The sequence below is a fragment of the Dictyoglomus sp. SSW genome, from assembly GCF_055181335.1.
On the sequence record NZ_CM143705.1, the window covers coordinates 1,556,940 to 1,614,610 of the forward strand.

Consider the following 57,671-nt stretch of genomic DNA (forward strand, 5'->3'; position numbering starts at 1 on the left):
AAAGTTACCTTTTGGGGTTTGAGCATTTAATATAAAAGATGAATATCTATATATAAGATCCAAATATTTTTCCTCTCTAAAATTTCTATAGAACATAGTAGCAACAATTAATGCTCTTGAATTATCATCGGTAGTATACCCAAAACGGGGATCTGGAACTCCAAACTTTGAGTGTTGAATAATTCCAGTATCATCAGTTAATCTGAATAAATGTTCATCTCTGGGGCGAATAAGTTCCATTTTTTCCACCTCCTTCCACTAAATGTTTCTATCTTTTTATTTACAACTTCGTCAAACAACTTTATATATTTCTCTGCCACTACATTCCACCACATACTTTTGCCATATTCAAAAGCTTTTTTCTCAATACCTTCTCTAAGATCTTTATTGTAGTAAACTTCTTTAATAGCTTCAGCAATAGCATTAGAATCTCTAAAATCAACTAATATTCCTCTTCCATCTGAAAGAAGTTCCTCTGCATATCTATAAGCCGTTGATATGATAACTTTTCCAGAAGCAAGAGCATAACTCAATGTGCCACTTACTGCTTGTTCTTTACTTAAATATGGCGTCACATAGATATCTGATAATTGTAAATATTTCAAAATCTCATCTAATGTTAAATATCTATTTACGAACATTACATGATCCTCTAAATTATACTCCTTAACCATATTCATCAATTTATCTCTATAACTTTCTCCAGAATGCTTAATTACACCAGGATGAGTTCTGCCAAGAATTAAATATATGATACTGGGAATCTTATCTTTTACTTTAGCAATAGCTTCAATAGCATATTCAATTCCCTTTCCCGGTCCAATAAGTCCGAATGTGCTTACTACAAACCTTCCTTCTAAACCAAGCTCTCTCTTAAGTTTCTCTCTATCTACTTTAGTATTTATTGGAACACCATGAGGAATATGTAAAATCTTTTCCTCAGGTATATTGTAAATATTCACCAATAATTCAATTGTATTTCTAGCCATTGTTACCACTTTTACTGCTTTTGACCCGATATAACTTACAATGTACTTTTGTTTGTCGATTGGATTTAATAGGACTGTATGCAAAACAAATATAAATGGTTTCTTAGTATTATCAACTAAATGAAGAAGATATTCTCCATATTCCCCACCATATATACCATACTCATGTTGTATTACCAAAAGATCTATATCTGATTCATTGATAAATTGTGCAACTTCAAAATAACTTTCCTCTTCAAATTGTTTTAATTCTTTAATAACTTTCTCATCATAAAGATAAAAATCATCACTTATAGCAATAACATTTGTATTAACAAAAGGATTATATAAAGGAGCAATTTTATCTATTTCAGATACTAAATCTTCAGTAAAAGTTGCTATACCACATACTCTTGGAGGATAAGTACTCAAAAAAGCTACATTTATAACTACCCTATCTTTTACCATAAGTCCCCACCTCCTTTATAGAGTGAGAATATCAAAAGATTTGTTTTTAGATGAAACTTTAAATCAGATTGTAGTCTACCGATTTTTGTGGTACCAAAATAGTTATTTTTTTTATATATTTACATCATATATCTATCTATAAAAATTATATATAATAACAGAAAAATAGTCAAGTTGTATACTTGAGATGATAATAGTATGAATAAAAGATTTCTAATCAAGAGTTACAAATGTAAGAAATATAATCTAAGGCAAGAAAATAACTATAAATTCCAAATCCTGATATTTGACCTATACATACTGGAGCAATAACTGACTTATGTCTAAAATCTTCTCTTGAATAAATATTACTTAAATGAACTTCTATAGTGGGCTTTTTTACGGCAGTTATAGCATCTCTTATTGCATAACTATAATGGGTTAAAGCCCCTGCATTAATAATAATAAAGTCTACTTTACTACCTAAATCCTGAATCCAATCTATAATCTGACCTTCCCAATTAGATTGCAAAATAGTTATCTCAAACCCCTTCTCCTGTGCTTTTTTTATAATAATATTATTCAAAGTTTTAAAATCTAAATCCCCATAAATATGGGGTTCTCTAATACCCAAAAGATTAAGGTTTGGACCATGTATTAATAATATTTTACACTTTTCCATATGCTTGCAGACCTTTAACTATCTCTTTAACAATTAAATTAGGATTTTTCCCCTCTGTATCTAAAATCAAATGGGCAGTCTCTCTATAATACTTTTGTCGCATTTCATATATCTCTTTAACTTCTTTTATATCTCTTTTAAGAATTGGTCTTTTTTCAAACTCTTCTTCTTTTTGCAATCTATTTATTAAGGTATCAAAATTACTATATAAGTAAATAACAAAGGATTTTTCTTTTAATAATTTTCTATTCTCTTCCTTTAGTATAATTCCCCCTCCTGTTGAGATTATAACTTTTTCATAATCCTCTATCACTTTATTAAGATAAAATGACTCCCTTTCTCTAAAATAATCTTCACCCTTATCAGAGAAAATTTTAGTTATTTTTTCCCCCTCTTTTTCTTCTATATAACAATCCAAATCAATAAAAGGATAACTCAACTCTTTCGACAAAAATAAACCTACTGTGGTTTTCCCACTACCCATGAAACCTATAAGGGCTATCCTATTTATATTCATCTACCAATAAAATACATTCCCCAAAGTATGAATATGCTCGCTAAAAAAAATACCGACACAATCAGCGCAACTATCCTGATAATTTGCATTTTCTTTTCTTTTTTGGTTTTTGCTTTCTTTGCCATAAAATTATCCCTCCGAATTATATCCTTCTCTCACATCATAACAGTTATTATAGTGAGGACACTTCTGACAACATCCTATCTTGTGATTCAAACACTCATTATAATATGGGCATTCATCACAACAAAACATTAAAAACCTCCCTTTTAATCCTCTACCGCATATAGAGGAGCATTATCATATGCTACTCTGTTTTCCTTTTCAATTATATTTCTTAGATTTTTAGGTAATGAAAACATCATTTTATGGGTTTCCCCATCATAAAACTTCAGCCCCTCTAAGCCTTTATTTTTCAATATATCATCAATTTCTTTTTCCGAATATTCTTTTGGATCTATTTTATCACTTGCAAATATAAAACTCCATATGAAATCATAAGCAGGTACATAAGCTTGGTAAGATCTAACCTTTTTAAAAATAGCTCTTAATGTTGAGTTCATCACTGTATGGAAATATATCTTTAAATGATGTGTGGTACCCGCCTGCATTACAAAAATTCCATCTTCCTTTAAATGTTGTTTAACAATATTATAAAACTCATAAGTAAACAATTTAACGGCTGGACTTCCTTCCATAGGTTCAGATAAATCACTTATAATTACATCAAATTGATCCTCTGTTCTTTCTAAGTAAGCCCTTGCATCATCTATAATAAGTTTTGTTCTATGGTCTTCAAAAGAACCTTGATGCCACTCTGGCAAAAACTCTTTTGAAACCCTAACTACTTCTCCATCTATATCCACCATTACCGCTTCCTTTACATCTTTATGTCTTAAAACTTCACGCAGAGTGGCACCTTCAGCTCCTCCCATAATCAAAACTTTCTTTCCTTTGGATGGATTTAAAACAAGAGCAGGATGTACTATTGCCTCGTGATATATAAACTCATCCTTTTCACTGGATTGAAGTCTTCCATCCAAAACTAAACACTTCCCATAAAAACTACTTTCTATAATCTCAATCTTTTGAAAAGGTGATTGCCCTGTATAATAAAACCTACTTATACCATGCCAGTGAATCTCACTGGGATGATTTTTTTCAATTATCCAATAAGCATCCATAAATTGTCCACCTTTCCAATATTATTTTTTACCAGTCAACCTACAGTCTCTTTTTCCTTATCCTTCTCCTCCTTAGGTTTATAATTAAAATTACCTTCCTCTATTGGGAGAATACCACGCTTGGCCTCAAAAGTTATTACTTGTTCTGCCTGCAAATAATTATTTAAATATTCAAAAGCCTTCCATGGATTAACATGATCTCCACAAGTAAAAAGATCACAAGCAGCAAATCCATATTCTGGCCATGTATGTATAGCAAGATGAGATTCAGATATAACTACTACCCCGCTTACACCGTATGGACTAAATTTGTGAAATACAACCTCAACCACTTCTGCTCCAGCAACAACAGCTGCATTTACCATTATTTCCTTAATCTTTTCCACATCATTTAATATTTCACGGTTGCAATTGTACATCTCAGCTAAAATATGTCTTCCTAAGGATTTCCCAGTGATATTCACCTCGGTCCCGCCTCCTTTCTCAAAAATTTTACGAAAGCAATTTTATCACTAACACCATCATTTATCAAGAGATTTTCTAGGAAAAATAACTAAAAATAGGAGTTTTTTGAAAATTTATTCTTCTTTATCCTATTTTTTGCATTATTTTAAGATTTTTTTCTATTTATATATGTTTTTTAAGAGTTACTTTATAAATTGGTTGATATATAGGTCCTTGAGGAGTAAGAGTACTTTCAAAAAGTACAATTTCTTCAACTAAAATCTCTTCCTTTTTAAAATCAAAATCCTGTAAAATTCTAATATTCTCTTTAACCCTTCCAAGAGTTAGATGAGGAGAAAAAGGCTTTTTCTCTTTTGGTATTCCTTTTTTTACCAAACGTCGTTCAATAAGATCAAAGATCTTTTCCAAATTTCCTAATCCATCTTTAATTCCTATCCATAATACTCTTGGAGAACTAAGAGACGGAAATCCCCCAAAACCCTCTAAAGTTATAGAAAAAGACTCTACATAGTGACTTACCTCATCCAAAACCTCTTTAATTTCATCAACATACTTTTCAGAAACTTCTCCTATAAACCTTAAAGTAAGATGAAAATTCTCTTTTTCGACCCATTTTACATTACCAATTATGGAATTTCTTACACTTTTCTGAAAAACAAAAATCTTTTCCTTTAGATCTTCTGGAAAATCTATGGCTATAAATAATCTTTTATAACTTATGTCTTTAGAAGATTTCTTTGCCATATTTGTAAAAATAATAAGCTCCAGAATATAAAGTCAAAATTAAAGCAATTCCTATCAAATACTCTTTTAAAGGTAGGCTTAGAATAAAAAAAATTATAGCCATATCTTGAAAAACTGTTTTTATCTTGCCTGATCTTAATGCAGGGAGAATTATATTTTTTTGTAGTAATGCCATTCTCAATCCCGTAACCATAAATTCTCGGAAAAGAATAAATATTACAATCCAAGGCGAAATCAAATTCATACTAACAAAATATATTAAAACACTTATAACCAAGATCTTATCAGCTAACGGATCCAAAAATTTACCTAAATTAGAAATTTTGTTATACCTTCGAGCAATTTCTCCATCTAAATAATCAGTCAGAATAGCTAATAAGAATAAAGCAAAAGATAAAAAAGGACTCTTCGGAAAAAGTAAAAGGATAGGAAAAGTTAAGAAAATACGGAAAATAGTAAGGAAATTAGGAATATTCATACTATCTCTCCTAATAAATCATAAGATTTGTATTTTTTAATTCTAACCTTTACTTTTTCGCCCATTTTAATTTTCTTTTTTTCTGCCCCTACTATGTAGATAAGACCATCTACTTCTGGAGCTTCTCTCCAACTTCTTCCGTAAAAATATCGCCCATCAAAACCTTCTACTATAACTTCTAACTCTTTATTTACCATCTTTTTATTTAAATCCTTAGATATTTCCTTTTGTGTACTCATAATAATATCTACCCTTTTTTTCTTTTCTTCTTCATCTATTTGCTCTGGAAGATTTTGGGCTTTGGTACCATCCTCCGGATAATATGGAAAAACTCCAAGTCTATCAAAATAGTATTCTTGTATGAAATTATATAATTCCTCAAACTTTTTTTCTGATTCTCCTGGAAATCCAACAATAAATGTAGTTCTAATTATAGCATCAGGAAAATTTTCACGAATCTTATTCCAAATATTAATTATTTCATTTTTTCCATAACTTCTATTCATATTTTTAAGGATCTCATCATTAATATGTTGTAAGGGAATATCAAAATAAGGCACAATCTTCTCAGAATTCTTTATAAGTTGGATAATTTCATTACCTAATCTACTTGGATACAAATATAGCAATCTTATATAAAAATCTCCTTCAATTTTTTCAAGCTTACTAAGAAGTCTTGCTAAGGAAGGTTTTCCATACAAATCTTCACCATATCTTGTGGTATCTTGAGATATCATATTAATCTCTTTTACACCATTTCTTATTAATTTCTCTACCTCATTTACAATATCTTCTATCTCTCTACTTCGCATCCTACCCCTTATATACGGAATAGTACAATAACTACAAAAATTATTACATCCTTCTGATATTTTCACATATGCACTATAAGGAGTAAAAAGTAATCGGGTCATTGCAGAAGTATAAAGAAAGTTAGAAGCTGGAGAGGTAATAACTTTTTCCGTAAATCCGTTATCCTTATTCAATAAATTTTTGAAATTCATATATTCACCAGGACCTATAAACAAATCTACAAATGGGAATTTACTCTCCAAATCCTTTTTAAATCTTTCCACAAGGCAACCTGTAACTACTATCTTTTTACCTAATTTCTTATATTTTTCTAATGAACGTATATTACTTTCCGATTCCTCTAAAGCAGGTTTTATAAAAGCGCAAGTATTAACTAATAGAATATCTGCCTCTTCTTCTGAGGATGTAAGAGTATATCCTAATTCTTTCAAAAATCCTAAAATTATTTCTGTATCCACTTGATTTTTAGCGCAACCTAAATGTATTATACCTGCCTTTTTCATGGTACCTTTACTTTTATTACTTCTCCTCTTTTTCCTAAAACTCCCATGCTTTGTTCATTATAAAATATTTCTATACCCCCTGCATTTCCTATATGAAAATATAAAGATGTATAAGTCCAAGTTAATGTATCTCCCTTATTTAAAATTCCCTCATAAATAATTTTTTCATCATTGAAAACCCTAATCCAAGTTCTTTCATTGGCAACTACCTTTATAGTAGAACTTAATGTATTTTCACCCTGGGGAAAGATCGTCTCAGTAGAAGTATAAGTAAAGCTTCCAAGGGAATATGTATATGAACTTTCTTGCTGATTACTTATAGAATAAAGAGTATATGTAGGTTCTTTTTGAGTTATTGATCTTGATTGAAAATATGATGATATAAAAATAGTTGTTAAAAGTATAACAACAACCAAGATATATACTCCATATTTCCACTCACAACTACTTCTATCCTTATTTTGTAAAGGTATCTCTATTTTATCTTCCTTTCTCCCATACTGTGAGTAGTATAAATCTATGATATTACTTTCATTTAGGCCAATAATATTTGCATATTTCTTAATGATTGCCTTTTTATAAAAATCAGATAGATTAACCTTATCAAAAGTATCATTCTCTATAGCTTCTAAATATCTATAACTTATCTTTAAAAGAGAAGAAACCTCTTTTAAATCTAATCCTTTCTTCTCTCTCTCTTCTCTAAATATCTCTCCTAAGCTTTTAGTCTCTCCAACCATGTCAACTCTCTTTTACTCAAAAACCTAATATCTCCTGGTTTTAAATTTCCAAGCTTTATTTCTCCTATTTGTATCCTTTTCAATTTTAACACTTCATAATTAAACAAGGATAACATTCTCCTTATCTGTCTTTTCCACCCTTGATATAAAACCACTCTAAGCATGCTTACATTTCCTTTAGCCCAAAGTATTACAAATTCAGCTGGTAATGTTTTTCCTTCTTCTAAAATAACACCTTCTCTCAGTTTTTTCAACTCTTCTTCTTTCGGAATTCCTTTTACCATTACTTCATAAACCTTAGGTATTTTATATTTCGGATGAATAATATAATTAGCAATCTCCCCATCATTAGTACAAAGTAAAAGACCTTCGCTATCTTGATCTAATCTTCCTACAGGATATACCCTATAGGATATATTTTTGATTAATAAAAGATCTTTTACTGTTTTTCTTCCAAAGGGATCATATAAGCTTGATATATAGCCCACAGGCTTATATAAAGCCAAATAGATCTTTTTTTCTGGAATTAAAATTTTTCCTTCTACTTCTACTCTATCTTTCTCTGGATCTATTTTATAACCTAAGGTAGTTATTACATTTCCATTTACTTTTACCTTACCTTGAATAATAAGTTCCTCTGCTTTTCTACGAGAAGCAAAACCGCATTCTGCAATATATTTTTGAAGTCTTTCCATACCTATTTTTTAACTCTTTCCTCTAATTCTTTTTTATCTTCTATAATAAAATATCTAAAGAATTCTTCTCCAATTCCATATATAAATGGTCTTCCAATAGTCTCTTTTCTTCCTATAATCCTTATAAGCCTTCGCTCTAATAAATTAGAAAGAATCCCATCAACTTTTGTTCCCTTTATAGCTTCTATCTCAGTCTTTGTTATAGGTTGATGATAATAGATTATAGCAAGCACCTCTAAAGCTGATCTTGATAATCTCTCAGTACCCTTAGATGTATATCTCCATACAGCTTCTGCAGCATCTGGAGAGGTTGCAAATTCATATCCATCATTTATTTTATAAATATTAATACCTCTTTCTTCATACTCTTTTTTAAGTTCTTCCAATAATTCCTCCACCTCTTTATCATCTATATCCAAGATTTTAGCTATCTCCTTAGAAGAAATAGGTTTCTCAGAAACAAAAAGAATAGCTTCTATCTGTTTTTTATACTTTTGTCTCAACTCTCTCATCTTCCACCACTTTAAAAATTATCTCTCCTAAATATTCATTTTGGAAAACCACAACCTTTCCTTTATTTGCTAAATCACATAAAGCAAGAAAATAACAGATTTTATCTATTTTATTTTTCCCCTTCACTATCTCCGAAAATTTTCCTTCTTTTTTAGCCATAATATCCAAAGCTTTATTTTCAATATCTATTGTAAAATGATCCTCTAAATAATTTAAATTCTGTATTAAGCTTTTTTTTCTTTCCAGAAAGAGAAGATAAATTTCTGTCAAATTTATTTTTTCATTTTGATTCAAAATTAATACGTCTTCCTTTTTGCTAAAATCTCGTCTAAATATGAGAAGGCTCCTTTCCTCTTTTTCCTTTAGATAAGGAACCAATTCTCTCCAATCATCAGAAAAAAGCAAAAATTCATCTTCCTTTTTCTCTCCGTCAGATATATCCTTCTTTCTTAAACCGAATAATCTTTTAATTTTACTCTCTAATATTTCTACTGTTACATCTAAAAAAGATGTCGTAAGCTCAAGATCATTCCACTTATTTTCTCCCAATGAGTAATACTGATCAATCAAATCCTTAAGAGGAAAAATAGATATATCAATCTCCTTTTGCAAAAATTCTTTTATTGTGAGAAATGGATTAATTACCATTTTACCTTTAATCCCATAGCTTCTCTAACAATATCCATGGTTTTTTGGGCTTCTTCTCGAGCCTTTTTATTTCCTTCAAATAGAATATCCCAAGTAGTCTTTTCATCATTAAAATAAACCTTACGTTTTTCCCTAATAGGTGTCAAAAAACTATTTAATTTTTCTGAAAGTTTCATTTTACACTCCACACATCCAATCTCAGCCCTTCTACAGGCCTCTGCAATCTCTTCAGTTTCCTCTTTATTAAAGATTTTATGATAAGCAAAAACAGTACAAACTTCTGGATGTCCTGGATCATTTCTCCTTATACGTGCAGGATCAGTTACCATCCCTCTTATTATCTTTTTAAGTTCTTCCTCTTCTGTATCTAAAGGAATTGTATTGCCATAACTTTTTGACATTTTTCTCCCATCTGTCCCTACAAGTTCTGGGACATCAGAAAGTTTAGCTTGAGGTTCTGGAAATATGGGAGAATAAAAATAATTAAATCTTCTTGCTATCTCTCGAGTAAGTTCTAAATGAGGTAACTGATCCTCTCCAACAGGGACAGTATCAGCTCTATAAATTAAAATATCTGCAGCTTGGAGAACAGGATACCCTAAGAATCCATATGTAAAAAGATCTCTTCCTTCCATCTCTCTTAACTGCTCTTTATAGGTAGGATTTCTTTCTAACCATGGTAAGGGTACAAACATGGAAAATAACAGAAAAAGTTCAGCATGCTCAGTTATATCTGATTGCCTAAATATCACAGCTTTGTTAGGATCTATTCCCACTGCTAACCAATCACATATCATATTAAAAACATTATCTTTCACCTCTTCTGTCTCCCTATAATGTGTGGTCAAGGCATGCCAGTCAGCAATTTCAAAAAAACATTCATAGGAATCTTGAAGTTCTACCCAATTCTTTAAAACTCCCAAAAGATGCCCCAAATGCAATTTTCCCGTTGGTCTCATACCACTTAATATTCTCCCAGCCTTCATCCAAAACCCTCCTAGATAATTCAGTATTTTTTCAAGATAGGATTATATCAAAAATTTAGTCCTAAAAGATAAAAGAAGAAACTTAAAAAGGGACTCATAATTATATAAAGAACATTAGTCAAAATAAGAATCATTAGGATAAATATGCCATAAATTCCTAAAGATCGATAATACCTTCTATATTTATAAGGAAGAATCGCTTCTAATACATGAGAACCATCTAAAGGGGGAATAGGTATTAAATTAAAAACGCCTAAAAAAACATTAAGAATAGCAAGCTCTATACAGAATCTGATAAAACCAATCGGAATATATAATCCTTCTATTCTCCAAAACATACTTACTAAAAAAGCTAAGGTAAAATTAGCAAAAGGACCAGCCAAAGATACTAAAACTATACTTTTTTCTCCCCTTCTTAAATTATCAAAATTAACTGGAACAGGCTTTGCCCAACCAAACCTAAAAAGAAGTAGCATTAAAAAACCAATAGGATCTATATGAGCTAAAGGGTTCAAGCTTAACCTACCTGAAAGACGAGGAGTAGGATCTCCTTCTATTTCAGCCATCTTTCCATGAGCATATTCATGAACTGTTATTGCTATCAATATGGCTACTATTCTCCACAAATATAATACTAAGTTATTAAATACCATAAATACCTCCTACATAATTATATCCAATATTAATGGTAATGGCTCCCTTTTATGGGGACCTATTTTTATCGCTTCTTTAAATATCTCTTGAGCTTTTCTTAATTTTTCAGCATCATTAGCATAAAAAGTTACTATAGGTTCATTTTTAGTAACTTTATCTCCTATCTTCTTATGCAATTTTAAACCAACATAAAGATCAATTTTATCATCCTTTTTAGCCCTTCCTGCACCTAAGGTCATCACCGTTTGAGCTACCCTGTATGCATCTAACTCTTCAATATACCCTTCTTCTAAGGTATATATCTCCTTTTGTACTTTGGCATTTAAAAGAGGAGAGTAATCATCAATAATCTTAAAATCTCCACCCTGATAAATTATTAAATCTCTAAGTTTATTCAAAGCCTTTCCACTTAGCAAAGCACTCTTAACTTTTTCTCTCAAAATCTCGTCATCTTCTTCTCCAGCAACTTTAAGGGCAACAATTGATAAAACCGTTACTAACTCTATTAGATCTGAAGGGCCTCTACCCTTTAATACCTCTATTGCCTCTAATACTTCTAAAGAATTACCAACAGCGTTTCCTAAGGGCTGGTCCATTTGAGATATTACAGCAGCCATTTTTCTACCCATATTTTTTCCAATCTCAACCATGATTTTAGCCAACTCCTTAGCTGAATTTATATCTTTCATAAATGCACCTTTACCTACCTTAACATCCAATACAATTACATCCGAACCTCCTGCTATCTTTTTACTCATTACGCTACTTGCGATAAGAGGAATAGAATCAACAGTTCCTGTTACATCTCTTAAAGCATATATTTTTTTATCAGCTGGTACTAAATTCTCTGTTTGACCTACTATAGCTATTCCTATTTCTTTAACTTGCTTAATAAATTCTTCATCGGATAAATAAGTTCTAAAACCTGGGATTGACTCTAATTTATCAATAGTACCTCCTGTATGTCCCAGACTCCTTCCTGACATTTTTGGTACAGGATACCCTAAGGATGCAATAAGAGGAGCAAAAACTAATGTTGTTTTATCACCTACACCCCCTGTACTATGTTTATCTATTTTTGTTCCTGGAATATTTGATAAATCTAAAACCTTACCTGAAAAAGCCATTTCCTTTGTTAAAGAAACAATCTCTTGAATATTCATACCTCTAAAATAAATTGCCATAAGCAAAGCCGACATTTGATAATCTGGTATATCTCCCTTTACATAACCATTAACTATATATGATATTTCATCGTCAGTTAATGGATATCCATCTCTCTTTTTAATAATAAGATCTACCATATTCATAATATATTCCACCCTTTCTGAATAATACTTAAGAAACTCTCCCCATCAAGATTATTTTCAACCTTAAAGTAATCTGCTATCGTCTTTCCTAAATTAGCAAATGTCCTTTGTATCCCTAAAGAATAGTTGTTTTTAAAATCTGGAGAATAGATAAGCAGAGGAACATACTCTCTTGAATGATCCGTACTTGGAGTTGTAGGATCACATCCATGATCTGCGGTTATTATTAAAAGATCTTTATCAGATAATAATTTCATAATCATTGGTAAGGCTTTATCAAACTCTTCCAAAGCTTTAGCCATACCCAAAGGATCATTTCTATGACCGTAAAGAGTATCAAAATCTACTAAATTTACAAAAATGAGACCCTCTTTTAATTCGTTCCAAGCAAGAAAAATATTTTCTATACCCTCTGCATTATTTTTTTGATGAAGAGAATATGTTAATCCTCTTCCTGCAAAAATATCTTCTATCTTTCCTACCCCAATTACATCATAATCATTATTTTTTAAAAGATCTAAAAGAGTATTACGGGGCGGAGGTAATGAAAAATCTTTTCTCTTAGGAGTACGATAAAAATTTCCAGAGGTTCCTGCAAAAGGTCTCGCAATAACCCTTGCAACCGCATGTTCACCATGTAAAATACTACGAGCTATTTCACACATTCTATATAACTCTTCTACAGGGATAATATCCTCATGAGCTGCAATCTGAAACACACTATCTGCTGATGTGTAAACAATAGGATAACCAGTTTTAATATGTTCTTCTCCCAATTCCTTAATTATCTCTGTTCCTGAAGCAGGCTTATTCCCTAAAACTTTCCTCCCAATAGCTTTTTCAAATTTTTCTATTATTTCTTTTGGAAATCCATTTGGGTAAGTAGGAAAGGGTTTATCCAAAATTATACCTGATATTTCCCAATGACCAGTAGTAGTATCTTTTCCTGGAGAAGCTTCAGCCATCTTTCCATAAAATGCCAAAGGCTTTTCTTCGTAAGGAATTCCTTTTATAGGATATATATTAGATAAACCTAATTTACCCATATTAGGTAAATTTAATCCTCCCACTGCTTCTGCTGTATTTGCTAATGTGTTACTTCCTTCATCTCCATACTTAGAAGCATCAGGAAGCTCACCAATTCCCACTCCATCTAATACTATTAATATTACACGTTTCATTTTTCTTGCCTCCGCCCCAAAGGATGTGCTCTTCTATAAACTTCATGTAATTTACTAGAAACTACATGAGTATATATTTGCGTCGTAGATATATCAGAGTGACCAAGAAGCTCCTGAACAATACGGATATCAGCACCATTCATCAGTAAATGAGTAGCAAAGGTATGTCTAAAAGTATGTGGAGATACTTTTTTAGATAAACCTAAGACCTTAGAATATACTTTTATGATATACCAAACACCTTGTCTTGTAATCCTATATCCTTTTTTATTTAAAAATAAAGCATCGCTATCTACAGGCTTAAAATATTCCCTTACTTTAAGATATTTCTCAATACTCTCTGAAGCGTACTCTCCTATTGGAACAATTCTTTCCTTTTCTCCTTTTCCAAAACACCTTATATATTTTTCTTTCAAGTTAACATTGTATAAATTTAGATTAACTAACTCAGAAACCCTTATACCTGTACCGTATAGGGTTTCCAAAATAGCCTGATTCCTAATACCTAAAGGAGAGGAAGGATCAGGAAGATCTAAAATACTATCTATCTCTTTTTTATCTAAAACCTCAGGAAGATAAATAGGTATTTTAGGAGTCAGTATTATACTTCCATAATTTTTAGAAAGATAGCCTTCTCTTATGAGAAATCTCAAAAAAGTTCTTATAGCTGAAATCTTTCGGGCAATAGATTTTATCTTATACTCCTTATATAAGGTAGATAGATATTTCTGCCAATCTTCTCTATTAAAATCCTTTAAATTCTTCTTCTCTCCTTTTAAGAATGAAATAAAATGTTCTAAATCCCTTTTATATGCTTCTAAAGTATTAGAGGATAAATTTTTTTCGAATTTCAAATAAAAAAGAAAATCTTCTAATTTATCCCTCATAGACTTTCTCTTATCTTATACAAAATAATTCCAAGAGCAACTGATACATTCAATGAGTTCACTTTTCCATAGGGTGATATCTTCACTAAAAGATCACAAGATTCTTTAACAAGCCTGTGAAGACCCTCACCTTCGCTCCCTATTACTAAAGCCAAAGGAAATCTGTATTTTACTTTATCGAATTCAATATCAGTATCCAAATCCGCGCCTACTATAAAGAAATTCTCCTCTTTAAGATCCCTTAAAAAATTTGCCACATTAGATACTCTAACAACAGGTATAAAAGATAAAGCACCAGCTGAAGCCTTAAAAACAGTAGGAGTTAATCCAACACTTCTAAATTTAGGGATTACAATAGCAGATGCCCCTAAAAACTCACAGGTTCGAGCAATCGCACCTAAGTTTCTCGGATCTTGAATATGATCTAAAATTACGATTATGCTATTATTATCCAACTTTGTTTTTAAGTCTTCCCAAGAAACATATGGAACAGATGAGATAATAGCTAATATACCTTGAGAATTATCTTTTACTTCATTATCAATAAAATTTCTATCCACATATTGAATAGGTATATTTTTCTCTTTAGCAAGGTTTATTATCTCCTTGAATTTTTTATCAAAATGAATACCCTTTGCAATATAAATCTTGTTTATATTCAAATCTCCTTTTAAAGCCTCTAAAACAGGATTTTTTCCATATATTTTCTCTTCCATAAAAACTCTCCTTTTATTCAATATGCAATTAAAACTACTGCAAAGGCTGCAATTCCCTCTTTTCTCCCAATAAAACCCAATCCTTCGTTAGTAGTAGCCTTTATATTTACAGCTGATTTATCTATTCCTAAAGTAAAAGATATTTTCTCAATAATAGCTTCTCTATAAGGTAAAACCTTTGGCTCTTCTGCAATAATCATACCATCAATATTAATAATTTTTATCTTTCTTTCCTCTAAAAGACTTCTTACTTTTTCTAGTATGAGTATACTTGATATGCCTTTATAATTTATATCCGTATTTGGAAAATAATATCCAATATCATAAAGTCCAGAGGCACCAAGAAGAGCATCCGAGATAGCATGAATAAGTACATCTCCATCAGAATGTCCCTTTAATCCCTTTGGATAAGGAATCTTTACCCCACCTATATATAAATCTTTTCCTTCTTCAAAAGGATGTACGTCATAACCTAAACCAACTCTAATATTTTGGAAATGTAATCTATCCATATTAAATCTTCCTTTGTAGTAATTTTTATGTTAAAAGGATCTCCTTCCACTATGTATACTGGATAACCCAATCTTTCTAATAATACAGCATCATCGGTGCCTAAAAATCCATCTTGAAGAGCCTTATTATGAGCTTCTAATAATAAATTATATGGAAACATTTGGGGTGTTTGAATAAGCCATATCTTTTTTCTTTCTAAGGTAGCCTCTACCCTTCCTTTTTCATCTACTAACTTTACTGTATCTTTTGAAGGGATACCTAAAATACCAGAAGTTTTTCTTTCAATACAAAAATCTATTAATTTCTCTATATTCTCTATCTTTACAAAGGGTCTTGCTGCATCATGTATTATTACATATTCACATGGTTCCTCGATACTCCTAATCCCATTACAGACAGAATGTTGCCTTTCTTTGCCCCCTACTACTAATTTTATTTTTTTTGATAAATTCCATTCTTTAATCTTTTCTTGATAAAAATTTATCTTATCCTCTCTAACTACTAATATTAACTCTGATATTCTTTTGACCCTATCAAAAGTCCTCAAAGAATAGTAAATCAGAGGCTTATCTTTAATTTCCACAAGAAGTTTATCATCCCCAAATCTTACACTCTTTCCTCCAGCCACAATTATACCTACTATTTTTTCCAATGATCCTTATCCTCCCTTACCCTACCAAAGATAAGTCTTCCTGCAGCAGTTTGAAAGACACTTGTAACAACAACTTTTACAGTTTGTCCTATATATTTTCTTCCATTTTCCACTACCACCATAGTTCCATCCTCTAAATAGGCAACCCCTTGTCCAGCCTCTTTTCCTTCTTTAACAATATTTAGAGTAAGCTCTTCTCCTGGTAAATATATTGGTTTTACAGCATTCGATAACTCATTTATATTTAACACCGTTATACCTTCTATTTTAGCAAGTTTATTTAATCCATAATCATTAGTTACTATTTTACCCTTCAAAAGTTTCGCTAACTTTACCAATTTAGAATCCACACTTTGAATTTTAGGAAAGTCCATATCTACAATTACTACTTGATCTCCCAATTCTTTTCTTATTTGATTTAGATTATCAAGTCCAAATCTTCCCCTATTCTTTTTTAAAGATTCTGAAGAATCGGCGAGTTGTTGCAATTCCTTTAAAATAAAGCGGGGAATAATTATTTTCCCTTCTATAAAATTTGTCTTCAATATATCTACTATTCTTCCATCTATAATTACACTTGTATCAAGTATTTTTACATACGGGAAATTATTAAAATCAAAAAACCTCATTCTGAAAATAAAATAAATATATATAGCAAAGACTAAAAAGGCAAAAATAAAATTTAATATATAAAGAGTATTGCATTTGTTATAAAAAAAAGACATGAATGAAAAAACTAAGAGACCTACAAATAACAAAGAAACTATTATAAACCATAATTTCCAAAGTTTTTTCATAAAATCTCAGTCCCCCAAAAAAAATATTTAAATAAATCCCCTAAAAAAATAAATATTAAAAAACTGAAGAAATTCTTTGTAACCTGCTTAAAGCCTCTCTTATTTTTTTAGCTCTCACCTCCCCAACCCCTTCTATATTATCAAGATCCTCGAAACTACTTTCTATAATTTTAGGCAAACTACCAAAATATTCTACAATATTATCAATAATAGCAGACGGAATAGATGTTATTCGATTTAGAATTCTATAACCTCTTGGTGTTACTAATATACTTATTTCTATCTCTTCTTTCTTGTATCCCAATATCTCACCTGCAACTATAGCAAACTCTTGAAAATTTCCTTTGAAATTATCTAAAAGCTCCTTCAAAATTTCATCTGCTTCAGTAGGCTTCCTCTTGTAATCTTTTATAACCAAAATTGTCTCTTCCTTAACACCTGCAAGTAAAGCTTCTAACTGTATTTCAATTAACCTTCCTTCTATGCCAAGTTCTATAAGATAATTCTCTACTTCTTTATGAATTGTGAATAGCATACATGCCCTATGCAAAAATATAAGCACATCATAAAGGTTGACTTGATTTTCCAATTCTAAAGAATTTAACCTATTCAAAAGATCATCATATATATTCCTGTATCTTTCCATAGTTTGAAGCGCTTGAGAGGCTTTAGTTAATATTTCTCCTACATCTCTTAGAACATACTTCCAATCATTCTGAAAAAGGGTAATCGTATCCTTTCTTTGAGAAACACTAATAACTAAACATCCTATCTGCCTTGCCACTCTTTCTGCTGTAGCATGTCTTGCTCCTGTTTCAGAAGAAGGAATATTGGGATCAGGTAATAACATCACATTTGCATAAAGAATTTTCTTTGCTTCTTTACTCAGTATTATTGCTCCATCCATCTTTGAAAGCTCATAAAGCCTATTGGGGGTAAATTCTATATCTAGTGGAAATCCACCATTCATAATTGGTTTAAGTTTCTCTGACTCTCCTATTACTATTAATGCTCCAGTTTTTGCTTTTACAATCTGCTCTAAGCTTTCCCTTAAGGGTGTACCTGGAGCCACAAACTTCAATGCTTGTACAACAAATTTTTTTGGCTCTGCCATTTTAACCCCACACCTTCTCTATTTCTAAAATATTAGAAACAGGAATGAAATAAAAATCCTCTTGATCTATAATTTTACTTTTAGAAGGAATTATTGCTTTTATAAAACCAAATTTCTTTGCTTCCAAAATTCTCTTTTCTAAATGTGGTATACTTCTTACTTCTCCTCCTAATCCTATCTCACCTATTGCTATCAAATCATGGGGAAGAGGTTTATCCTTTAGAGCAGAGAGTATGGCCAACACTATCCCTAAATCAATTGCAGGCTCTTCAATTTTTAAGCCTCCTACTACATTGAGAAAAACATCTTTATCAGAAAAATTAATTCTAAGTTTTTTCTCTAAAACTGCTAAAAGAAGTATTACCTTATTCAAATCTATTCCTGATGTAATTCTTCTTGGATACGTTGTATTGGTTTTACTAACCAATGCTTGTACTTCAACTAATAAAGGCTTTGTACCTTCCATTATTGGTATAACTATTGATCCTGATATAGCTAAATTCCTATTCTCAAGTAATCTTTGAGAAATATCTTCAACTTCAATTAAACCCTCATCCTTCATCTCATAAAGCAGAAAGTCATTAGTTGGTCCAAACCTATTTTTTACAACCCTAAGTACTCTCAAATCACTATATCTTTCCCCTTCCAGATACAAGACCACATCCACTAAATGTTCTAATAATTTTGGACCTGCTATATCTCCTTCCTTTGTTACATGGCCTACTAAAATTACAGGGATCTTTGTTTTTTTTGCAAAATTTACCATCTTATTAGTACATTCCCTTACTTGAACTACATTACCAGGAGATGTAGGAAATTCAGAGGAATAAACAGTTTGAATAGAATCCACAATTACCAAAGAATAATCAGATTTTTCTATAAAGGGTAAAATCGCCTCAATATCCCTTTCACATACAAAATCTATTTGAAGATTTGAACTATTTTTTGAAACTCTCTTAAGCCTAATTCCTACTTGCGAAAGAGTCTCTTCTGCCGATAAATATAAAACCTTTGCATTTTTACTCTGAATAGCAACAGCAATTTGTAAAAGTAGAGTAGATTTTCCTATCCCTGGTTCTCCACTTAATAAAATTACAGCCCCCTCAACAATCCCCCCTCCCAATATAAAATCAAATCCTCTTAACCCACTTTGTAGTCTTTTCTCTTCTAGTTGTGATATAGAATCTAATCTTACAACTTTTAAATTTTCTTCACCTTTTAATGTTTTACTTTCCTTTTCAGAAATTTCTATAAAGGAATTCCAACTTTGACAGTTAGGACATCTGCCAAACCATCTTATACTTTCGTATCCACATACTTGACATACAAATTTAGTTTTGATTTTCGTCATTTACATTTTTATTTAGATGGCTCCTTTGCTAAAGTGACTTTTCTGAAAACAATATTACCATCTTTACTAAGTTCTGCCTTTATAATATCTCCTTCATTAAAATCACCCTGAAGGATAAACTCAGCAAGTGGATCTTCAATATAATATTGAATAGTTCTCTTTAATGGTCTTGCACCATATTGAGGATCATACCCTTTTTCTAATAAGAATTCTTTTACATCATCAGAAAGTTCTACATCTAATTTTTTTTCTCTCAATCTTTCTCTAACTGGTTTCAAAAGAAGATCTAATATTTTTCTAAGATCTTCCCTTGTTAATGGTCTAAAGAAGACAATCTCGTCCAATCTATTCAAGAATTCAGGTCTGAAATATTTCTTCATTTCCGAAAGGATAGTTTCCTTTATCTTATCAAAGGATTTTTCTCGATCCTCTTTTGAGGCAAACCCTATTGTAGCTTCTTGTTTGAAGTATTCAGCGCCAAAATTAGATGTCATTATTAATATGGTATTTCTAAAATTAACTCTTCTTCCATGTCCATCTGTAAGCTGTCCTTCATCCATTATTTGCAGCAATATATTAAAAACATCACTATGGGCTTTTTCTATTTCATCAAATAGGATAACAGAATAAGGTCTTCTATGAACCTTTTCCGTTAACTGACCACCCTCCTCATATCCTACATATCCAGGGGGAGCACCAATAAGTCTTGATACAGTATGTTTCTCCATATATTCAGACATATCTAATCTAATTAAAGCATTTTCATTTCCAAAAAGGTATTCAGCTAAAGCTCTTGCTAGCTCAGTCTTTCCAACACCTGTTGGACCTAAGAACATAAATGCACCTATAGGTCTTCTTGGATCTTTCAAACCAGATCTTGATCTTCTTATAGCCCTTGACACAACACTTACAGCCTCATCTTGAGAAATAATTCTCTTATGAAGTTCTTCTTCCATTCTGAGTAATCTTTCTCTTTCTTCCATAAGAAGTTGTGCTACAGGTATACTAGTCCAGCTTGCCACTACCTGAGCTACATCCTCTGGAGTTACCACTCCTTCATTCTCAATAGATGTGGTAGCTAAGAAATTCTTAAGATATTCTTCAATTCTTCTTTCCTCATCTCTAAGTTGAGCAGCCCTTTCAAAAGCTTGATTTCTGATAGCTATTTCTTTTTGTTCTCTTATTCTTGCAAGTTCCAATTCTAAATTACTATGAGCGGTAGATTTCTGTCTTTTCAGTCTGACCCTTGCAGCTGCCTCATCTATTACATCTATAGCTTTGTCAGGAAGAAATCTATCAGTGATATACCTTACAGAAAGTTTAACAGCCTCTTCTAATGTTTCATCAGAAATTTTAACCCTATGATGAATTTCATATTTTTCTCTCAATCCCTTAAGAATTTCCAATGTCTCTTCTGGAGTTGGCTCATTAACTATAACAGGTTGGAATCTCCTTTCTAAAGCTCCATCTTTTTCTATATATTTTCTATATTCTTGGGGAGTTGTTGCTCCAATAACTTGAATTTCTCCTTTTGCTAAAGAAGGTTTTAAAATATTAGCTGCATCTACAGCTCCTTCAGCAGCTCCAGCTCCAACTAAGGTATGAATCTCATCTATAAACAAAACTACATCCTTTGCCATCTTTACTTCTTCTATTATTCTCTGCATTCTTTCCTCAAACTCACCCCTATACTTTGTACCAGCTACTATGCTACCCATATCTATAGCTACAATTCTTTTATTTAACAATGTTTCTGGTACATCTCCTTCCACAATTTTTTGGGCTAATCCTTCCACAATAGCTGTCTTCCCTACTCCAGGTTCTCCAACAAGTACTGGGTTATTCTTAGTTCTTCTACTCAATATTTGAATTATTCTTTCTAATTCCTTTTCTCTCCCAATAACAGGATCAAGTTTGCCCTGTCTTGCAAGCTGAGTTAAATCTCTACCAAATTCATCCAAGGTGGCTGTTATAGCTCTCTTCTTCTTATTTGTATTCTGGGAAGCAATTTGTCTTCCCTTTACCTTTGCGGGATCAATTGGTTCTCCTAATAACTTAAGTATTTCTACTGTAACATCCTCTATCCTTACTCCCATTCCCTCTAACACGTGAGCTGCCACACCTTCTCCTTCCTTCAACAACCCAAGAAGTAAATGCTCTGTACCAATATAATTATGATTCAATTCTTGCGCAGATTCAGAAGCATACTCTAAGACCTTCTTGGCCCTTGAAGTAAAAGGAAGTGCTCCATAGGAGGTACCATCACCACGACCTATTAGTCTCTCTATCTCACTCCTGAGGTAATTAAGATCAAGACCCAAGTTTATTAAAACTTGAGCAGCTATGCCTCCATCCTCACGGAGTAACCCCAGGAGAATATGTTCTGTACCAACAGTAGAATAATTAAGCCTTCTTGCCTCCTCCTGTGCTAAGAGTAGTACTCTGTAAGCTCTTTGCGTCAACTTATCCATCATTTTCTATACACCTCCTTAACATGACACCTCCCTAATCTATTTTATAATTTTTGAAAACATCATGCAATAAATCTGCCCTCACCCTATCCCTTTCTTCAGAATCCATTTCTCTACCTAATTTAACTTGTAAATGAGCAGGCAACGTTAATATCAATAACAAATCTAATAATTTGATTGGTAAATTTATTATTTTATAAAAAATACCAAATCTAATATTAGAAAGTAAAGAGATAGCCTCCAAACTTTCTAAATATTTAGCATAATTTATAATACCCCATGCTCTTCCAAAAATATCTTCTACCCATCTTCTCCTTTCCTCAAAAAGTAATTCTCGAGCCTTTATTTCTTCATTGACGATTTTTAAAGCTATTTCTTCCATTTTTTTTATTAACTCTTCTTCGCTACAACCCAGAGAGGATTTACTTGCAATTTGATAAAAACCAGCTATAGCCTTAGTATTCTCACCATAAAAACCCCTAATCAAAACCTTAGAAGATCTCAACCTCCTAAAAAGAGTTTTAATTTTCCCAGTAAAAGTTAGACCCGGTAGATGTACCAATAAAGATATTCTTAGGCCACATCCTAAATTTGTTATACAAGAGGTAAGATAACCCATACTATTATCAAAGGCAAAATCAAAATATTCCGAAATGTGGTTTTCCAAAGATTGAAGCATTTTCCAACTCTCATTAATTTCTAATCCGCCACTTAAAACCTGAATTCTGAAATGATCTTCTTCATTTAACCTAATACTCAATTTACCATCTTTTCTTACAATAAGACCTGTACCAGATAGATTATTAAACTGATCTTCACTTATTAGGTGTTTTTCTATTAAAACTTCAGATACTAATTTAGGTAATTTCTCCAATCTTAAAAAATCGTAATCTTTATTAAATTTAGTGTCATTTTTAAATACCCATTCAACCTTATTTATAAACCTTTTTCTTTGCGATTCGGAAGCTTGATTTGGGAATGGAAATTCTCTAACATTCCTCGCTAATCTTATCCGAGTACTTAATATTATATCTTTATGTAAATTGCCTTCTCCAATCCACTTAAGATACTTATAATAGAATTCTCTCATCCACTCCTCTCATTCAATTTATTCAAGAAATCTCTTAACTTTGCTGCTTTTTCATAATCCTCTTCTTCTACTGCCTTCGACAATTCTATTTTATACCTAAGTATATCTTCTTTTTTAGAAGTATTCTTAGGAATTTTTCCCTTATGTTCTTTGTTTCCATGATAACTCTTTATTATTTCTCCTAATTCATCCTTAAAAATAGAATAACAATAATAGCAACCAACCATGCCTGTTTCTTCTATTTTCTTCCAGGTTCTTCCGCAATTAGGACATCTCTTTTCTTCCTTATCCTGAGAAAAGGCATTTTGAAAAAACTTCTTAATATATTCTTGCAAGCATTCTCCACAAAGGGAATATTTTCTTATTCCTTTCTCATCCTTTATCTCTAAAAGATATATAGCTAAATTTTTATGGCAGAAATCACATTTCATTCCTTCCAATACACCTCTGTAAAAAATATTCGTGTATTCTTGTGTCATCCGTTAGCTCTGGATGAAAGGTTAATCCTAAAATACTTTTTTCTTCTACAAAAACAGGCTTTTCCATAAATACTCCAAGTACTTTGACATCTTTTCCTACATCTAATATCTGAGGTGCCCTTATAAAAACGGCCTCAAAAGGTTTATCTCCTATAGCTGGAATATCTAAATAGGTGGAAAAGCTTTCCCTTTGCCTACCGTACGCATTTCTTGAAACTGTAATATCTAAAACTCCCAAAGTTTTCTGATGAGGATGATTATCTATTCTTTTTGCAAGAAGAATTAAACCTGCACAAGTTCCCATTGCAGGAAGGCCAGCCTTTAGTGCATCCTGAAGTTTTTTAAATAATCCTGTATTTTCAAGGACAGTTAAAAAGGTAGTACTTTCTCCACCAGGTATAATGATTCCATCAATCTTATCCAAATCCTCAGGCTTCTTTATAAGAATAGTATCTACATCCAATTTTTTAAGCATATTTTTATGTTCAATTATGGAACCTTGAATAGAAAGTATACCTATTCTCATTTTACCAACCTCTTGTCTGGAGTAATTCAGTTTCATTCAACTTCCTTATGTCAATACCAGGCATAGGTTCTCCTAAATCCTCAGAAATTTCAGCTAAAACATAAGGATCATCATAGTAGGTTACTGCAAGAACAATTGCCCTTGCTCTTTTTCTTGGATCCTTAGACTTAAAGATTCCAGATCCAACAAATACACCATCTGCACCGAGATGCATCATTAAGGCTGCATCAGCAGGCGTAGCTATTCCTCCAGCAGCAAAATTTACAACTGGGAACCTACCAAGCCTTTTTGTTTCCATTAACACCTCTAAAGGAGCACCTAACTCTTTAGCTTTTGTTACCAACTCATCATCAGGTATTAACACTAAAGATCTTATTTCATCCATAATTTGTCTCATATGTCTTACTGCTTCTACCACGTTTCCTGTTCCAGCCTCACCCTTAGTACGTATCATAGCTGCACCTTCCGCAATTCTTCTTAAAGCTTCTCCTAAATCTCTGGCACCACAAACAAAAGGAACTTTAAAAGCATGCTTATTTATATGATACTTTTCATCGGCAGGTGTCAATACTTCACTCTCATCAATAAAATCTACACCTAAGGCTTCAAGAATCTGAGCTTCTACAAAATGCCCAATCCTTACCTTAGCCATAACAGGTATACTAACAGCAGACATTATCTCTTTTATCTTCTTTGGATCAGCCATTCTCGCCACTCCACCCTGGGCTCTAATATCAGCAGGTACCCTCTCCAAAGCCATCACAGCAACAGCCCCAGCTTCCTCTGCTATTTCAGCTTGCTCAGCATTAGTAACATCCATGATAACTCCACCTTTTAACATCTGAGCAAGACCTCTTTTTACTTTATCTGTTCCTGTAAATATTTCCATATTTCACAACCTCCTTTAAGGAAAAGGAATATATTTTTTAAAATGTATACTCCTTTTATAAAAAATTGTCAAAAGTTAAAGTATTAAAAATACTTTAAAGTTACCCATTAAAATACATATATATCTTTTCAGCAACCTTTTCAGGAATTCCTGGTATGTTTTTTAGTTCTTCTAAAGAAGCCTTTTTTATGTCTTCTATAGAAGAAAAATGTTCCATAAGTATTTTCCACCTTTTCCGGCCAACCCCTGAAATTTTCATTAAGGAAGGCTCTAATATCTTTTTTCTATGAAGCTTTCTATGATAAGATATTGCAAACCTATGAGCCTCGTCTCTTACATGTTGTAATAAATGAAGAGCATGGGAATCCTTTGGAAGAATAATTGGTTTTGATCTATTTGGAAGAAAAATCTCTTCATTTTCCTTAGCAAGAGCTATAATTAATTTAGGCTTTATACCTATCTCATTAAATACTTCCATAGCAGAGCTTAATTGTCCTTTTCCCCCATCAACGAGTACAATATCCGCCAAAGGATCTTCATCTATCATTTTTAATCTTCTTCTTAATACCTCTTGAAGCATTAAGAAATCATTTGGAAGTTCTTCTACGTACTTTATCTTATATCGTCTATACCTACCCTTATCAGGAAAACCTTTAAAAAAGAAAACTTTAGATCCTACAGCCTCCTTGCCTTGAAGATTTGAAATATCAAAACCTTCTATGGACAATGGTATATCATCAAGCCCAAACAATTTTTGTAATTCTACGAGGGCTCCCCACACCTTCTCTGATTTTAAGCTTTCAATACTCAAATCCTTTAAAGCCATTTCTAAAAGTTTACTTTCATCTTCATTTGCAGGTAGTCTTAAATTAACAGGTGCTCCTTTCTTCTCAGAAAGATACTTAATAATATCAAAATCTTCATAAGATATTTCTTGAGGAATTATAATAATATCTGGAATTTCCCTATTAAGATAATACTGAAGAATAAAAGCTCTAATTATTTCATCTTTAACAAAATCATAAGAAAGATTTAAGACAAATATTCTTTTCTCTATTAATTTACCTTCCCTTACAAGATATACTAAAATTTTGGCCTTATGATCCTCAATATATAACTGAATAAGATCTTTGTTTTCATTATTAAAAGAAATAATCTTTTGTCTTTCACCTAAATTCTGAAGAGTCTTTATCTTATCTCTCACTTTTGCTGCTTTCTCAAACTCTAAATTATCTGAATAATTCTTCATCTCTACAAACAATTTCTCAATTATCCTTTCATATTTACCTTCCAAAAAAGAAAGCACATCTTTTACCATATCCCAATACTCTTCCTTACTCACATATCCTTGACATGGAGCCTTACAGTTACCTATGTAATAATTAAGACAAGGCCTTTTAGGCTTGCTTTTTGGTAAGTTCCAATTACAAGATCTCAGATTAAATATTTTCTTAACGAGAGATATGGTTTCTCTTACAGTACTACTTTGAGGATATGGGCCAAAATATTTAGCCCCATCATCTTCAAATCTTCTTGCTTTAATCAGTCTTGGATATTCCTCATTTATGGTAAGTTTTAACAATGGATACTGCTTATCATCCCTTAGCTGTACATTCATTATAGGTTTATACTTTTTAATCAAAACGGATTCAAGAATTAAAGCTTCAGTTTCCGAATCGGTAACATAGTAGTTAACATCCTTAGATTTTCTTAATATATATTTCACTTTTGGAGAATCGTCAGTTAAATAGGACATTACCCTCTTTCTTAGATTTTTTGCCTTGCCCACATAAATTACTTTTCCATTATAATCATTAAAAAGATATACACCAGGTGAATCTGGAAGATTCTCAATCTTTTCTTTTATTCTCTTATACATTTCCTCCATCATAAATAAATTTTAAATCAGTGTAGATAAAAGTTCAATTTTTACTAAAAGTTGCATCCTGAGAAGTTATAGGTTATATTATTAAAATAGTTTTACAAAATAAATTATAGGGAGTAAAAAAGCATGAGAAAACATATACAAAATTTAGTAGAAAAAGCCATAAAAAAATATGAAGAGACTGAGAATATAAGTACTGATGGAATTGAAATTATTATAGAGGTCCCAAAACAGAAAGAATATGGGGATTATGCAACAGCTGTAGCCCTTCAAATAGCCCAAAAAAATAAAAAACCCCCAAGATTAATAGCAGAAAAATTAGTTACATTTTTAGATGGTTCTCCTTTTATTGAAAAAGTTGAAGTTGCAGGACCTGGCTTTATAAACTTTTTCCTAAATGAGAAGGCTCTATGGGAAACCATTAAAGATATAAGAAAAAACATAGATAAGTTAGTAAAAATACCCCCTAAAAAGAAAAAAATACAGTTGGAATTTGGTAGTATAAATCCTACAGGACCTATGCATATTGCTCATGCAAGAGGAGTTACTATAGGTGATTCATTAGCTAATCTATTTAGAAGAATAGGCTGGAATATAGAAAAAGAATTTTATATAAACGATGCAGGCACACAAATTGATCTTTTAGGAGAATCTTTATATGCCCGGTATATGCAACTTCAAGGCAAGGATTATGAGTTACCAGAAGAAGGATATCATGGAATATACCTTATTGACTTAGCAAAAGAACTTCTCAATAAAAAGGAAGAAATTGAAAAACTATCTGTTAATGAAAAGAAAGAATTCTTTAAAAATTATGCACTAAAAAGAATGTTAGAGAATATAAAGAATACCCTGTTAAATTTTGGGGTCGAATATGATGTATGGTTTAGTGAAAAGACTCTTCACGAAAACGGAAAAATTAAAGAGATACTTGATATTCTTGAAAAAAGAGGTTTTTCTTATTATAAAGATGGGGCTATATGGTTTGCATCTACAAAATTTGGAGATGAGAAAGATAGAGTTTTAGTAAAAAGTGATGGAAAACCTACTTACTTTCTTGCAGACATAGCCTATCACTTAAATAAGATTGAACGAGGCTTTGATTGGATAATAGATGTTTGGGGAGCAGATCATCACGGCCACGTAACAAGGCTAAAAGGAGCTATACAAGCCTTAGGCTATTCCAAAGATATCTTAGAGATAATTTTAGTACAAGTAGTTAAACTTATGAAAGGCAACGAAGAAATAAAAATGTCAAAAAGAACAGGTGATTTTATAACTCTTGACGAAGTACAAGAGGAAGTTGGAAGAGATCCTATAAGATTTTTCTTTCTTTTAAGAAGTCCTGAAAGTCAATTGGATTTTGATTTGGAACTTGCTAAGAAACAATCCTTAGAAAATCCAGTATATTATGTTCAATATGCTCATGCAAGATGTTGTAGTATTTTGAAAAATGCCGAATCTCAAGGTCATAACCTATCAGATCTTGATAATGCAGATCTCTCATTGTTAAAGGAAGAAAAAGAGAAAGAGCTTATACTTACTCTTTTGAGATATCCAGAAAAATTAGAAGATATAACAAGAACATTGGAAATTCATCAGTTACCATTTTATCTACTTAATTTAAGCTCTCTCTTCCATGGTTATTATGATTCCTATAAAGTATTGGTGGAAGATAAAGATCTTGCCTTAGCAAGATTAGCCCTAATTGATTGTATCAGAATAATAATAAAAGATGCTTTAAATATATTAGGAGTTTCAGCTCCAGAAAAAATGTAGGGGGGTGAAACTTATGAAGATAATATGGTATGGACATTCATGTTTTGTATTCACAAATTCAGAAGGTAAGAAAATCCTTACCGATCCTTTTGATACCTCTGTAGGATATGAGATTCCTAAAGAAGAAGTAGATATTGTAACAGTAAGTCATTCTCACTTTGACCACAATGCAGTACATCTATTAAAAGGGAATCCTATTGTTGTAGAAGGAGAAGGAGAAACTACTATCCATAATGTTAAGATAAAAGGCTTTAATACATATCATGATGAGGAAAAGGGGCAAAAAAGAGGTATCAATACTATTTATCTAATAGAAACAGATGGAATAAAGATACTTCATTTAGGTGATTTAGGACATCCTTTAACGGATGAGCATAAAGAAAGAATTGGAGATGTGGATATACTCTTTATACCAGTAGGTGGGATCTATACTATTGATGCTGATAAGGCTATAAAGACCTTAGAAATAATAAAGCCTAAAATTGCAATACCAATGCATTACAAGACCCCACATCTTAAATTTGATCTTGCTAGAGTTGACGAATTCTTAAATAAGGTAAAATATCCAATTAAAAAATTTGATGAAAAAGAGATAGAAATTACAAAAGATAAATTACCAACAAATACTGAAGTTTGGGTCCTTCCATATTAACATCTTTTAAGGGAGGTTCATAGATGATATCAAGAGAAGAAGCTTTTAATAAACTAACAATATATGTGAAAAATAAAAATCTAATAAAGCATATGATAGCAACAGAAGCTATAATGAGAACTTTAGCAAGAAAATTTGGAGAAGATGAAGAGAAATGGGGAATCACAGGACTTTTACATGATATTGATTATGAATTAACAGAAAAAGAACCTGAAAAACATAGTCTCTTAGCAGAAGAAATTTTAAAAGATGTATCTCTTCCTTCAGATATAATTGATGCTATCAAAGCTCACAATGAAATACATGGCTTACCAAGAGAAACCCTTTTAGCTAAATCACTATATGCTGTGGATCCTTTAACAGGTCTAATTGTGGCTGCAGCCCTTATACATCCTGAAAAAAAACTTGCACCATTAGATACAAACTTTATTCTAAATAGATTTAAAGAGAAAAGTTTTGCCAGAGGAGCAAATAGAGAACAAATAAAATCATGTGAAGAAATAGGATTATCCTTAGAAGAATTTATATCCTTAGGCTTAGAAGCAATGAAATCTGTATCTAACGATTTAGACCTATAAGGAAAGAGGTGTTTCTATGAACACAAAAAAGATCACAAGAATTGCTTTTTATGCAGTCATATACAGTGTTCTAACAATAGTGTTTTCTCCTATTAGCTATGGACCTATTCAAGTTAGAATTTCTGAATTCTTAACTTTATTTCCTTTTTTAGATTATCTTGCAATTCCAGGGCTTTTTTTGGGATGTTTTATTGCTAATATATTTAGTCCCGTTGGTTGGATAGATATGATCTTTGGTAGTTTGTGCACTTTAGTAGCTGCATATTTAACAAGAAAGATGCCCAATATATATCTTGCTCCTTTACCACCAATTTTAGTAAATGCTTTTGGGGTTAGCCTTTATTTACATTTATTCTTTAACCTTCCATATTTTCTAAATGTTCTTTATATAGGAATTGGTGAAGCTATTGCTACTTATGTAATAGGACTTCCAATTGTCTTATATATACTTAAAAGCCCACAATTAAAAAAATATTTTGAGTAAAGGGGTAGCAAAATGAAAAGAGTAAGAATAGAGGAAGAATTAGAGATATTAACCTCTAACGTAGTTGAAATAATACCCGAAAATGGATTAGAAGAAAAGCTAAAAAAAGCAAGAGAAGAGGGCAGACCTTTAAGAGTTAAACTTGGAGCAGACCCATCTGCTCCAGATCTCCATTTAGGACATGCTGTAGTGCTTAGAAAATTGAAACAATTTCAAGATCTGGGACATCAGGTCGTATTCATCATTGGTGATTTTACCGCAAGAATAGGTGACCCATCAGGAAGATCAGAAGCAAGAAAACCTTTAACACCTGAACAAGTAAAGAAAAATGCTTTAACTTATCAAGAGCAGGTTGGAAAAATTCTGGATATATCAAAAGCTGAGATAAGATACCAAGAAGAATGGTTTGGGGGAATGAAGTTAGAAGATGTTTTAGTCCTTACATCTAAATATACCCTTGCCAGAATGTTAGAAAGGGATGATTTTGCTCAAAGATTCAAAGAACAAAGACCTATATTTTTACATGAGATCATGTATCCTCTCCTTCAAGCCTATGATTCTGTAGCTATAAAAGCAGATATAGAATTGGGAGGAACTGATCAAAAATTTAATCTAATAGTAGGAAGAGAAATACAAAGAGAGTATGGTTTAGAGCCTCAAGTAGCTATGCTTATGCCTATATTAGAGGGTTTAGACGGCAGACAGAAAATGAGCAAAAGTCTTGGAAATTATATAGGTCTTACAGAACCTCCAAATCAGATGTATGGTAAGGTAATGTCAATACCCGATGAATTAATAATAAGATATTTTGAACTTGCCACAGAACTATCTAAGGAGGAGATCAGAGAAATAGAAAGAAAAATGAAAGAAGGAATATTAAATCCAAGAGATGCAAAAGCAAGATTAGCAAGAGAAATTGTGAAGATTTATCATGGAGAAGAAGCAAGTATAAGAGCAGAAGAAGAATTTAATAGAATATTCCGTAACAAAGAACTCCCTGAGGAAGTACAAGAAGTAATAATTAATGAACCTAAAATCTGGATAGTAAAATTATTGACCTTAGTAGGTGCAGCAAAAAGTAATAGTGAGGCAAAAAGATTAATATCTCAAGGCGCTGTAGAAATTAATGGCACAAGAATTGAAGATATAAATACAGATATAGAAATTGATAAACCCTTTATCTTGAGGGTTGGAAAACACTTTTTTAGGAGGATTAAAAGAGAGTGAAAAGAAAAATAATCACCATAACTGTATTTTTAGGAAGCCTCGTAGTAATAACAACAGCAAAAATTATTGAAACTAATCTTTGGAATAAAAATTTGCATTTAAGACCTATAAAAGAAATCATTATTGTTGATGGAAATAAAAGACCTATAAAAGTAAGAACAAATGCTGGTTTTGTTTGGGAAGTTTTAGAAGAAAAAAATATTAAAGTATCGAAATATGATATTGTTAGTCCACCCGCTCGTACTCCTCTTACAGCCAGAATAAAGGAAATTCGCATCACAAGGGTAAAAGAAGAAACAGTCCAAAAAATTAGAATCATAGAACCCAAGATTATCTTAAAAGTTAAAGCTGGAAATATTTATAAAGAAGAAATTCTTCAACCAGGAAAGATTGGAAAAATCCAAGAAACATATAAAAGAAAATATATTAATGGAAAACTTGCAGAAGAAAAAAAACTATCCTCAAAAGAAATCCAAAAAATGACCCCTAAAGTAATAAATGTAATCTCTCCAGTACTCAAATATTTAAATCTAAAATCAGCAGAATATGAGGTAATAAAACCAATTACTGTAACTGCTACAGCTTATGAGCCTTGGACAGGAGGAGATGGAAATAATATAACTGCTCTTGGATGGAAGGCCATGAAAGGAATAATAGCAGTAGACCCAAGATATATTCCCTTACGAAGTACTTTTTATATTCCTAATTATGGATTTGCCATTGCAGGTGATACAGGGGGCTTAATAAAAGGATGGAAAGTGGACCTTTGTTATCCCACAGTTAGAGAGGTTATTAATTTTGGAAGAAGAAAAATCACTATTTATCTTTTAAAAAGAATATCTTAATGGAATTAACCGATAAAAGCACATTATTATCACTATTAAAGAAACATAACATATTTTTAAAAAAAAGCCTTGGTCAAAATTTTTTAATAAACCCTTATGTTTTAAAAAAAATAGTAGATCAATTAGGTATAACAAAGGAAGACACTATTTTAGAGATAGGATGCGGAGTAGGTACTCTTACTTTAGAACTTGCAAAAAGAGCAAAAGAAGTTATTGGAATTGAAGTAGATAAAAGATTTAAACCCATATTAGAGGAACTTTTAAAAGATTATAACATCAAACTTATCTTTGAGGATGTGTTAAAAGTAGATCTTAAAAAGATTATAACGCAACCCTATAAACTAACCGGAAATCTCCCCTATTATATCTCAGGATCTTTTTTAGGAGAATACTTGAAAAAAGGACCTTATGCCCAGATAATGGTACTCATGCTTCAAAAAGAAATGTTTGAAAGAATAACTTCGAAAGCAGGCTCTAAAAAATATAGTCCTTTATCTATCCTTTTAAGTTTAAACTACAAATATGAATTAATAACAAAAGTCTCCCCTGATTCATTTTTTCCACCACCAGAAATTGAATCAGTAGTCATAAAACTCATATATTCTCCTACACCTTATAATATTTTAGATAAGGATCTTTTTTATAACATATTAAGGATAGGCTTTACCCAAAGAAGAAAATATCTTATTAACAATCTACAAAGGTATTTACCTCAGATTGAATGGAAAGCTTTATTTAAAGATTTAAACATAGATTTAAAAGCAAGAGCAGAAGAGATACCACCAGAAATGTTTATCGAACTTGCTAATAAGGTGAAAAACTATGAAAATTAAACTGTTAACTTTTGCCAAGCTTACCCTTATTCTTGATGTAATTGATAAAAGGACTGACGGATATCATAATGTTAAAATACTCCTACATAACATAAATCTGAGTGATTTTATGAGTATCAATTTAATTCCATATCCCTATTTTATTTTAGAAACTAATCTCCATATACCCCCAAAAGAAAATTTAATATATAAGGGTTATAAAGCCTTTATAAAAGAGACAGGAATAAAAATCGGATGCAAAATCTTTCTTCATAAAAGAATACCAAAAGAAGCAGGGCTTGGAGGTGGAAGTTCTAATGCAGCAGGTATAATATACGGATTAAATATACTTACCAAAGCAAATCTTTCCTTAGAAGAAATGGCCAATATAGGAAAATTTTTGGGATCAGATATACCTTTCTTCTTTTATGGGGGATCCTCTGTTGCTGAGGGAAGAGGTGAAATAATTAAAAAAATTAAACATCAAAGATTAAAATTCCTTTTAATCTTTCCACCTTTTGGAATAAGCACTAAAGAGGTATACTCAAAAATCTCTAAAGATCTATTAGGAAATCATATAGATTTTGAACAAAAGGTTTCAGAATATACCAATGGAATCTACATTAAACCATATAATTTTTTAGAAAAAATAACCTTTAATATGTATCCAGAACTTGCTATGATTAAGAAAGAAATAGAGAAAGTCACTGAATATGTTTCCATGACAGGATCAGGTTCAACCATTTTTGTAATGTTAAAAGATAAAGAAGAGGCTAAAAAAATCTTGGAAAGACTAAACAAATATATAGAAAAAGGGTATAAAATAAAATTGGTAGATTCAGCAGAACAAGGAATCAAAATCTTAAGATAAAAGGAGTGTTTTAAATGATAGGATTAAAAGATGTTGAGACCTCAAGGATGAGGATTTTACCCTATATCCACAAAACCCCCCTAACCTACTCCCAAAGTTTCAGTGATCTTACAGGTAAAGATATCTATTTAAAGTTTGAAAATCTTCAAAAAACAGGTTCCTTTAAAATAAGAGGAGCTATGAACTACATATCCCAATTAAAAGACAAAAAAATAAACGGTATAGTTACCGCTTCCGCTGGAAATCATGCCCAGGGAGTGGCATATGCTGGAAAACTTTTTAACATTAAAACTATTATCGTAATGCCTGAAAATACACCACTAATTAAGATTATAACCACGAAAAGTTATGGGGCTTATGTTATTCTTCATGGGAAAATATATGACGAGTCTTATTCCTATGCCAAAAGTATTGCAGAAGCTGAAAAAATGGAATTTATTCCAGCCTTTGATGATGAAAAAATAATAGCAGGACAAGGAACTATTGGTTTAGAAATTTTAGAAGATCTTGAAGATATAGACGCAGTAATAGTACCTGTTGGAGGAGGTGGCCTTTCTGCAGGCATTTGCATAGCTATAAAAGAAAAAAATCCAAAAATAAAAGTTTATGGAGTACAATCTATAGCTTTTCCTTATTTTTATGAGAAATTTAAAAATACAAAAATAGAAAATAAACCTTCTCAAACCATAGCAGAAGGGATAGCAGTCAAAAAAACTGGTGAAATTACTTATTCTATATTGGAAAAATATTTAGATGATGTCTTTGTCGTTGATGAAGAAAAAATTGCTCAAGCTATATTACTCTTTCTGGAAAGAGCAAAAACACTGGTTGAAGGAGCTGGAGCAACCACTCTTGCTGTTTTATTAGAATATGGGAATTTTATTCCTGAAAAGAAAATAGTACTCATATTAAGTGGAGGAAACATTGATGTAACCCTCCTCTCAAAAATAATCGAATACGGACTTATCGAAACTGGAAGACTGGTACATATGATAGTAAAATTGCCTGATTTACCAGGACATCTTTCAAGAGTGATAAATGTAATATCAGAAGAAAAAGCAAATATAATAACAATTCATCAAGATCCATCCTTACCTTTATTTCCTAAAATAGAGAGTACTGTAGAATTTACCTTAGAGACAAAAAACCCCGACCAAATTAGAAGAATTTTTGATAAAATAAGAGGAATAGGATACGATGTTGAAATCTTAGAAAAAGGAGGTTTAAAGAAAAGTGAATGACTTATTACAAATGTTAAAAGAGATCACAGAAGCCAGTGGTGTTTCAGGATATGAAAAGGAAATAAGAGAGGTAGTTAAAAAATATCTTAGAGATTATGCAAGTTTAGAAGAAGATCGCTTAGGAAGTCTTATCTTTAAGAAAGAGGGACAAAACCCTTATCCCAAGGTTATGCTTGCTGCCCATATGGATGAAATTGGTTTTATGGTAAAGAGTATTACCACAAATGGATATATAAAATTCTTACCTCTTGGTGGTTGGTGGGATCAAGTGTTACTTTCTCAAAGAGTAGTTATACATACTCAAAAAGGACCTGTTATCGGAGTAATCGGATCAAAACCACCTCATATTCTTACAGAAGAAGAAAGAAAAAAAGTTGTAGAAAAGAAAGATATGTATATAGATGTAGGGGCTAAGAGCGAAGAAGAAGCTTTAAATATGGGAATAAGACCAGGAGATCCTATAACTCCAAAAAGTGATTTTACTATTATGAATAATCCTGATTTGCTTATTGCAAAGGCATGGGATGATAGAGTTGGTTGTGCATTAATGATCGAAATTATTAAAGAACTAAAAAGTATAAATCATCCCAACACTGTATTCGGTGTAGCCACAGTACAAGAAGAAGTTGGTCTTAGAGGAGCAGTAACTTCTTCTTATGTAATAAATCCTGATGTTGCCATAGTCTTAGAATCGGATATAGCTACCGATATGCCAGGCACAGAAGAGGAAAAAAAGGTATTTTTAGGAAAAGGACCTTCCATTATACTTTATGATGCTACCATGATCCCTAATATCAATCTAAGAAGAATTTTTATTGAAACTGCGGAAAAATTAAATATTTCAATCCAATTTTCAGCCTTAGAAAAAGGTGGTACTGATGGAGGAAGAATTCATATTCATGCTAAAGGTGTACCTTCCATAGTAATTGGTGTCCCAGCAAGATATATTCATTCCCATACAAGCATAATAAATATTCAAGATTTCCTAAATGCAAAAAGACTTATATTAGAAGTAATAAAAAGATTAGATAAAGAAATTGTAGAAAATTTATGAGAAAAAGAGCCATATCCCTTCTATCAGGTGGATTAGATAGTATACTAGCAACATGGCTTATCCTTCAACAGGGGGTAGAAATAATCGGAATATCTTTTTCTACCCCCTTTTTTGATACAGAAAAAGCCAAAAAAGCTGCTGAATTTCTCAATATCCCTTTGGAAATTATTGATGTGACTGATGAATTTATACCTATATTATTAAACCCAAGATATGGTTATGGAAAAAACATGAATCCTTGTATTGACTGTCATGCTTTTATGATAAAAAAAGCAAAAGAACTACTTAAAAAATATAATGCTGATTTCATTGTGACAGGTGAAGTTTTGGGAGAAAGACCCATGTCCCAAAATAAACAATCCTTAAAAATTGTAGAAAAATACTCTGAGGCAGAGGACATATTACTTAGACCATTATCAGCAAAAATACTTCCCCCAACAAAACCTGAAAGAGAAGGCTTAATAGATCGAAGCAAATTATTAGATATAAAGGGCAGATCAAGAAAAATACAACTTGATCTTGCAAAAAGAATAGGATTAAAAGAAATTCCAACTCCTGCTGGTGGTTGTCTCCTCACAGAACCTAATTTCTCAAGGAGACTTAAAGATCTTATAGAACATCAAAAACTCATCTCAAAAAGAGATTTAGAACTTTTAAAATTGGGTAGACACTTTAGAATTGATGAGGTAAAAATCATTGTAGGGAAAAACAAAGAAGAAAACGAAAAATTGTTAGAATTAGCAAATCATGAAGATATAATTATAAAAGCAGAAGAACCGTCTCCCATAGTACTAATACCCCAGAAAATAGAAAATGAAATAATTTTAGAAATAGCAGGAAAAATTGCAGGATATTATAGCGATCATAGAAATAAAGAAAAGGTAATAATAAAAATAAAACATGGAGAAAAGGAAAAAGAGTCAGAAATAGAACCATATAATAAAGAAAATTTTCCTTATAAACCTATATAGATTATGAAGGAAAAAATTCAATTGATTCTTTCTCATAACTACTTAGATTTTGATGCCTTATCCTCTCTCTATGCTGCAAAAAAACTATACCCAAAAGCCATAGCTTATACAAGCAAAAGCATGGAGAGAAAAGTTTATGAATTCTATTTATTATACAAGGATATCCTTAGGTTTCAAGAAAACTACGAGTATATTATTTCAAACAAAGACAATATAGAAAAGATCATATTAGTAGATAACCATTACGTAAACAGAATAGATAAAAATATTCAAGAAATATTCAAAGAAGGAAATTATATTATAGAAATTTACGACCATCATGAAAGTGGAGACATAAAAGGAAATACTGAAATCATAGAAAGAACTGGGTCCACCACCACCATATTAGTAGAAAAACTAATAGAAAATAAAATTCCTATAGATCCCATAGAAGCTACCATATTTCTAATTGGAATTTACCAGGATACAGGGAATTTTACCTTTGCAAATACTACTCCAAAAGATTTAAAAATAGCCAGCATTCTTTTAGAAAGAGGTGCTGATTTAAACATCATAAACTATTATTTACACGAAAAATTAACCGACGAGCAAAAAGAATTTCTTGATGAACTTTTACAGAACTCAAAAGAGGAAATTATAAGAGGTTATAAGGTTGTTATAAGCAAGTTAAAAAAGGAAAAATATATAGAAGGTCTCTCTATATTGGCTCATAAAGTTTTGGATGAAAAAGAAGGAGATATTCTTTTCATATTACTTCAAGTAAAGGAAAAAATTTATGTATTAGGAAGAACAAGACTTCCCAACATCGATCTTAGAGATATCTTGAAAGAATTTAATCCGGGAGGACATAAAAGTGCTACTACTGTAGTACTGAATAGCAATAGCATAGAGCTTGACGACCTTGAAAATTTTTTAAAAGAAAGATTACTAATTTCTTTACCTAAAGATTTTACTGCAAAAGATATAATGTCCTATCCAGTAGTCACAATAACATCAGATACAAGCATTCGTGAGGCCTTCAGAATAATGATGAAATATGGTTATGGTGGATTATGTGTTGAGGAAAATGGCAAGCTTATAGGAATTATAAGTAGAAGAGATGTAGAAAAAGCAATAAATTTAAAACTAACAAAAAGAAAGGTCAAATCTTTTATGTCAAAACCAGTAATAACTGTCACACCTGAAACATCTATCTCTGAAATAGAAAGAATTTTAGTAGAAAAAAATATCGGAAGAGTTCCTGTAGTAGAAAATGGCAAGATAGTAGGAATTATTACAAGACAAGATATATTAAAGTTTAGATTTTTGAAATCACAAACTTATGCACCTTTAGGAAGTATATTTCAGATCCAAGAAGAGAAAATAAAAAATTCGCCTTGGAAAGAGATTTTAGAAGAATTGAGAAATTTGACATCACAGTATAACATTTCTATTTATGCCATTGGAGGTTTTGTAAGGGATCTTTTATTGGGAATACCTAATTACGATCTTGATCTAGTAGTAGAAGGAGATATAAATATCGTTATATCAAAAATAATGGATAAATGGACTGGAAAAGTGAAAGTTCATGATGAATTTGGAACATCCGAAATTGTCATAGATGGAAAGAGAATAGATATCGCTACTGCAAGAACTGAATATTATGAGGAACCTGGAAGCCTCCCAAAGGTAGAGAGAAGTTCTTTTTGGTTAGACTTAAAAAGAAGAGATTTCACGATAAATGCTTTAGCAATGAGTTTAAATGAAGAAAATTTTGGAGAAATCATAGATCTTTATGGGGGATTAGAAGATCTTACAAGAAAAGAATTAAGAGTTCTCCATAATTTAAGTTTTATAGAAGATCCAACAAGAATTCTTAGAGGAATAAGATTAGAAGTAAGACTTTCCTTTTCCTTTGAAGAAAAAACATTTTCATTATTGAAAGAAGCCATAGAGCATGGATTTCTTAAAAAGATTGGAAAAGAAAGATTAAGAGAAGAAATAATTCTAATCTTAAACGAAAAAGAACCAGTAAAAGTATTGAGAAGATTGGAAGAATTAAATGCTATAAACCAAATATTTCCAATTAAAAATCTTCCAAAGAATATAGAGAAAACACTTGATATTTTAAGAAAAGAGTATCCTGAAAATTATAAAATTCAAGTCTTAGATATAATTTCAAATGCCGACGAAAAAGATGGCACAATATGGTTAGAAGAATTACATTTTTCTAAAAAAACCATATATTATTTCTCTATACTGAAAAGATACATGGAAAAAGAGATACTTAATGAAAAAGACATTCTTTTCCTCTATGAACTTCCAATACACATATTACTTCTTATTTCTGTCAATGCAAAAAGAAAAAAAGAAATTCTTAGAATAAAACTTCTAAAAGAGAAAAAAGTACCATATATAACTGGAGAAGAACTACTTAGCCTTGGTATTAGAGGAAGAAAAATAGGAGAAACTCTAAAATTATTATTTTTGAAACATTTTAATAATGAGATAAAAGATAAACATGATGAAATAAAACTTATAAATGAAATTATAAACCAAGCTCCTCAATAGGATCCTTTAAAATTTCTCCATTAAATTTATAAACACTGCATAGCCTCTTTGCAGAACCAAACCCTGTTAATATTTCATAAGGAATAGTATTCGAAAGAATAGAAAGTTCTTGAGCATCTATTATTTTATCTCCTTCCTTTCCCATAATTGTTACCAAATCACCCGCTTTTATATCCTTATCCGTAACATTTACTGTAAATTGATCCATTGATATCCTTCCTACAACTTTAAAAAAATCACCTTTTATTATAACTTTAGCCTTATTTGATAGTTCTCTTCTATATCCATCAGCATATCCTATAGGAATAAGTGCCAAAACCATATTTTTTTGTGTAATATATGTATGTCCATAACCTATTCCCCATCCTGCAGGTACCTCTTTTATTAAAGTAACCCTCGCTTTGACTTCCATAACTGGCTTTAATTTCTTATCTCCATATCCATACAAAGAGATACCAGGTCTTACAGCTTGATAATGTAGTTCTGGAAAATTAAAAATTCCCCCTGTATTGGATACATGAAAATATATGTCATCATGATAATTTTTTAGATCATTATATATTTTCTGGCAAAGGTCCTTTTGAAATATATTATAAGGATCCTTTTTGTTTTCTGGAGTAGAAAGATGTGTAGACAAAGCCTCTAAATATAGTTCAGGATATTTACTTAATATATCCTTTATTTTATCTATATCAGTAGGAAGTATACCTTCTCTGCCCATGCCTGTATCTATAGCAAGATGAAATTTTAATCTCTTTCCTAATTTCTTAGCGTATTTACCAAGTTCCTCTAAGAAAAACAAATCCGAAACTAATGGAATAAGATTAAATTCAAAAAAATAAGGAATAGAATAATAAAGCTGGGGAGATAAAATTAATATCTCCCCAGTTATACCTATGTTTCTTAACTCAATTCCTTCTTCTATGTGAGCAACAGCAAATTTTTTAATTCCCTCTTTTTGCAAGAATCTTGATACTACTTTTGCTCCATGCCCATAAGCATCAGCTTTAACTACAGCTATTATTTCAACTTTTTCTCCTACTTTTTCTTTTATAATCTTTAAATTATTTAAAAGAGCAGATAAATCAATTTCTCTCCAAGCCAATTTATTTTCCATTTATGATTCCTTTAATCTTAACAACCTAAAGAAATTTCCTCTTTCTAGTTCTTCTAACTTAACTGTAATAAGTTTTATGGTTTCCTCAATTTGAGGAATCAATTTATATTCTAAGGCATTAACTCTTCTCTTGGTCCTCTCTATCTCTTGAAGAAGAGAAAGAATATATCTTTCTTTATTAGCTAAAGCCACTAATTCATCTAACAATTCAGACCATAAACGTGAAAGCTCGTCTAAATCAGCAGGAGTTTCTATCAAGCTATAAGATGGAAAATAAAGGTTAGAAATTGATAGTTCCTTAACAGGAATATTCATCTTCTTTTCATATTTTTGGTACAAAAGACTTTTTCCATCATTCATAAATACAAGTAAATCCCATATAGGCCCAGAAGTTTTTATATATACAATACCTCCGAGAGCCAAGAATTCTAAAAATTTCTCCTCTGTAAGTTCTCTTAAAGTTCTATAGCTTTGTATCTCTTCCATAAATCTTTGGATCAAACCTTCTAATTTATCTTCCAACAATTTATGCCCTCTCCTCGCAATAGCAAGTCTTTTTTTAAGTCTTAAAAGTTCCATTCGGTTAGGATTAACTCTAAGAGGCATCTTCCTTCCCCCAGAATTCATCAAGATATTCAGGTCTCACTCTCTTGAGACTGGATCTTGGCAATTTTCTAAGTAGCTTCCAACCTAAATCTAAGGTCTCAAATATACTTCTATTTTCATATTCACCTTGTCTTATAAATTTATCCTCAAATTCCTCTGCAAATTCTAAAAACTGCAAATCCTCTTCAGTAAGGGCTGCTTCTCCTAAAACTACCGCTAACTCTTTAGCCTCTAATCCACGTGAGTAGGCGGCATAAAGCTGGTTAGAAAGATCACCATGATCTTTTCTTGTTCTTCCTTCTCCTATTCCACCTCTCATAAGCCTTGATAAAGATTGAAGAACATCTATAGGTGGATAAATTCCTCTTCTGTAAAGTTCTCTACTTAGGAATATCTGACCCTCCGTAATATAACCTGTGAGATCTGGTATAGGGTGAGTTCTATCATCTTCTGGCATGGTAAGAATAGGTAGTAGAGTGATAGATCCTTTCTTACCTTTAATTCTTCCTGCCCTTTCATATAATGTGGCAAGATCTGTATAAAGGTAACCTGGATAACCTCTTCTTCCTGGGACTTCTTTTCTTGCAGCTGATACCTCTCTTAATGCTTCTGCATAATTGGTCATATCACTTAATATGACTAAAACATGCATGTCTAAGTCAAAAGCTAAATATTCAGCACAGGTTAACGCAAATCTTGGGGTTGCAATTCTTTCTATAACTGGATCATTGGCAAGATTTATAAAAAGAACACTTCTTTCAAGAGCTCCCGTTTCTTTAAAGTTTTCTATAAAGAAATTAGCTTCTTCAAAAGTAATACCCATAGCTCCAAAAACTACTGCGAATTTTTCTTCCTCATTCAAGAGTCTTGCTTGTCTCGCTATTTGTGCCGCTAATGTAGCATGGGGTAGTCCAGATCCTGAAAATATAGGAATTTTCTGTCCACGTACAATAGTATTCATTCCATCTATCGCAGAGATACCAGTTTGAATAAATTCCGATGGATAGGCTCGAGAATAAGGATTAATTGGACTACCATTTATATCCATCCTCTTATGAGGAATGATCTCAGGACCACCGTCTCTTGGACGCCCCAGACCATCAAAAGTTCTTCCAAGGAGAGAAGGAGAAAGATTTATTTCAAGAACGTGCCCCAAAAACTTAATTCTCATACCTTTTAAAGATAAATCTTGTGTGCTTGCAAACATCTGCACTAAAGCAGCACCTTCTTGAGCTTCGAGAACTTGCCCCTGTCTTATTTCTCCATTAGAAAGCTTTACTTCAACAACCTCTCCATATTTGACATTTTCTATATTCTCCACCAAAACTAAAGGTCCACTTATTTTTGATACAGAGGTATATTCTTTAAGCATATTCCTTTGTCCCCTCCTTTATACCACGCAACTTCTGAGCAACCTCAAAAAGTAGATCTTCTAACTCCTTCCTCCTATCCTCTGGTATAAATTTCATTCGGGCTATCTTTTCCCTTTCTGGCATTCTTAAAATATCCTCTAAAGGATAACCTTCTTCTATTAACTTTAAAGCTACATTATGAAAATTCATTATGTTTTTAAGCATAAGATATTGCTTATACAATGAAGTATAGGTGTCAACCTCATGAAGTGCATTTTGATGTAAGAAATCTTCTCTTATAGATCTTGCCGTTTCTAAAGTTAATCTATCTTGAGGTGATAAAGCTTCCATTCCTACTAATCTTACAATATCTTGAAGTTCCGCTTCTCTTTGTAGAATTGCCATAGCTTTTTGCCTTAATTCATAATAATCTTCAGCTATTTTTTCTCTCCAATACTTACTAACAGGCTCCAAATATAAAGAATAACTTACAAGCCAATCTACTGCAGGAAAATGTCTACTAAAGGCAAGTCTTGCATCTAGTCCCCAGAATACTTTAGCAACTCTCAATGTGGCCTGTACAACAGGATCAGATAAGTCTCCCCCAGGAGGAGACACGGCTCCTATAATACTTACTGAACCTATCTTTTCATCTTTTCCTAAACATCTTACTAAGCCTGCTCTTTCATAAAATCCTGCTACTCGAGAGGCTAAATAAGCAGGATAACCTTCTTCTCCTGGCATTTCTCCAAGTCTTCCAGAAATCTCTCTCATTGCTTCTGCCCAACGTGATGTGGAATCAGCCATTAATGCTACATGATATCCCATATCTCTAAAGTATTCTGCTATTGTAATACCTGTAAATACAGAAGCCTCTCTTGCTGCTACTGGCATATTAGATGTATTTGCTATGAGAATTGTTCTTTCCATTAATGGTTTTCCTGTTCGAGGATCTTTTAACTCAGGAAATTCTATCAACACTTCGGTCATCTCATTCCCTCTTTCACCACAACCAATATAAACTACAACTTCTGCATCTGCCCATTTAGCTAATTGGTGCTGAATAATTGTCTTTCCACTTCCAAAAGGTCCAGGAACACAAGCGGTACCACCTTTTACCAATGGAAAGAAAGTATCCAATACCCTCTGTCCTGTTATCAAAGGTATTTGAGGAGGAAGCTTTTCTTTAACAGGTCTCTGGTATCTTACTGGCCATTTATGCATTAACTTTAATTCTACTTTATCCCCATTCTCTTCCTCTAATATTCCTATAGTATCATCTACCGTAAAACTACCATTTTTAATTTCTAAAATTTTCCCTTTTAGCTTAGGAGGAACTAAAATTCTATGTTGTAATGCTGATGTTTCTTGCACAACTCCTAATATATCTCCACCTTCCACATAATCCCCTACCTTGACTCTTGCCTCAAAATTCCACTTTTTGTTTCTATCTAAGGCTGGGAAAGAAAGTCCTCTACTTAAAAAATCTCCACTAATTTCGGCCAATCTATTTAATGGCCTTTGGATTCCATCATAAATCTGACCAATAATTCCAGGTCCCAGTTCAACAGAAAGAGGCTCACCTAATGCATATACGGGCTCTCCTGGTCCTATCCCTTGAGTTTCTTCATATACTTGAATATATACTAAATCATTATCCAAACCAATAATTTCACCAAAAAGCTCTAAGTTTCCTACCCTTACCATCTCATACATCTTAACATTTGCAAGCCCTTTCGCTACAACTAAAGGACCTGCAACTCTAACTATCTTTCCTTCCATATTACTATCCCTCTCCTTCAGAAAGTATATCTATTCCTAAGGCTTTTTCAGCCATATCTCTTAAAATCTCTTCCCCTAATTTTCGTTGTGAAAATGTATCGGGTAAAATAAGAGGAATCTTATCTTTTACATTTTCTAAAATCTTTCCAGAAACACTTTCCAAAACTATAATCAAAGAATATTCCTTATCAGATAATCTATTAAAAACATCAAAGGCTTCTTTTTCATTTTTTACAGGAAAAACATCTACACCGTATATCTTAAATATTTCTACCAAACTTTCCAAACCTATAATAGCAATTTTACCTTCAAGCATTTGTCTTCAACAACCTTCTTTCCCAAAAAGCTTTTGGAATATTATTCTTTTTACTCTCTAAAAGGAGAATTAAATCTTCTAATTCCCACCATTTGTTATAGAAATAAAAAATAACAACTTCAGGACCACTAATCACATTTTTAAAATTCATTGTCATATAATTTAAAAGATATTTTTTAATCAAAAAGTCAAAGTCAACATTTTCAGCCTCTTTTAAAACCTCTTGATAAATCCCAGATGTTTTCTCATGAAAAGATTCAATAGAACTCAGATTTATACCATATTTTTTAAATATATCTATATTTATATTTAATCTTTGAAGTCTTGAAATAATCTTTAAAACATAAAGATCTGTCCTTAATTCCCAAAATTTCTTAATATTAGGCAAACTAAGATTTTTTGTAAGCTCTTGTGAATACTTTACTACCTCCAAATCGATATATATATTTAAGAGGTTTAAATCATTAGTATCTTGCCAAAATCTAAACGCTCTATCTAATATTCTCTTTTTTAATTGATCATAAACAGCGCCATATTTGACATCAAAGGTCCCTAAAAAATCCTGTTGTATATTACTCTTTAATAAATTCGCCCTTACATCATGAACCATTAAATCAAAAAGCATAAGATCTAAATATGGAGACTTAACAGTCATCCTTATGTTTTTAAGATCGTCGTTTAGAATTTTTATAATTCCCACATATCCTTCTAAAAGGCTCCCATAATTATTATTCCTTAAAAAATCAACTAACTCTTCTATAGAGGAATTTATTAACTGCTCCCATGTTGCTTTATCTATGAATTTAGGAAACTTAGCCTTTAAATTTGTAGATAAAAATAGATATTCTGCATACATAATTACATTTCACCACGCAATATTTTAGCAATATCAAGAATATTATTATTCACAAGCTCTTCCAAAATTGTGTCTAAGGTAAGATCTATAATCACATTTCCTTTTTCAATTATAAATCCACCCATCCCTTCAACTCTTTCTTCTCTCAGTATAAGATTAAATTCCTTTGAGAGAGTTTCAATATCCAGACTATCTTCGCCCTTTGTCAACAAAATACTACCCTCATTAATCTTTTCCCTTAATAAAATAGATCTCCATATGTCTGTATACTTATCTTTTGAAAGCTTCTTTACTCTTTTTAAAAGTTCAGATTTCAAATTGTATACAACTTCAGTCTCAATCTTAGCTGATTCAGTTAAATACTTCAGTTTAATCTGAGACGTTAAAGTCTCTTCCTCTTTCTTCAATCTATTTTCCAACTCTCTCTTAATCTGTTCCTTCCACTCTTCAAACTCTTTTTCTTTTTTTGTCACAAAATCAGTAAATTCCTTTTCCTTCTTCTCTCTTAACTCTTCAATTTTAAATTCTTTTTCTTTTTCAAGCCTTTCTAATACTTTCTCTATAGACATTAGATCTTCACTCCAAAGAATAAGAATATTATTGAGGTAATTAAAGAAAGAATAGCGTAGGTTTCAACTAAAGCAGGAATAATAATAGCCTGACCAGAAGTTTGTGGTTTTTGGGCTACCATTTGCAATGCTGCGGCACTTGCTCTACCCTGCCAAATTCCACTCACAAATTCACCAATCATAAGAGGAATACTTACAGCAAAAACCATAAGCCCCTGCTCAAGGGTTAAATTAGGGACATTACCCCCAAGAAGCCCAAGCCTCATTAAAATAAGAAATGCTCCTATAAATCCATAAAATCCTTGTGTACCAGGAAGAGCTTGTAGTATAAGAACAGTACCAAAAAGCTCTGGTTTTTCTGCTAATACTCCTCCTGCGGCCTCACCAGCAATACCAACTCCTTTACCAGAACCTGCTGCTGCAAGACCAGCACCTAAAGCAGCGCCTATAAGGGCAATTGCTAAACCCAACATACTTCTTACCTCCCATTAGATTGTTTCTTTAATTTAAAATACTTACCTTCCACTCTATAAATAGAGAACCTTCTGCCACCATCAACAAAGAACCTTCCATACATTTCTAAAAATTGCAATCTGGTAGAATGAACAAAGGCTGAAAGAGCACTTAAAACAAAATTTAATACTTGGCCGAAAACCCATACTAATGGCAACAATATAAAACCTAAAACTGGAATCCCTTTAATCATATTAGCTAGTTGTGTTATCACGAAACCAAATATTGAACCCACTAAGTTCAAAGCAAAAAGTCTTGAATAGGAAAGAATATCTCCAACAAATGAGGTCAAGCCATATCCACCTAATATTCCGTATATACTAATTAATCCCACAATAAATCTTGCTACACCCTTATTATCCCTTCCTTGAGTTAACACAAGACCTATCAAGCTTAACCAAATTAGATATTTAAATATTTGTAAGTATGGAATATTTATTTTTAGTGCATTTCCTCCAAAATATATAAGGATTGATCCTAAAAAGAGTATCCAAAGTCCAGCATCATAAAAAGCCCCTTTATAATCCTTTACCCTCCAACAAGAAATAAATCTTAAAATTAAAGCATAAAATTGAGATATTACACCAATGAGAAGTGCAATTCCTAAAGCGGTTATTAAGTCCTGACTTGGATTTATAATAGGGAATATCCCTATAAATTTACCGTCAGGACCTAAAAATATCTGATTACCAAAAAAACTCCAAGTAATTATACCAACTAAAATAGATGGGAAACTTAGAATAGTTAATAAATCCAACAATTCCTTAGTTTCATCTTCGGGTTTATAAACTTTCTTTATCCATATTGTAGAGATGAGTAAAAGAAGTCCATAACCCACATCCCCCAAACAAATACCAAAAAATAACATATAAAAAGGTACCATAAAGGGAGTAGGATCTATAAATCCATAAGGAGGAAGTCCATAAAGCTTCGTTAAAAATTCAAAGGGTTTTATAAATTTAGGATTATCTAAAAGTACAGGTGGATCCTCATCGGGTAATGGATCTCTACTCTCAAAGCCAAAATCGGTAAGTCTTTTTTTAACAATATTTAGAAATTCGTTTTTATCCTTTTTAGGTATCCAACCAGAAAAAACAGAAAAATATTTACTTCTATAAGAATACTCTTTATAACCTAACTCTCCTACCTTAGAAAGGTAATAATCATACCAGGCAAGTATGTTTTTCTTTTTAGTATATAGATCTTTAGCCTTCTCAAAAAGTTCGGAAAGTTCTTTTTTTAATTTTATTAGAAAATTACTTATCTTCTCAAGGGCAGTTTTTGGATAATGTTTTAAATAAGGGATTCTTTTATTCTCAAAATTATATTTTGTTAACAGGGATTCAAAATAGAATATTTTATCCTTAGGTATAAGGATAACTATCCTTACTTCACCGTTTATTTCAAAATACTTATACCAACTTTCCTCTAATATATCACTTGCTTCCCTCACAAACTCGGAAAAATCATCCTTTTTAAAACTTCCGCTATACAGGTTAAATCGCTTAAAGGTTCTGGGAAAATTTAATTCTGAATCCAGAAATTCCCAATATTTAGTTTCCTCATACAAAGCAGTCAAAATTTTCTCTTTTTCTTCTATTACTGAAAGCTTTTTTTCTAAACTTTTTGCTTCCTTATATAAACTTTCTAAGGAGACCTCACTCCTTAATTTTTCAAACTCTTCTTCAGAAATTTCCTCTCTACCAGCAAAAAAAGCTTCTAAAAAACCCTTTTTTTGTGGATAAAATATATTTATAATCCTTAGTATATCCTCTATTCTTGAAATTTCGTTATCATATGGGTTTCCTTTTTCTGGGGTCTCCTCATCTCCTAATTTCTCCCAATGGATACGGGGGAACTCTTTGAATATATCTCTCAATATACTCTCTTCATTCTTAGGAACAATTAACCAAAATTTCTCTACATCTAAAATCATTTTTTCTTCCTCAACCTTCTAAAAGTTTTTGGAAGAGAAAATCTAAGGCTTTAGGTAAGTTACCTTCCAATTTTTCTTTATGTTGTTTTAATTTTAAATCGTACTCTTTTGCTATCTCAGCTATCTTTCTTTCTATTTCCTCTTTTCTTACTTTCTCTATCCCTTTTATCTCCCTTAAATATTCTTGTCTCTTTTCCTCTTGTTTTAAAAGAAACTCTTCTATTTTTTTGTTAAATATAATTTCTATGTTTATTTTTTCCTTTTCTATTTGGGCTTCTAATTCTTTTTCCTTTTCATGAATATAAGAAATTACATCCTTAACTTTTTCTTCCCTCATAGCTTATACAACCTTCTGTACCTTTCCAGCCTTTAAGCATCTGGTACAAACTTTTATTGTTTTAACCTTTCCATTAACTAAAGCACGAACCTTATGAAGGTTGGGAAGCCATCTGGTTTTTGTCCTACGATGAGAATGGCTTACTTGTAAACCTACCCAAGGTCCCTTTCCACAAATCTCGCACCTTCTTGACATATTTTCATCCTCCCTTCTCTAAATATAGAATTTTAAGAAACTTTCTTTAAAACCATATTAAAACTTAGAATTTCTATTTTATTCAAAAATCGGTTATAATTATATCATATGAAAGACAGAATACCATATGTAGCAGGATACTTTTATCCTGCTGACGAAAGAGAACTAATAAGCCTTATATCCAAGTTTATTATAAAGACAGATGAAAAAATATCTGCCATAGGATGCGTTGTTCCTCATGCAGGATATATTTACTCTGGAAAAGTTGCAGGTAAAGTATATTCAAGCATAAAAATACCTAACAATGTTATAATTTTAGGTCCCAACCACAATGGCTTAGGGGCACCTGCATCAATATATAAGGAAGGTAAATGGTTAACTCCACTAGGTAAGGTAGATATAAACAACGATTTATCTGAAAAGATACTCAAACACTCTAAGTATTTAATTGAAGATCTTTATGCTCATAGATATGAACATTCTATAGAGGTTCAAATTCCCTTCTTGCAATTTTTAAACCCCAATATAAGTATAGTTCCCATCACAATAGTGGATTATAGAACCCCCATATTATATGATTTAGCAATAGCCATCTATAAAGCCATATTAGAAACTAACGATCCAATTCTTGTTATTGCAAGTTCTGACTTTTCTCATTATGAACCTCTGACCATAGCTAAGGAAAAAGATTTCTATGCTATAGAAGCCATATTAAATTTAGATGAAGAAGAATTTATGAATCGAGTAAGAGAAGAAGATATTAGTATTTGTGGATCAGGTCCTATTTTCGTAACAATAACAGTAAGTAAATATTTAGGCGCTTCAAAGGGAGTACTTATAGACTATAGTACTTCTGGAGATATCACGAAAGACTATTCAGAAGTAGTAGGATATGCAGGAATAGTTTTTCTAAAAGAAAGTGGATAGATTAGGAATAATTGGATTAGGAAATCCTGGAAAAGAATATGAAAACACACGCCATAATGTTGGTTTTATGGTAGTGGATTATTTATACGATTATTTCTCCTTTAATAAATGGGAAAAAATAGAACTAAATTTTGTTTCTGAAGGCTTTATAGAATCATCTAAAATATACCTTGTTAAGCCCCAAACATATATGAATTTAAGCGGTAAAGGAGTAAAAAATTTTCTTGATAATTATAATCTTGAACCACAAGAAATTTTAATAGTACAAGATGATTTAGATCTCAATTTAGGATCTATAAGAATTAGGTTTAATGGAAAAGATGGAGGACACAATGGAATAAAATCTATTATACAAGAAATTCAAACCTCTAATTTTTATCGCTTAAGAATTGGAATAGGAAAACCAATAGATAAAGCTGAAACAATAAATTACGTATTAGGAGAGTTTACAGAAGAAGAATGGAAAATCTTATCAAAAGTATTAAACAAAATGCCAGAAATAATTAATACTATTTTAAAGGAGGGATGGGATAAGGCTCAGAATCTTTATAATAGAAGATGGCTCTTTTAGAAAAATTTATTAGAAGTAAAGAGTTTAATAAATTAAAATATCTTATCAATGAAGGAAAAAACTTAAAAATTTTTGGGATTTATAAAGGTATATATCCTATACTACTTGAATCTTTACTTAACCTTGAAAGGCCTATTCTATGGATTACCAATAATGATGAAAATTTAACATTATGGGAAGATTTAAAAAATGAGATCGATATTTTAGAAACATTTCCTTCTTACGTTCATTTACCTTATGAAAAACCTTTAAGATCTGTACAAAAAGAAGGAAAAAGATTAAGGGTTCTTACTGATCTCTTATTAAATCCGAATCATACAGTTATAGCTTCTTTAAAATCTCTTATCTATCCATTAACCTCAAAATATAAACTCTCAAACAATTTCATAGTCTTAGAGGTAGGTAAAGAGATAGAGAGAAATCTTTTAGAAAATTTTCTTCAAAGAAATCAATATGAGAAGAATACTCAAGTAGAGAAAATAGGAGAATATAGTGTTAGAGGTGGAATTTTGGATATCTTTCCATCTTCCTCTGAATATCCTATAAGATTAGAATTTTTTGGAGATGAAATAACATCAATAAGATTTTTTAGTATCGAAGACCGAAGGTCTATAAAAAATTTAACAAAATTTATTTTAACCCCCTTATATGAATTTGATAAAAATTTAGATGAAGAAAAATATTTCTTGAAACATAACGAAGTAATAGACTATATTTTCTCCTTCTTGTCCTCCAAGACCCTGATCGTATTTGAAAATTTAGGAGAAAGTTTAGCTCTCTTAGAAAAATGGGAGGAAAAAGGAAAAGAAAATTATAATAGAAGATCATCAAAAGAAAAGTTACCACCTAATCTTTTTCTTACAAAAGAAAGATTATTAGAGAATTTAGGTAAATATCAATATTTAGATCTTCACAATTATGAACCTGACATTAATTTTACTATCTACTCTCCCCCAACATTTAAGGGTACAGGAGATTTTTTAGAAAAGACATTAAAAAGTTATAAAGAAGATGGTTGGGAAATTTACATTTCCTCTGAACATGAAGATATATTAAAAATACGCTTAAAAAACATAGATTTGAAATATTTAAGAGGAGAAAAAATAAAAGAAGGCTTTTTATGGGAAAATGAAAAAATATTGGTATTAACAGATTATGAAATTTTTGGAAAGAGAAGAAAAAGAAAAGTTATAAAAACAGAAAAAGGCTTAAAACCTAAAGATTTATCATTATTAAAAGATGGGGATTATGTAGTACATGTTAATTATGGTATAGGTATATTTAGAGGTCTCAAGAAACTAAAAATAGAAGGAATCGAGAATGAATTCATAACTATAGAATATGCAGATAAAAGCTATTTATATGTACCTTTGGAAGAGATGCATCTTATTCAAAGGTATATATCATCTTCTCAAACTCCTCCTCAGATAAGCAAACTTGGTACGAAACAATGGGAGGAAACTAAAAGAAAAGTCAAAGAATCAGCTAAAGAAATTGCTGAAGAATTGTTAAAAATATATGCTCAAAGGGAAATTTCTCAAGGTTTTGCCTTTTCTAAAGATAATTTTCTACAAAAAGAACTGGAAGCAAGTTTCCCTTATATTGAAACCGAAGATCAAATTAAAGCCCTAAACGAAATCAAAAAGGATATGGAATCGAACAAACCTATGGAAAGAGTACTTATTGGAGATGTGGGTTTTGGAAAAACAGAGCTTGCTTTAAGAGCAAGTTTTAAAGCAGTATTAGATGGAAAACAAGTGGCTATTCTTGTACCCACTACTATTTTAGCATTTCAGCATTGGAGAGTTTTTAAAGAAAGACTTGAAGTTTTTCCCGTGAATATTGAGATTTTAAGCAGATTAAAACCAAAATCGGAACAAAAAAGAATTTTGGAAAAAATTAAAAAAGGAGAAATAGATATTATTATAGGAACCCATAGAATCCTTCAAAAGGATGTTCAATTTAGAGATTTAGGACTTATCATAGTAGATGAAGAACATAGATTTGGAGTATTGCAAAAAGAACATTTTAAAAAGAAATACCCCAATGTAGACATTCTCTATCTTTCTGCAACTCCTATTCCTCGCACCCTTTCTATGATTCTTTCAGGAATAAGGCAATTTTCTATTTTAGAAACACCACCTGAAAACCGATTACCTATACAAACTTTTGTATTAGAATATAATCCTCAAATCATCCAAGAAGGGATAAGAAGAGAATTAGAAAGAGGAGGTCAAGTATATTATGTCTGCAATGATATTCCAAAACTTGAAAAAATAAGAGAATTTCTTACTCAATTAGTTCCAGAGGCCTCTTATGGTATCATTCATGGTCAAATGGCAGATGAAAAGATTACGGAAATAATGAATGATTTTTACAACGGAAAAATAGATGTGCTTATAGCTACCACAATAATCGAATCAGGAATAGATGTACCTAACGCCAATACACTTTTTGTAGAAAATGCAGAACACATGGGTCTTGCCCAGTTGTATCAACTTAGAGGTCGCATTGGACGGTCAGATAGGCAAGCTTATGCTTATTTTCTCCATGCTCCAATTAAAAAACTATCTGAAGAAAGTATAAAAAGATTGGAAGCATTAAAAGAATTTTCAAGTTTGGGGTCTGGCTTAAGACTTGCATTGCGTGATTTAGAGATAAGAGGAGCAGGTAAAATATTAGGCAAAGAACAACATGGACATATTGACTCGGTAGGATTCTACCTCTACCTACAACTTTTAGAAGAGGCCATTAAAGAATTAAAATCACAAGAAAAAGAAGAGAAAGAAAAAAATTGTAAGATAATACATCCCTTCTCTATTTCTATACCAGAAGACTATATAACCTCAAGCAGTGATCGTATCTACTATTATCAGAAACTTGCTCACTTAAAATCCCTTTCAGAATTAGATGATATTAAGAGGGAGATGGAAGATATCTATGGACCAATTCCTGAAAGTTTAAATAATCTCTTTTTGTTTTCTAAAATAAAATTCTTGGCAGAAAATATGAATATTGAAAAAATCGAAATCTCTACAAGATTAAAATTACACCCAAAAGATGGAAAAATTAAAGAGCTATCTCTTCCTCAAGGAACAATCACCAAAAAACTTGTATTTATTTATAATTTTCTAAAAGATCTCTCCAATATAAGATAAAATTGTGATATAATCGCAATCAGATTGCTTATAAAAAATCTTTACAGGATATGAGGTGAACAGCAATGAAGGGTAATAGTGTTCTAAAAATCGTATTTCTTGTATTTATTGTTCTTTTTATATTAGGCGGTGCTTTTGTTGCCTTTGTTTATCATCAGATGAAAAACTATCCCGTAATCAAAGTAAACAATATCCCCATAAGCAGACAGGAATACAAGGACAGATTAAATTTTATGAAAACCCAATATGCCATATTATACAATATTGATTTTACAACAACCGATGGACAGAAACTCTTAAGTAAGGTAAAAGAAGAAACTATAAAAGATTTAGCTCGTTGGAAGATATTACAAGAAGAGGCTAAAAAAAGAGGGATTAGTCTCTCCAACCAAGAGGTAGAACAGAGATTAAAAGAGATAGAAAAGGAATTTCCAAATACTCTTCAATTTGAGATGGCTCTTGCCCAATACGGTTTAGATAGAAATACATTTAAAGAGGAATTAAAGAAAAATCTCCTTTATAGAAAATTGATGAATGAAATTGGTAAGGATGAAAAAGTTTCAGAGGATGAAATTAAAAAATATTATAATGAAAACATAAAACTTTTTGAACATCCCAAAGAATATAAAGTGCACTTGATACTTGTAAAAGATGAGAAAAAAGCAAACCAAATATATAACGATTTAGTAAATAATAAAATAACCTTTACTGAGGCAGCTAAAAAATATTCTGAAGACACAACTACAAAGGACAAGGGTGGAGAATTAGGATTTGTTATAGAAGGAACATTACCAGAAGAAGTAGAAAAAGTAACAATAAAACTTCCAATCAATCAAATAAGTAAACCTATTAAAACACAAGATGGTTATTATATTACTAAGGTTTCAGAAATTAAAGAGGCCTATACAACACCATATTTCCAAGCAAAAGCAGAAATTGAAGAAAAACTTCTTACTGATAAAAGAGGCAAAGTCATAAACAAATGGTTAGAAGATCAATTAAACAAAGCAAAAATTGAAAAAGATTTTTCAGACAAAGATCTCTGGATAGTAATATGGAGAAAGTTAATAGAGATACAACAGTTTTTCTATAGAAAAGAGGCAAAAACACCTCTTCCAAAAACAGATGAATAGGATTTTTATGAGTTTATAGAACATAGGTAAAATCTTATTCAGAAACATTCAAGATAGAAAAATTTAGCTTGAATACTTGCTTTTTTTCAAGTTGGTGCTATAATCTTAGTGAAAATCAAATTTTTACAGATAAGAAGAAAGGCGATGAATAGAAAAGAGGATATATGTAAAGAATTTATAGAATTATATAATGTTGTTGAGAGGGTAAGAAAGGAATGCCCATGGGATCAAAAACAAACCCCTCAGTCATTGATTCCTTATCTATTAGAGGAGACCTATGAATTGATTGAAGGGTTAGAAGAAAATAATTCTGAGAAGATAAAAGAAGAGTTAGGAGATGTACTATTACATATCCTTATGCAAAGCGTTATGGGAGAGGAAGAAAAAAAATTTAGTTTTGCAGAAGTATGTAAAAATTTAAGAACCAAGTTAATAATAAGACATCCTCATGTTTTTGGAAATGTGGAAGTTAATGGAGTAAAAGATATTTTAACAAATTGGGAAAAAATTAAAAGTCAAGAAAAAGAAGAAAAAGGTATATTAAGTGGTGTACCATTGAACATGCCATCCCTTTTATCTGCCTTTAGAATTCAAGAAAAGGCTTCTCATGTAGGATTTGATTGGGAAAAGACTGAAGATATATTACCAAAACTAAAAGAGGAATTTAAAGAATTAGAAGAAACAATCACTAACAAGAATAAAGAAAAAATAGAAGAAGAAATTGGAGATATCCTTTTCACTATAGTAAATATATCGCGTCATTTAAACATAGAACCCGAAGAAGCATTACGCAAAACTAACAAGAAATTTATTAAAAGATTTGAGTTTATAGAGAAAAAGATAAAAGAGTTAGGAAAAGATTGGAAAAATCTTACCTTAAAAGAATTAAATGAACTTTGGGAACTTTCGAAAACTTCATAGACTTATGATATAAATCCATTAAGAAAGGGGGTGAATAAGGATGAAAAAGGCCGATTTCATCGCAAAGGTAGCAGAGAAGGCAAAAATCACAAAGAAAGAGGCAACTAAAGTAGTAAATGCTGTATTAGAAACTATAACCGAAGCATTATCTAAGGGGGATACAGTTCAATTTGTAGGATTTGGTACTTTCTCTGTAAGAAAGAGAGCAGCTAGAGAGGGAAGAAACCCTCGTACACAACAACCAATTAAAATACCAGCAACAAAAGTTCCTGTATTCCGTCCCGGAAAAGAGCTTCGCGAAGCAGTAAAGAAATAAATCTAAAGTCCCAGGCTGGCTAATTCCAGCCTGGGACTTATTATTTTTAGGAGTGAAAAAATGGCAAAGAGGCTATTTTTAGAGGATGAGCATAAAAAATTAAAGGCTAAGTTTTTTGAGTTTGCAAATTGGTGGATGCCCTTAGAATATGTAGGAACAGTAAAAGAACACCTTGCTGTAAGATATGAAGTAGGAATTTTTGATATATCCCACATGGGAAGAATTGTAGTTAATGGCAAAAACTCTAAAGACCTCCTTCAATATACAACTTCTAACGACATTAATAAATTACACCCAGGAAAGGCTCAGTATTCTTTAGTTTTAACCCCTCAAGGGACAATTATGGATGATATTCTCGTATATATGATTTCAGAAGAAGAATTTCTATTAATAGTAAATGCTATTAATACAGAGAAAATATTTAATTGGCTATTAGAAAATAATAAAAAGTTTAATGTCTATATTGAAGATATAACCTTTCAAACAAATCTATTAGCTATTCAGGGACCAGAAGCTGAGAAAATTGTTCAAAAATATACAAATTATCCTCTAAATAATATTCCATATTATTATTTTGTAAAGGACAAAATAATAAATAAAAATGTTATAATATCAAGAACTGGATATACAGGAGAAGACGGTTTTGAGATTGTTGTATCTATAGAGGATGTGAAAGAAATTTTTAACATCTTTATACAAGAAGAAAAAATAACACTTTGCGGGCTTGGAGCAAGGGATACCTTAAGGTTAGAAATGGGGTATCCCTTATATGGTCATGAATTAGATGAAAACACAACCCCTTGGGAAGCAAATTTAGGATGGGTTGTAAAGTTGGAAAAAGGTGAATTTATTGGAAAGGATGCTTTGATTGATAAAAGAGATAAAAAAACAAAAACCCTAAATGGATTTGAGCTTTTGGAAAATGGTATTCCGAGAGCAGGATATGAAGTCTATAGTTATGAAGAAAAAATAGGTTATGTGACAAGTGGAAATTATTCCCCTATATTGAAACGAGGAATTGGATTATTATATAATAATTCAACCCATGAAGAAGTAAGAATTAAAGCAAGAGATAAATTTTTAAAAGCTAAAATTGTCAAGCCC

General features: G+C 31.5%; 60 protein-coding genes and 1 pseudogene (2 of these 61 cut by a window edge). 19 read left to right on the forward strand and 42 right to left on the reverse strand.

Annotated features, from left to right (window positions below; all coding sequences use genetic code 11):
- The 31 genes and pseudogenes from ACY3JM_RS07715 to uvrC all read right to left on the reverse strand — a co-directional run.
- On the reverse strand, positions 1-240 hold the start of the coding sequence (locus tag ACY3JM_RS07715) for a glycosyltransferase (RefSeq protein WP_463111235.1). Its footprint begins 822 nt before the window's first position; only the first 240 of its 1,062 coding nucleotides appear in the window; its start codon is at positions 238-240; its stop codon lies beyond the left edge, outside the window.
- Positions 198-1,436 carry a glycosyltransferase family 4 protein gene (locus ACY3JM_RS07720; protein WP_463111236.1) on the reverse strand — a complete coding sequence of 413 codons (1,239 nt, stop codon included), beginning with the start codon at positions 1,434-1,436 and terminating at the stop codon, positions 198-200. Before ACY3JM_RS07720 ends, ACY3JM_RS07715 begins: the two co-directional genes overlap by 43 nt.
- A gap of 217 nt (positions 1,437-1,653) precedes the next feature.
- Positions 1,654-2,097 carry a type II 3-dehydroquinate dehydratase gene (aroQ, locus tag ACY3JM_RS07725; RefSeq protein ID WP_463083580.1) on the reverse strand — a complete coding sequence of 148 codons (444 nt, stop codon included), beginning with the start codon at positions 2,095-2,097 and terminating at the stop codon, positions 1,654-1,656.
- Positions 2,084-2,614 (reverse strand): shikimate kinase, encoded by a 531-nt coding sequence (locus tag ACY3JM_RS07730; RefSeq protein WP_463083579.1) that lies wholly within the window; start codon positions 2,612-2,614, stop codon positions 2,084-2,086. Before ACY3JM_RS07730 ends, aroQ begins: the two co-directional genes overlap by 14 nt.
- Positions 2,611-2,739: a hypothetical protein gene (locus tag ACY3JM_RS07735; protein ID WP_463083578.1), complete on the reverse strand. Its 129-nt coding sequence runs from the start codon at positions 2,737-2,739 to the stop codon at positions 2,611-2,613. The genes ACY3JM_RS07730 and ACY3JM_RS07735 overlap by 4 nt, the downstream gene beginning before the upstream one ends.
- 144 nt (positions 2,740-2,883) lie before the next feature.
- A complete protein-coding gene (speE, locus tag ACY3JM_RS07740; protein WP_463111237.1) occupies positions 2,884-3,798 on the reverse strand; it encodes a polyamine aminopropyltransferase in 915 nt (304 codons plus the stop codon).
- Positions 3,799-3,833: 35 nt separating this feature from the next.
- Positions 3,834-4,262 (reverse strand): adenosylmethionine decarboxylase, encoded by a 429-nt coding sequence (speD, locus tag ACY3JM_RS07745; protein WP_463111238.1) that lies wholly within the window; start codon positions 4,260-4,262, stop codon positions 3,834-3,836.
- A gap of 163 nt (positions 4,263-4,425) precedes the next feature.
- Entirely contained in the window at positions 4,426-5,007 is a 582-nt protein-coding gene (gene thpR, locus ACY3JM_RS07750) for an RNA 2',3'-cyclic phosphodiesterase (protein WP_463083575.1), read from the reverse strand.
- Entirely contained in the window at positions 4,988-5,485 is a 498-nt protein-coding gene (pgsA, locus tag ACY3JM_RS07755) for a CDP-diacylglycerol--glycerol-3-phosphate 3-phosphatidyltransferase (RefSeq protein ID WP_463083574.1), read from the reverse strand. The genes thpR and pgsA overlap by 20 nt, the downstream gene beginning before the upstream one ends.
- The gene (gene rimO, locus ACY3JM_RS07760) at positions 5,482-6,801 is read right to left on the reverse strand and encodes a 30S ribosomal protein S12 methylthiotransferase RimO (RefSeq protein WP_463111239.1); all 1,320 of its coding nucleotides are present in this window, start codon (positions 6,799-6,801) and stop codon (positions 5,482-5,484) included. Before rimO ends, pgsA begins: the two co-directional genes overlap by 4 nt.
- Entirely contained in the window at positions 6,798-7,541 is a 744-nt protein-coding gene (locus ACY3JM_RS07765) for a helix-turn-helix domain-containing protein (RefSeq protein ID WP_463111240.1), read from the reverse strand. Before ACY3JM_RS07765 ends, rimO begins: the two co-directional genes overlap by 4 nt.
- Positions 7,517-8,236 (reverse strand): pseudouridine synthase, encoded by a 720-nt coding sequence (locus tag ACY3JM_RS07770; RefSeq protein WP_463111241.1) that lies wholly within the window; start codon positions 8,234-8,236, stop codon positions 7,517-7,519. The genes ACY3JM_RS07765 and ACY3JM_RS07770 overlap by 25 nt, the downstream gene beginning before the upstream one ends.
- Positions 8,237-8,238: 2 nt before the next feature.
- Positions 8,239-8,748 (reverse strand): SMC-Scp complex subunit ScpB, encoded by a 510-nt coding sequence (gene scpB / locus ACY3JM_RS07775; RefSeq protein ID WP_463083570.1) that lies wholly within the window; start codon positions 8,746-8,748, stop codon positions 8,239-8,241.
- Complete coding sequence (locus tag ACY3JM_RS07780) at positions 8,723-9,397, reverse strand: segregation/condensation protein A (protein WP_463083569.1); 675 nt, start codon at positions 9,395-9,397, stop codon at positions 8,723-8,725. The genes scpB and ACY3JM_RS07780 overlap by 26 nt, the downstream gene beginning before the upstream one ends.
- Complete coding sequence (gene trpS / locus ACY3JM_RS07785) at positions 9,391-10,383, reverse strand: tryptophan--tRNA ligase (RefSeq protein WP_463083568.1); 993 nt, start codon at positions 10,381-10,383, stop codon at positions 9,391-9,393. The genes ACY3JM_RS07780 and trpS overlap by 7 nt, the downstream gene beginning before the upstream one ends.
- A 47-nt stretch (positions 10,384-10,430) precedes the next feature.
- Positions 10,431-11,036: a site-2 protease family protein gene (locus ACY3JM_RS07790; protein ID WP_463083567.1), complete on the reverse strand. Its 606-nt coding sequence runs from the start codon at positions 11,034-11,036 to the stop codon at positions 10,431-10,433.
- 9 nt (positions 11,037-11,045) lie between these two features.
- Positions 11,046-12,347: a pyrimidine-nucleoside phosphorylase gene (locus ACY3JM_RS07795; protein ID WP_463083566.1), complete on the reverse strand. Its 1,302-nt coding sequence runs from the start codon at positions 12,345-12,347 to the stop codon at positions 11,046-11,048.
- Positions 12,344-13,528, reverse strand: coding sequence for a phosphopentomutase (locus ACY3JM_RS07800; RefSeq protein WP_463083565.1), 1,185 nt, complete (start codon positions 13,526-13,528; stop codon positions 12,344-12,346). Before ACY3JM_RS07800 ends, ACY3JM_RS07795 begins: the two co-directional genes overlap by 4 nt.
- A complete protein-coding gene (gene xerD, locus ACY3JM_RS07805; RefSeq protein ID WP_463111242.1) occupies positions 13,525-14,415 on the reverse strand; it encodes a site-specific tyrosine recombinase XerD in 891 nt (296 codons plus the stop codon). Before xerD ends, ACY3JM_RS07800 begins: the two co-directional genes overlap by 4 nt.
- Complete coding sequence (rlmB, locus tag ACY3JM_RS07810) at positions 14,412-15,131, reverse strand: 23S rRNA (guanosine(2251)-2'-O)-methyltransferase RlmB (protein ID WP_463111243.1); 720 nt, start codon at positions 15,129-15,131, stop codon at positions 14,412-14,414. Before rlmB ends, xerD begins: the two co-directional genes overlap by 4 nt.
- A 17-nt stretch (positions 15,132-15,148) precedes the next feature.
- Positions 15,149-15,643 carry a 2-C-methyl-D-erythritol 2,4-cyclodiphosphate synthase gene (gene ispF, locus ACY3JM_RS07815; protein WP_463083562.1) on the reverse strand — a complete coding sequence of 165 codons (495 nt, stop codon included), beginning with the start codon at positions 15,641-15,643 and terminating at the stop codon, positions 15,149-15,151.
- Positions 15,604-16,296 carry a 2-C-methyl-D-erythritol 4-phosphate cytidylyltransferase gene (ispD, locus tag ACY3JM_RS07820; protein WP_463083561.1) on the reverse strand — a complete coding sequence of 231 codons (693 nt, stop codon included), beginning with the start codon at positions 16,294-16,296 and terminating at the stop codon, positions 15,604-15,606. Before ispD ends, ispF begins: the two co-directional genes overlap by 40 nt.
- Positions 16,284-16,889, reverse strand: a pseudogene (locus ACY3JM_RS07825) (TRAM domain-containing protein); the annotation flags it as partial. The pseudogene ACY3JM_RS07825 and the gene ispD, both read right to left, overlap by 13 nt.
- A gap of 259 nt (positions 16,890-17,148) precedes the next feature.
- On the reverse strand, positions 17,149-18,207 hold the full coding sequence (gene disA / locus ACY3JM_RS07830) for a DNA integrity scanning diadenylate cyclase DisA (RefSeq protein ID WP_463083560.1): 1,059 nt from the start codon (positions 18,205-18,207) through the stop codon (positions 17,149-17,151).
- Position 18,208: 1 nt separating this feature from the next.
- Complete coding sequence (gene radA, locus ACY3JM_RS07835; protein WP_463083559.1) at positions 18,209-19,558, reverse strand: DNA repair protein RadA; 1,350 nt, start codon at positions 19,556-19,558, stop codon at positions 18,209-18,211.
- Between the two features lie 8 nt (positions 19,559-19,566).
- A complete protein-coding gene (locus tag ACY3JM_RS07840; RefSeq protein WP_463111244.1) occupies positions 19,567-22,032 on the reverse strand; it encodes an ATP-dependent Clp protease ATP-binding subunit in 2,466 nt (821 codons plus the stop codon).
- A 31-nt stretch (positions 22,033-22,063) separates the two neighbouring features.
- Positions 22,064-23,119, reverse strand: a complete 1,056-nt coding sequence (locus tag ACY3JM_RS07845) for an ATP--guanido phosphotransferase (RefSeq protein WP_463111245.1) — start codon at positions 23,117-23,119, stop codon at positions 22,064-22,066.
- Entirely contained in the window at positions 23,116-23,550 is a 435-nt protein-coding gene (locus ACY3JM_RS07850) for a UvrB/UvrC motif-containing protein (RefSeq protein WP_463083556.1), read from the reverse strand. Before ACY3JM_RS07850 ends, ACY3JM_RS07845 begins: the two co-directional genes overlap by 4 nt.
- Positions 23,540-24,124, reverse strand: coding sequence for a pyridoxal 5'-phosphate synthase glutaminase subunit PdxT (gene pdxT, locus ACY3JM_RS07855; protein ID WP_463083555.1), 585 nt, complete (start codon positions 24,122-24,124; stop codon positions 23,540-23,542). Before pdxT ends, ACY3JM_RS07850 begins: the two co-directional genes overlap by 11 nt.
- Position 24,125: 1 nt before the next feature.
- A complete protein-coding gene (gene pdxS / locus ACY3JM_RS07860; RefSeq protein ID WP_463083554.1) occupies positions 24,126-25,013 on the reverse strand; it encodes a pyridoxal 5'-phosphate synthase lyase subunit PdxS in 888 nt (295 codons plus the stop codon).
- Positions 25,014-25,113: 100 nt separating this feature from the next.
- Positions 25,114-26,892, reverse strand: coding sequence for an excinuclease ABC subunit UvrC (gene uvrC, locus ACY3JM_RS07865; RefSeq protein ID WP_463083553.1), 1,779 nt, complete (start codon positions 26,890-26,892; stop codon positions 25,114-25,116).
- Positions 26,893-27,024: 132 nt separating this feature from the next.
- Here uvrC and argS point away from each other — a divergent pair, with 132 nt between their 5' ends.
- The 12 genes from argS to ACY3JM_RS07925 are packed head-to-tail and all read left to right on the forward strand — an operon-like array spanning position 27,025 to position 39,962.
- Positions 27,025-28,677, forward strand: a complete 1,653-nt coding sequence (gene argS / locus ACY3JM_RS07870) for an arginine--tRNA ligase (RefSeq protein ID WP_463083552.1) — start codon at positions 27,025-27,027, stop codon at positions 28,675-28,677.
- A gap of 13 nt (positions 28,678-28,690) precedes the next feature.
- Positions 28,691-29,329, forward strand: coding sequence for an MBL fold metallo-hydrolase (locus ACY3JM_RS07875; protein WP_463083551.1), 639 nt, complete (start codon positions 28,691-28,693; stop codon positions 29,327-29,329).
- Between the two features lie 26 nt (positions 29,330-29,355).
- On the forward strand, positions 29,356-29,907 hold the full coding sequence (locus tag ACY3JM_RS07880) for an HD domain-containing protein (RefSeq protein ID WP_463083624.1): 552 nt from the start codon (positions 29,356-29,358) through the stop codon (positions 29,905-29,907).
- Positions 29,908-29,923: 16 nt separating this feature from the next.
- The gene (locus ACY3JM_RS07885) at positions 29,924-30,391 is read left to right on the forward strand and encodes a QueT transporter family protein (RefSeq protein ID WP_463083550.1); all 468 of its coding nucleotides are present in this window, start codon (positions 29,924-29,926) and stop codon (positions 30,389-30,391) included.
- A 12-nt stretch (positions 30,392-30,403) separates the two neighbouring features.
- A complete protein-coding gene (gene tyrS / locus ACY3JM_RS07890; protein WP_463083549.1) occupies positions 30,404-31,618 on the forward strand; it encodes a tyrosine--tRNA ligase in 1,215 nt (404 codons plus the stop codon).
- Positions 31,615-32,463 (forward strand): 3D domain-containing protein, encoded by an 849-nt coding sequence (locus ACY3JM_RS07895; protein ID WP_463083548.1) that lies wholly within the window; start codon positions 31,615-31,617, stop codon positions 32,461-32,463. The genes tyrS and ACY3JM_RS07895 overlap by 4 nt, the downstream gene beginning before the upstream one ends.
- Positions 32,463-33,296, forward strand: a complete 834-nt coding sequence (gene rsmA / locus ACY3JM_RS07900) for a 16S rRNA (adenine(1518)-N(6)/adenine(1519)-N(6))-dimethyltransferase RsmA (RefSeq protein WP_463083547.1) — start codon at positions 32,463-32,465, stop codon at positions 33,294-33,296. The genes ACY3JM_RS07895 and rsmA overlap by 1 nt, the downstream gene beginning before the upstream one ends.
- The gene (ispE, locus tag ACY3JM_RS07905; RefSeq protein WP_463111246.1) at positions 33,286-34,146 is read left to right on the forward strand and encodes a 4-(cytidine 5'-diphospho)-2-C-methyl-D-erythritol kinase; all 861 of its coding nucleotides are present in this window, start codon (positions 33,286-33,288) and stop codon (positions 34,144-34,146) included. Before rsmA ends, ispE begins: the two co-directional genes overlap by 11 nt.
- A 14-nt stretch (positions 34,147-34,160) precedes the next feature.
- Positions 34,161-35,387, forward strand: coding sequence for a threonine ammonia-lyase (ilvA, locus tag ACY3JM_RS07910; RefSeq protein WP_463083545.1), 1,227 nt, complete (start codon positions 34,161-34,163; stop codon positions 35,385-35,387).
- Between the two features lie 10 nt (positions 35,388-35,397).
- Entirely contained in the window at positions 35,398-36,441 is a 1,044-nt protein-coding gene (locus ACY3JM_RS07915; RefSeq protein WP_463083623.1) for a M42 family metallopeptidase, read from the forward strand.
- On the forward strand, positions 36,438-37,412 hold the full coding sequence (locus tag ACY3JM_RS07920; protein ID WP_463111247.1) for a tRNA 4-thiouridine(8) synthase ThiI: 975 nt from the start codon (positions 36,438-36,440) through the stop codon (positions 37,410-37,412). The genes ACY3JM_RS07915 and ACY3JM_RS07920 overlap by 4 nt, the downstream gene beginning before the upstream one ends.
- 3 nt (positions 37,413-37,415) lie before the next feature.
- Positions 37,416-39,962: a CBS domain-containing protein gene (locus ACY3JM_RS07925; protein ID WP_463083543.1), complete on the forward strand. Its 2,547-nt coding sequence runs from the start codon at positions 37,416-37,418 to the stop codon at positions 39,960-39,962.
- On the opposite strand, the gene alr is transcribed toward ACY3JM_RS07925, so the two are convergent.
- Genes alr through rpmB form a run of 11 tightly spaced genes read right to left on the reverse strand, consistent with a single transcriptional unit; the run spans position 39,940 to position 49,541 of the window.
- Positions 39,940-41,079 (reverse strand): alanine racemase, encoded by a 1,140-nt coding sequence (gene alr / locus ACY3JM_RS07930; RefSeq protein WP_463083542.1) that lies wholly within the window; start codon positions 41,077-41,079, stop codon positions 39,940-39,942. The two genes, ACY3JM_RS07925 and alr, sit on opposite strands and share 23 nt — an antisense overlap.
- Complete coding sequence (locus ACY3JM_RS07935; RefSeq protein ID WP_463083541.1) at positions 41,080-41,685, reverse strand: V-type ATP synthase subunit D; 606 nt, start codon at positions 41,683-41,685, stop codon at positions 41,080-41,082.
- Positions 41,675-43,057, reverse strand: a complete 1,383-nt coding sequence (locus ACY3JM_RS07940) for a V-type ATP synthase subunit B (RefSeq protein WP_463083540.1) — start codon at positions 43,055-43,057, stop codon at positions 41,675-41,677. The genes ACY3JM_RS07935 and ACY3JM_RS07940 overlap by 11 nt, the downstream gene beginning before the upstream one ends.
- Positions 43,050-44,819 (reverse strand): V-type ATP synthase subunit A, encoded by a 1,770-nt coding sequence (locus ACY3JM_RS07945; protein WP_463083539.1) that lies wholly within the window; start codon positions 44,817-44,819, stop codon positions 43,050-43,052. Before ACY3JM_RS07945 ends, ACY3JM_RS07940 begins: the two co-directional genes overlap by 8 nt.
- A 4-nt stretch (positions 44,820-44,823) precedes the next feature.
- Complete coding sequence (locus ACY3JM_RS07950) at positions 44,824-45,135, reverse strand: V-type ATP synthase subunit F (protein WP_463083538.1); 312 nt, start codon at positions 45,133-45,135, stop codon at positions 44,824-44,826.
- Positions 45,128-45,991: a V-type ATPase subunit gene (locus tag ACY3JM_RS07955; protein ID WP_463083537.1), complete on the reverse strand. Its 864-nt coding sequence runs from the start codon at positions 45,989-45,991 to the stop codon at positions 45,128-45,130. Before ACY3JM_RS07955 ends, ACY3JM_RS07950 begins: the two co-directional genes overlap by 8 nt.
- Before the next feature lie 2 nt (positions 45,992-45,993).
- The gene (locus tag ACY3JM_RS07960) at positions 45,994-46,560 is read right to left on the reverse strand and encodes a V-type proton ATPase subunit E (RefSeq protein WP_463083536.1); all 567 of its coding nucleotides are present in this window, start codon (positions 46,558-46,560) and stop codon (positions 45,994-45,996) included.
- A complete protein-coding gene (locus ACY3JM_RS07965) occupies positions 46,560-47,033 on the reverse strand; it encodes a V-type ATP synthase subunit K (RefSeq protein ID WP_463083535.1) in 474 nt (157 codons plus the stop codon). The genes ACY3JM_RS07960 and ACY3JM_RS07965 overlap by 1 nt, the downstream gene beginning before the upstream one ends.
- 5 nt (positions 47,034-47,038) lie before the next feature.
- The gene (locus ACY3JM_RS07970) at positions 47,039-49,009 is read right to left on the reverse strand and encodes a V-type ATP synthase subunit I (RefSeq protein ID WP_463083534.1); all 1,971 of its coding nucleotides are present in this window, start codon (positions 49,007-49,009) and stop codon (positions 47,039-47,041) included.
- A gap of 10 nt (positions 49,010-49,019) precedes the next feature.
- Positions 49,020-49,346 carry a chromosome partitioning protein gene (locus tag ACY3JM_RS07975; RefSeq protein ID WP_463083533.1) on the reverse strand — a complete coding sequence of 109 codons (327 nt, stop codon included), beginning with the start codon at positions 49,344-49,346 and terminating at the stop codon, positions 49,020-49,022.
- A 3-nt stretch (positions 49,347-49,349) separates the two neighbouring features.
- The gene (rpmB, locus tag ACY3JM_RS07980) at positions 49,350-49,541 is read right to left on the reverse strand and encodes a 50S ribosomal protein L28 (protein WP_148806697.1); all 192 of its coding nucleotides are present in this window, start codon (positions 49,539-49,541) and stop codon (positions 49,350-49,352) included.
- Positions 49,542-49,649: 108 nt separating this feature from the next.
- Here rpmB and ACY3JM_RS07985 point away from each other — a divergent pair, with 108 nt between their 5' ends.
- The 7 genes from ACY3JM_RS07985 to gcvT form a co-directional block, all read left to right on the forward strand.
- Positions 49,650-50,468, forward strand: a complete 819-nt coding sequence (locus ACY3JM_RS07985) for an MEMO1 family protein (RefSeq protein WP_463083532.1) — start codon at positions 49,650-49,652, stop codon at positions 50,466-50,468.
- On the forward strand, positions 50,461-51,039 hold the full coding sequence (gene pth / locus ACY3JM_RS07990; RefSeq protein WP_463083531.1) for an aminoacyl-tRNA hydrolase: 579 nt from the start codon (positions 50,461-50,463) through the stop codon (positions 51,037-51,039). Before ACY3JM_RS07985 ends, pth begins: the two co-directional genes overlap by 8 nt.
- Positions 51,027-54,197 (forward strand): transcription-repair coupling factor, encoded by a 3,171-nt coding sequence (mfd, locus tag ACY3JM_RS07995; protein WP_463111248.1) that lies wholly within the window; start codon positions 51,027-51,029, stop codon positions 54,195-54,197. Before pth ends, mfd begins: the two co-directional genes overlap by 13 nt.
- A 65-nt stretch (positions 54,198-54,262) precedes the next feature.
- A complete protein-coding gene (locus ACY3JM_RS08000) occupies positions 54,263-55,330 on the forward strand; it encodes a peptidyl-prolyl cis-trans isomerase (RefSeq protein WP_463083529.1) in 1,068 nt (355 codons plus the stop codon).
- 108 nt (positions 55,331-55,438) lie between these two features.
- Positions 55,439-56,251 (forward strand): nucleoside triphosphate pyrophosphohydrolase, encoded by an 813-nt coding sequence (gene mazG, locus ACY3JM_RS08005; RefSeq protein WP_463111249.1) that lies wholly within the window; start codon positions 55,439-55,441, stop codon positions 56,249-56,251.
- Between the two features lie 40 nt (positions 56,252-56,291).
- Positions 56,292-56,567: an HU family DNA-binding protein gene (locus ACY3JM_RS08010; RefSeq protein WP_463083527.1), complete on the forward strand. Its 276-nt coding sequence runs from the start codon at positions 56,292-56,294 to the stop codon at positions 56,565-56,567.
- A 60-nt stretch (positions 56,568-56,627) separates the two neighbouring features.
- Positions 56,628-57,671: the 5' portion of a glycine cleavage system aminomethyltransferase GcvT gene (gene gcvT, locus ACY3JM_RS08015; protein WP_463083526.1), read on the forward strand. Its footprint extends 54 nt past the window's final position; only the first 1,044 of its 1,098 coding nucleotides appear in the window; its start codon is at positions 56,628-56,630; the stop codon falls past the right edge of the window.

Excerpts from the sequence above, each read along its gene's own strand:
- ACY3JM_RS07720 (WP_463111236.1), bottom strand. The coding sequence starts at position 1,436 with ATGGTAAAAGATAGGGTAGTTATAAATGTAGCTTTTTTGAGTACTTAT.
- aroQ (WP_463083580.1), bottom strand. The coding sequence starts at position 2,097 with ATGGAAAAGTGTAAAATATTATTAATACATGGTCCAAACCTTAATCTT.
- ACY3JM_RS07730 (WP_463083579.1), bottom strand. The coding sequence starts at position 2,614 with ATGAATATAAATAGGATAGCCCTTATAGGTTTCATGGGTAGTGGGAAA.
- ACY3JM_RS07735 (WP_463083578.1), bottom strand. The coding sequence starts at position 2,739 with ATGGCAAAGAAAGCAAAAACCAAAAAAGAAAAGAAAATGCAAATTATC.
- speE (WP_463111237.1), bottom strand. The coding sequence starts at position 3,798 with ATGGATGCTTATTGGATAATTGAAAAAAATCATCCCAGTGAGATTCAC.
- thpR (WP_463083575.1), bottom strand. The coding sequence starts at position 5,007 with ATGGCAAAGAAATCTTCTAAAGACATAAGTTATAAAAGATTATTTATA.
- pgsA (WP_463083574.1), bottom strand. The coding sequence starts at position 5,485 with ATGAATATTCCTAATTTCCTTACTATTTTCCGTATTTTCTTAACTTTT.
- rimO (WP_463111239.1), bottom strand. The coding sequence starts at position 6,801 with ATGAAAAAGGCAGGTATAATACATTTAGGTTGCGCTAAAAATCAAGTG.
- ACY3JM_RS07765 (WP_463111240.1), bottom strand. The coding sequence starts at position 7,541 with ATGGTTGGAGAGACTAAAAGCTTAGGAGAGATATTTAGAGAAGAGAGA.
- ACY3JM_RS07770 (WP_463111241.1), bottom strand. The coding sequence starts at position 8,236 with ATGGAAAGACTTCAAAAATATATTGCAGAATGCGGTTTTGCTTCTCGT.
- scpB (WP_463083570.1), bottom strand. The coding sequence starts at position 8,748 with ATGAGAGAGTTGAGACAAAAGTATAAAAAACAGATAGAAGCTATTCTT.
- ACY3JM_RS07780 (WP_463083569.1), bottom strand. The coding sequence starts at position 9,397 with ATGGTAATTAATCCATTTCTCACAATAAAAGAATTTTTGCAAAAGGAG.
- trpS (WP_463083568.1), bottom strand. The coding sequence starts at position 10,383 with ATGAAGGCTGGGAGAATATTAAGTGGTATGAGACCAACGGGAAAATTG.
- ACY3JM_RS07790 (WP_463083567.1), bottom strand. The coding sequence starts at position 11,036 with ATGGTATTTAATAACTTAGTATTATATTTGTGGAGAATAGTAGCCATA.
- ACY3JM_RS07795 (WP_463083566.1), bottom strand. The coding sequence starts at position 12,347 with ATGAATATGGTAGATCTTATTATTAAAAAGAGAGATGGATATCCATTA.
- ACY3JM_RS07800 (WP_463083565.1), bottom strand. The coding sequence starts at position 13,528 with ATGAAACGTGTAATATTAATAGTATTAGATGGAGTGGGAATTGGTGAG.
- xerD (WP_463111242.1), bottom strand. The coding sequence starts at position 14,415 with ATGAGGGATAAATTAGAAGATTTTCTTTTTTATTTGAAATTCGAAAAA.
- rlmB (WP_463111243.1), bottom strand. The coding sequence starts at position 15,131 with ATGGAAGAGAAAATATATGGAAAAAATCCTGTTTTAGAGGCTTTAAAA.
- ispF (WP_463083562.1), bottom strand. The coding sequence starts at position 15,643 with ATGGATAGATTACATTTCCAAAATATTAGAGTTGGTTTAGGTTATGAC.
- disA (WP_463083560.1), bottom strand. The coding sequence starts at position 18,207 with ATGGCAGAGCCAAAAAAATTTGTTGTACAAGCATTGAAGTTTGTGGCT.
- radA (WP_463083559.1), bottom strand. The coding sequence starts at position 19,558 with ATGACGAAAATCAAAACTAAATTTGTATGTCAAGTATGTGGATACGAA.
- ACY3JM_RS07840 (WP_463111244.1), bottom strand. The coding sequence starts at position 22,032 with ATGATGGATAAGTTGACGCAAAGAGCTTACAGAGTACTACTCTTAGCA.
- ACY3JM_RS07845 (WP_463111245.1), bottom strand. The coding sequence starts at position 23,119 with ATGAGAGAATTCTATTATAAGTATCTTAAGTGGATTGGAGAAGGCAAT.
- ACY3JM_RS07850 (WP_463083556.1), bottom strand. The coding sequence starts at position 23,550 with ATGAAATGTGATTTCTGCCATAAAAATTTAGCTATATATCTTTTAGAG.
- pdxT (WP_463083555.1), bottom strand. The coding sequence starts at position 24,124 with ATGAGAATAGGTATACTTTCTATTCAAGGTTCCATAATTGAACATAAA.
- pdxS (WP_463083554.1), bottom strand. The coding sequence starts at position 25,013 with ATGGAAATATTTACAGGAACAGATAAAGTAAAAAGAGGTCTTGCTCAG.
- uvrC (WP_463083553.1), bottom strand. The coding sequence starts at position 26,892 with ATGTATAAGAGAATAAAAGAAAAGATTGAGAATCTTCCAGATTCACCT.
- argS (WP_463083552.1), top strand. The coding sequence starts at position 27,025 with ATGAGAAAACATATACAAAATTTAGTAGAAAAAGCCATAAAAAAATAT.
- ACY3JM_RS07875 (WP_463083551.1), top strand. The coding sequence starts at position 28,691 with ATGAAGATAATATGGTATGGACATTCATGTTTTGTATTCACAAATTCA.
- ACY3JM_RS07885 (WP_463083550.1), top strand. The coding sequence starts at position 29,924 with ATGAACACAAAAAAGATCACAAGAATTGCTTTTTATGCAGTCATATAC.
- tyrS (WP_463083549.1), top strand. The coding sequence starts at position 30,404 with ATGAAAAGAGTAAGAATAGAGGAAGAATTAGAGATATTAACCTCTAAC.
- rsmA (WP_463083547.1), top strand. The coding sequence starts at position 32,463 with ATGGAATTAACCGATAAAAGCACATTATTATCACTATTAAAGAAACAT.
- ispE (WP_463111246.1), top strand. The coding sequence starts at position 33,286 with ATGAAAATTAAACTGTTAACTTTTGCCAAGCTTACCCTTATTCTTGAT.
- ilvA (WP_463083545.1), top strand. The coding sequence starts at position 34,161 with ATGATAGGATTAAAAGATGTTGAGACCTCAAGGATGAGGATTTTACCC.
- ACY3JM_RS07915 (WP_463083623.1), top strand. The coding sequence starts at position 35,398 with ATGTTAAAAGAGATCACAGAAGCCAGTGGTGTTTCAGGATATGAAAAG.
- ACY3JM_RS07920 (WP_463111247.1), top strand. The coding sequence starts at position 36,438 with ATGAGAAAAAGAGCCATATCCCTTCTATCAGGTGGATTAGATAGTATA.
- ACY3JM_RS07925 (WP_463083543.1), top strand. The coding sequence starts at position 37,416 with ATGAAGGAAAAAATTCAATTGATTCTTTCTCATAACTACTTAGATTTT.
- alr (WP_463083542.1), bottom strand. The coding sequence starts at position 41,079 with ATGGAAAATAAATTGGCTTGGAGAGAAATTGATTTATCTGCTCTTTTA.
- ACY3JM_RS07935 (WP_463083541.1), bottom strand. The coding sequence starts at position 41,685 with ATGCCTCTTAGAGTTAATCCTAACCGAATGGAACTTTTAAGACTTAAA.
- ACY3JM_RS07940 (WP_463083540.1), bottom strand. The coding sequence starts at position 43,057 with ATGCTTAAAGAATATACCTCTGTATCAAAAATAAGTGGACCTTTAGTT.
- ACY3JM_RS07945 (WP_463083539.1), bottom strand. The coding sequence starts at position 44,819 with ATGGAAGGAAAGATAGTTAGAGTTGCAGGTCCTTTAGTTGTAGCGAAA.
- ACY3JM_RS07950 (WP_463083538.1), bottom strand. The coding sequence starts at position 45,135 with ATGCTTGAAGGTAAAATTGCTATTATAGGTTTGGAAAGTTTGGTAGAA.
- ACY3JM_RS07955 (WP_463083537.1), bottom strand. The coding sequence starts at position 45,991 with ATGTATGCAGAATATCTATTTTTATCTACAAATTTAAAGGCTAAGTTT.
- ACY3JM_RS07960 (WP_463083536.1), bottom strand. The coding sequence starts at position 46,560 with ATGTCTATAGAGAAAGTATTAGAAAGGCTTGAAAAAGAAAAAGAATTT.
- ACY3JM_RS07965 (WP_463083535.1), bottom strand. The coding sequence starts at position 47,033 with ATGTTGGGTTTAGCAATTGCCCTTATAGGCGCTGCTTTAGGTGCTGGT.
- ACY3JM_RS07970 (WP_463083534.1), bottom strand. The coding sequence starts at position 49,009 with ATGATTTTAGATGTAGAGAAATTTTGGTTAATTGTTCCTAAGAATGAA.
- ACY3JM_RS07975 (WP_463083533.1), bottom strand. The coding sequence starts at position 49,346 with ATGAGGGAAGAAAAAGTTAAGGATGTAATTTCTTATATTCATGAAAAG.
- rpmB (WP_148806697.1), bottom strand. The coding sequence starts at position 49,541 with ATGTCAAGAAGGTGCGAGATTTGTGGAAAGGGACCTTGGGTAGGTTTA.
- ACY3JM_RS07985 (WP_463083532.1), top strand. The coding sequence starts at position 49,650 with ATGAAAGACAGAATACCATATGTAGCAGGATACTTTTATCCTGCTGAC.
- mfd (WP_463111248.1), top strand. The coding sequence starts at position 51,027 with ATGGCTCTTTTAGAAAAATTTATTAGAAGTAAAGAGTTTAATAAATTA.
- ACY3JM_RS08000 (WP_463083529.1), top strand. The coding sequence starts at position 54,263 with ATGAAGGGTAATAGTGTTCTAAAAATCGTATTTCTTGTATTTATTGTT.
- ACY3JM_RS08010 (WP_463083527.1), top strand. The coding sequence starts at position 56,292 with ATGAAAAAGGCCGATTTCATCGCAAAGGTAGCAGAGAAGGCAAAAATC.